The sequence below is a fragment of the Rhizobium sp. CECT 9324 genome (genome assembly GCF_918741265.1).
GTDB lineage: Bacteria > Pseudomonadota > Alphaproteobacteria > Rhizobiales > Rhizobiaceae > Allorhizobium.
On the sequence record NZ_CAKKMZ010000003.1, the window covers coordinates 56,181 to 112,119 of the forward strand.

Annotated in this window: 56 protein-coding genes and 1 pseudogene (2 of these 57 only partly in view); 33 read left to right on the plus strand and 24 right to left on the minus strand. The window is 57.7% G+C overall.

Annotated elements, in window-relative coordinates:
• Window positions 1-511: the 5' portion of a cation diffusion facilitator family transporter gene (locus tag LQ231_RS26050; RefSeq protein ID WP_230175145.1), read on the minus strand. Its footprint begins 356 nt before the window's first position; only the first 511 of its 867 coding nucleotides appear in the window; the start codon lies at window positions 509-511; its stop codon lies beyond the left edge, outside the window.
• A 69-nt stretch (window positions 512-580) separates the two neighbouring features.
• Here LQ231_RS26050 and LQ231_RS26055 point away from each other — a divergent pair, with 69 nt between their 5' ends.
• Window positions 581-982 (plus strand): helix-turn-helix domain-containing protein, encoded by a 402-nt coding sequence (locus LQ231_RS26055; RefSeq protein WP_070149919.1) that lies wholly within the window; start codon window positions 581-583, stop codon window positions 980-982.
• Between the two features lie 54 nt (window positions 983-1,036).
• Window positions 1,037-1,114 (plus strand): annotated as a pseudogene (locus LQ231_RS26060) (winged helix-turn-helix transcriptional regulator); the annotation flags it as partial.
• Window positions 1,115-1,215: 101 nt separating this feature from the next.
• Here the strand turns inward: LQ231_RS26060 and LQ231_RS26065 are convergent.
• Window positions 1,216-1,581: a hypothetical protein gene (locus LQ231_RS26065; RefSeq protein WP_230175146.1), complete on the minus strand. Its 366-nt coding sequence runs from the start codon at window positions 1,579-1,581 to the stop codon at window positions 1,216-1,218.
• 222 nt (window positions 1,582-1,803) lie between these two features.
• Between LQ231_RS26065 and LQ231_RS26070 the strand changes: the two genes are divergently transcribed.
• Window positions 1,804-2,025 carry a heavy-metal-associated domain-containing protein gene (locus tag LQ231_RS26070; protein ID WP_070149918.1) on the plus strand — a complete coding sequence of 74 codons (222 nt, stop codon included), beginning with the start codon at window positions 1,804-1,806 and terminating at the stop codon, window positions 2,023-2,025.
• A gap of 169 nt (window positions 2,026-2,194) precedes the next feature.
• Here the strand turns inward: LQ231_RS26070 and LQ231_RS26075 are convergent, their stop codons facing one another.
• Window positions 2,195-2,713 (minus strand): hypothetical protein, encoded by a 519-nt coding sequence (locus tag LQ231_RS26075; protein ID WP_070167290.1) that lies wholly within the window; start codon window positions 2,711-2,713, stop codon window positions 2,195-2,197.
• Between the two features lie 71 nt (window positions 2,714-2,784).
• On the opposite strand from LQ231_RS26075, the gene LQ231_RS26080 reads away from it, so the two are divergent.
• Complete coding sequence (locus tag LQ231_RS26080) at window positions 2,785-3,336, plus strand: Crp/Fnr family transcriptional regulator (protein ID WP_230175147.1); 552 nt, start codon at window positions 2,785-2,787, stop codon at window positions 3,334-3,336.
• Window positions 3,337-3,425: 89 nt separating this feature from the next.
• Here LQ231_RS26080 and LQ231_RS26085 read toward each other — a convergent pair whose 3' ends face one another.
• The gene (locus LQ231_RS26085) at window positions 3,426-4,088 is read right to left on the minus strand and encodes an adenylate/guanylate cyclase domain-containing protein (RefSeq protein ID WP_230175148.1); all 663 of its coding nucleotides are present in this window, start codon (window positions 4,086-4,088) and stop codon (window positions 3,426-3,428) included.
• Window positions 4,089-4,252: 164 nt separating this feature from the next.
• Here LQ231_RS26085 and LQ231_RS26090 point away from each other — a divergent pair, with 164 nt between their 5' ends.
• The 3 genes from LQ231_RS26090 (at window position 4,253) to LQ231_RS26100 (ending at window position 8,380) form a co-directional block, all read left to right on the plus strand.
• Complete coding sequence (locus tag LQ231_RS26090; RefSeq protein ID WP_230175149.1) at window positions 4,253-6,730, plus strand: heavy metal translocating P-type ATPase; 2,478 nt, start codon at window positions 4,253-4,255, stop codon at window positions 6,728-6,730.
• A gap of 54 nt (window positions 6,731-6,784) precedes the next feature.
• Window positions 6,785-7,228 (plus strand): Cu(I)-responsive transcriptional regulator, encoded by a 444-nt coding sequence (cueR, locus tag LQ231_RS26095; RefSeq protein WP_230175150.1) that lies wholly within the window; start codon window positions 6,785-6,787, stop codon window positions 7,226-7,228.
• Window positions 7,229-7,319: 91 nt separating this feature from the next.
• Window positions 7,320-8,380, plus strand: a protein-coding gene (locus LQ231_RS26100) for an IS630 family transposase (protein ID WP_230175152.1) whose coding sequence is annotated in 2 segments (ribosomal slippage) — window positions 7,320-7,812 and window positions 7,812-8,380 — 1,062 coding nt in all. Because the reading frame shifts where the segments join, the coding sequence is not laid out codon by codon here.
• 189 nt (window positions 8,381-8,569) lie between these two features.
• Here LQ231_RS26100 and LQ231_RS26105 read toward each other — a convergent pair.
• Window positions 8,570-9,136 (minus strand): cytochrome c, encoded by a 567-nt coding sequence (locus LQ231_RS26105; RefSeq protein ID WP_197432319.1) that lies wholly within the window; start codon window positions 9,134-9,136, stop codon window positions 8,570-8,572.
• Between the two features lie 634 nt (window positions 9,137-9,770).
• Here LQ231_RS26105 and LQ231_RS26110 point away from each other — a divergent pair.
• From LQ231_RS26110 to LQ231_RS26120, 3 genes are all read left to right on the plus strand, one after another.
• Window positions 9,771-11,255 carry a multicopper oxidase domain-containing protein gene (locus tag LQ231_RS26110; protein WP_230175153.1) on the plus strand — a complete coding sequence of 495 codons (1,485 nt, stop codon included), beginning with the start codon at window positions 9,771-9,773 and terminating at the stop codon, window positions 11,253-11,255.
• A gap of 123 nt (window positions 11,256-11,378) precedes the next feature.
• Complete coding sequence (locus LQ231_RS26115; protein WP_267972850.1) at window positions 11,379-13,580, plus strand: copper-translocating P-type ATPase; 2,202 nt, start codon at window positions 11,379-11,381, stop codon at window positions 13,578-13,580.
• Window positions 13,577-13,789, plus strand: a complete 213-nt coding sequence (locus LQ231_RS26120) for a DUF2933 domain-containing protein (protein ID WP_230175154.1) — start codon at window positions 13,577-13,579, stop codon at window positions 13,787-13,789. The genes LQ231_RS26115 and LQ231_RS26120 overlap by 4 nt, the downstream gene beginning before the upstream one ends.
• A gap of 99 nt (window positions 13,790-13,888) precedes the next feature.
• Here the strand turns inward: LQ231_RS26120 and LQ231_RS26125 are convergent, their stop codons facing one another.
• Both LQ231_RS26125 and LQ231_RS26130 read right to left on the minus strand, forming a co-directional pair.
• The gene (locus tag LQ231_RS26125; RefSeq protein ID WP_230175155.1) at window positions 13,889-14,221 is read right to left on the minus strand and encodes a four-helix bundle copper-binding protein; all 333 of its coding nucleotides are present in this window, start codon (window positions 14,219-14,221) and stop codon (window positions 13,889-13,891) included.
• 15 nt (window positions 14,222-14,236) lie between these two features.
• On the minus strand, window positions 14,237-14,665 hold the full coding sequence (locus LQ231_RS26130) for a DUF305 domain-containing protein (protein ID WP_230175156.1): 429 nt from the start codon (window positions 14,663-14,665) through the stop codon (window positions 14,237-14,239).
• 1,114 nt (window positions 14,666-15,779) lie between these two features.
• On the opposite strand from LQ231_RS26130, the gene LQ231_RS26140 reads away from it, so the two are divergent.
• From LQ231_RS26140 to LQ231_RS26165, 6 genes are all read left to right on the plus strand, one after another.
• Window positions 15,780-16,007 carry a hypothetical protein gene (locus LQ231_RS26140; protein ID WP_071207921.1) on the plus strand — a complete coding sequence of 76 codons (228 nt, stop codon included), beginning with the start codon at window positions 15,780-15,782 and terminating at the stop codon, window positions 16,005-16,007.
• Complete coding sequence (locus LQ231_RS26145; RefSeq protein WP_230175157.1) at window positions 16,004-17,467, plus strand: TolC family protein; 1,464 nt, start codon at window positions 16,004-16,006, stop codon at window positions 17,465-17,467. The genes LQ231_RS26140 and LQ231_RS26145 overlap by 4 nt, the downstream gene beginning before the upstream one ends.
• Before the next feature lie 14 nt (window positions 17,468-17,481).
• A complete protein-coding gene (locus tag LQ231_RS26150) occupies window positions 17,482-18,831 on the plus strand; it encodes a copper oxidase (RefSeq protein ID WP_230175158.1) in 1,350 nt (449 codons plus the stop codon).
• Between the two features lie 32 nt (window positions 18,832-18,863).
• Complete coding sequence (locus tag LQ231_RS26155; protein WP_071207861.1) at window positions 18,864-19,343, plus strand: plastocyanin/azurin family copper-binding protein; 480 nt, start codon at window positions 18,864-18,866, stop codon at window positions 19,341-19,343.
• 21 nt (window positions 19,344-19,364) lie between these two features.
• A complete protein-coding gene (locus LQ231_RS26160; RefSeq protein WP_071207859.1) occupies window positions 19,365-19,649 on the plus strand; it encodes a copper-binding protein in 285 nt (94 codons plus the stop codon).
• An 86-nt stretch (window positions 19,650-19,735) separates the two neighbouring features.
• Window positions 19,736-21,085, plus strand: a complete 1,350-nt coding sequence (locus tag LQ231_RS26165; RefSeq protein WP_230175159.1) for an adenylate/guanylate cyclase domain-containing protein — start codon at window positions 19,736-19,738, stop codon at window positions 21,083-21,085.
• 536 nt (window positions 21,086-21,621) lie between these two features.
• Here the strand turns inward: LQ231_RS26165 and LQ231_RS26170 are convergent.
• Both LQ231_RS26170 and LQ231_RS26175 read right to left on the minus strand, forming a co-directional pair.
• Window positions 21,622-25,659: a hypothetical protein gene (locus LQ231_RS26170; protein WP_230175161.1), complete on the minus strand. Its 4,038-nt coding sequence runs from the start codon at window positions 25,657-25,659 to the stop codon at window positions 21,622-21,624.
• Window positions 25,660-25,818: 159 nt separating this feature from the next.
• A complete protein-coding gene (locus LQ231_RS26175) occupies window positions 25,819-26,559 on the minus strand; it encodes a hypothetical protein (RefSeq protein WP_230175163.1) in 741 nt (246 codons plus the stop codon).
• Between the two features lie 311 nt (window positions 26,560-26,870).
• Here LQ231_RS26175 and LQ231_RS26180 point away from each other — a divergent pair, with 311 nt between their 5' ends.
• Both LQ231_RS26180 and LQ231_RS26185 read left to right on the plus strand, forming a co-directional pair.
• Window positions 26,871-27,983, plus strand: a complete 1,113-nt coding sequence (locus LQ231_RS26180) for a DNA cytosine methyltransferase (protein WP_230175165.1) — start codon at window positions 26,871-26,873, stop codon at window positions 27,981-27,983.
• 57 nt (window positions 27,984-28,040) lie between these two features.
• Window positions 28,041-28,529, plus strand: a complete 489-nt coding sequence (locus tag LQ231_RS26185) for a very short patch repair endonuclease (protein WP_290371394.1) — start codon at window positions 28,041-28,043, stop codon at window positions 28,527-28,529.
• Here the strand turns inward: LQ231_RS26185 and LQ231_RS26190 are convergent.
• The 4 genes from LQ231_RS26190 to LQ231_RS26205 are packed head-to-tail and all read right to left on the minus strand — an operon-like array spanning window position 28,473 to window position 33,229.
• The gene (locus LQ231_RS26190; protein WP_230175167.1) at window positions 28,473-29,165 is read right to left on the minus strand and encodes a hypothetical protein; all 693 of its coding nucleotides are present in this window, start codon (window positions 29,163-29,165) and stop codon (window positions 28,473-28,475) included. The genes LQ231_RS26185 and LQ231_RS26190 overlap by 57 nt on opposite strands.
• A 1-nt stretch (window position 29,166) precedes the next feature.
• Window positions 29,167-30,387, minus strand: a complete 1,221-nt coding sequence (locus tag LQ231_RS26195; RefSeq protein WP_230175168.1) for a hypothetical protein — start codon at window positions 30,385-30,387, stop codon at window positions 29,167-29,169.
• Entirely contained in the window at window positions 30,384-32,630 is a 2,247-nt protein-coding gene (locus tag LQ231_RS26200; protein ID WP_230175169.1) for an ATP-binding protein, read from the minus strand. The genes LQ231_RS26195 and LQ231_RS26200 overlap by 4 nt, the downstream gene beginning before the upstream one ends.
• A 59-nt stretch (window positions 32,631-32,689) precedes the next feature.
• Window positions 32,690-33,229, minus strand: a complete 540-nt coding sequence (locus LQ231_RS26205; RefSeq protein WP_230175170.1) for a hypothetical protein — start codon at window positions 33,227-33,229, stop codon at window positions 32,690-32,692.
• Between the two features lie 190 nt (window positions 33,230-33,419).
• Between LQ231_RS26205 and LQ231_RS26210 the strand changes: the two genes are divergently transcribed.
• Together LQ231_RS26210 and LQ231_RS26215 are read left to right on the plus strand one after the other, a co-directional pair.
• Window positions 33,420-33,869 carry a hypothetical protein gene (locus LQ231_RS26210; protein WP_230175171.1) on the plus strand — a complete coding sequence of 150 codons (450 nt, stop codon included), beginning with the start codon at window positions 33,420-33,422 and terminating at the stop codon, window positions 33,867-33,869.
• Window positions 33,850-34,632, plus strand: coding sequence for an HNH endonuclease signature motif containing protein (locus LQ231_RS26215; protein ID WP_230175172.1), 783 nt, complete (start codon window positions 33,850-33,852; stop codon window positions 34,630-34,632). The genes LQ231_RS26210 and LQ231_RS26215 overlap by 20 nt, the downstream gene beginning before the upstream one ends.
• 151 nt (window positions 34,633-34,783) lie before the next feature.
• Here LQ231_RS26215 and LQ231_RS26220 read toward each other — a convergent pair whose 3' ends face one another.
• Window positions 34,784-35,920 carry an RHE_PE00001 family protein gene (locus LQ231_RS26220; protein WP_230175173.1) on the minus strand — a complete coding sequence of 379 codons (1,137 nt, stop codon included), beginning with the start codon at window positions 35,918-35,920 and terminating at the stop codon, window positions 34,784-34,786.
• 513 nt (window positions 35,921-36,433) lie between these two features.
• Here LQ231_RS26220 and LQ231_RS26225 point away from each other — a divergent pair.
• On the plus strand, window positions 36,434-37,351 hold the full coding sequence (locus LQ231_RS26225) for a recombinase family protein (RefSeq protein ID WP_230175174.1): 918 nt from the start codon (window positions 36,434-36,436) through the stop codon (window positions 37,349-37,351).
• Here LQ231_RS26225 and LQ231_RS27355 read toward each other — a convergent pair.
• From LQ231_RS27355 to LQ231_RS26240, 4 genes are all read right to left on the minus strand, one after another.
• Window positions 37,338-38,402, minus strand: coding sequence for a TniQ family protein (locus tag LQ231_RS27355; protein ID WP_356637684.1), 1,065 nt, complete (start codon window positions 38,400-38,402; stop codon window positions 37,338-37,340). The two genes, LQ231_RS26225 and LQ231_RS27355, sit on opposite strands and share 14 nt — an antisense overlap.
• A gap of 85 nt (window positions 38,403-38,487) precedes the next feature.
• Window positions 38,488-39,315, minus strand: coding sequence for a TniB family NTP-binding protein (locus LQ231_RS26230; protein ID WP_230175176.1), 828 nt, complete (start codon window positions 39,313-39,315; stop codon window positions 38,488-38,490).
• On the minus strand, window positions 39,312-40,949 hold the full coding sequence (locus LQ231_RS26235) for a Mu transposase C-terminal domain-containing protein (RefSeq protein ID WP_230175178.1): 1,638 nt from the start codon (window positions 40,947-40,949) through the stop codon (window positions 39,312-39,314). The genes LQ231_RS26230 and LQ231_RS26235 overlap by 4 nt, the downstream gene beginning before the upstream one ends.
• Before the next feature lie 168 nt (window positions 40,950-41,117).
• A complete protein-coding gene (locus LQ231_RS26240; protein ID WP_230175180.1) occupies window positions 41,118-42,065 on the minus strand; it encodes a zinc-binding alcohol dehydrogenase family protein in 948 nt (315 codons plus the stop codon).
• A 108-nt stretch (window positions 42,066-42,173) separates the two neighbouring features.
• Here LQ231_RS26240 and LQ231_RS26245 point away from each other — a divergent pair, with 108 nt between their 5' ends.
• From LQ231_RS26245 to LQ231_RS26255, 3 genes are all read left to right on the plus strand, one after another.
• On the plus strand, window positions 42,174-43,100 hold the full coding sequence (locus LQ231_RS26245; RefSeq protein WP_230175182.1) for an AraC family transcriptional regulator: 927 nt from the start codon (window positions 42,174-42,176) through the stop codon (window positions 43,098-43,100).
• 219 nt (window positions 43,101-43,319) lie between these two features.
• Window positions 43,320-44,468, plus strand: coding sequence for a site-specific integrase (locus LQ231_RS26250; RefSeq protein WP_230175184.1), 1,149 nt, complete (start codon window positions 43,320-43,322; stop codon window positions 44,466-44,468).
• A 304-nt stretch (window positions 44,469-44,772) separates the two neighbouring features.
• Entirely contained in the window at window positions 44,773-45,054 is a 282-nt protein-coding gene (locus tag LQ231_RS26255; protein ID WP_230175186.1) for a hypothetical protein, read from the plus strand.
• 26 nt (window positions 45,055-45,080) lie between these two features.
• Here LQ231_RS26255 and LQ231_RS26260 read toward each other — a convergent pair whose 3' ends face one another.
• From LQ231_RS26260 to LQ231_RS26285, 6 genes are read right to left on the minus strand one after another with little or no spacing between them, the layout of a single operon-like run.
• Complete coding sequence (locus LQ231_RS26260; RefSeq protein ID WP_230175187.1) at window positions 45,081-45,503, minus strand: hypothetical protein; 423 nt, start codon at window positions 45,501-45,503, stop codon at window positions 45,081-45,083.
• Window positions 45,504-45,512: 9 nt separating this feature from the next.
• Complete coding sequence (locus LQ231_RS26265) at window positions 45,513-46,100, minus strand: hypothetical protein (protein WP_230175188.1); 588 nt, start codon at window positions 46,098-46,100, stop codon at window positions 45,513-45,515.
• 1 nt (window position 46,101) lies between these two features.
• Window positions 46,102-46,461: a hypothetical protein gene (locus LQ231_RS26270; RefSeq protein ID WP_230175189.1), complete on the minus strand. Its 360-nt coding sequence runs from the start codon at window positions 46,459-46,461 to the stop codon at window positions 46,102-46,104.
• Window positions 46,462-46,506: 45 nt separating this feature from the next.
• Window positions 46,507-47,211 (minus strand): thermonuclease family protein, encoded by a 705-nt coding sequence (locus LQ231_RS26275; RefSeq protein ID WP_115672740.1) that lies wholly within the window; start codon window positions 47,209-47,211, stop codon window positions 46,507-46,509.
• A complete protein-coding gene (locus LQ231_RS26280) occupies window positions 47,208-47,744 on the minus strand; it encodes a thermonuclease family protein (protein ID WP_230175190.1) in 537 nt (178 codons plus the stop codon). Before LQ231_RS26280 ends, LQ231_RS26275 begins: the two co-directional genes overlap by 4 nt.
• Window positions 47,741-48,349, minus strand: a complete 609-nt coding sequence (locus LQ231_RS26285; RefSeq protein ID WP_230175191.1) for a hypothetical protein — start codon at window positions 48,347-48,349, stop codon at window positions 47,741-47,743. Before LQ231_RS26285 ends, LQ231_RS26280 begins: the two co-directional genes overlap by 4 nt.
• Before the next feature lie 159 nt (window positions 48,350-48,508).
• Between LQ231_RS26285 and LQ231_RS26290 the strand changes: the two genes are divergently transcribed.
• The 9 genes in view from LQ231_RS26290 to LQ231_RS26330 are tightly spaced (at most 33 nt apart) and all read left to right on the plus strand, a layout consistent with a single transcriptional unit that may run on beyond the window.
• The gene (locus tag LQ231_RS26290) at window positions 48,509-49,483 is read left to right on the plus strand and encodes a lytic transglycosylase domain-containing protein (protein ID WP_230175193.1); all 975 of its coding nucleotides are present in this window, start codon (window positions 48,509-48,511) and stop codon (window positions 49,481-49,483) included.
• A gap of 10 nt (window positions 49,484-49,493) precedes the next feature.
• Window positions 49,494-49,841, plus strand: a complete 348-nt coding sequence (locus tag LQ231_RS26295) for a TrbC/VirB2 family protein (protein ID WP_230175195.1) — start codon at window positions 49,494-49,496, stop codon at window positions 49,839-49,841.
• Window positions 49,841-50,140, plus strand: coding sequence for a VirB3 family type IV secretion system protein (locus LQ231_RS26300; protein ID WP_230175197.1), 300 nt, complete (start codon window positions 49,841-49,843; stop codon window positions 50,138-50,140). Before LQ231_RS26295 ends, LQ231_RS26300 begins: the two co-directional genes overlap by 1 nt.
• Before the next feature lie 3 nt (window positions 50,141-50,143).
• Window positions 50,144-52,603, plus strand: a complete 2,460-nt coding sequence (locus LQ231_RS26305; protein WP_230175199.1) for a VirB4 family type IV secretion/conjugal transfer ATPase — start codon at window positions 50,144-50,146, stop codon at window positions 52,601-52,603.
• A complete protein-coding gene (locus LQ231_RS26310; RefSeq protein ID WP_230175201.1) occupies window positions 52,600-53,691 on the plus strand; it encodes a lytic transglycosylase domain-containing protein in 1,092 nt (363 codons plus the stop codon). Before LQ231_RS26305 ends, LQ231_RS26310 begins: the two co-directional genes overlap by 4 nt.
• Window positions 53,692-53,705: 14 nt before the next feature.
• Window positions 53,706-54,404: a type IV secretion system protein gene (locus tag LQ231_RS26315; protein WP_230175203.1), complete on the plus strand. Its 699-nt coding sequence runs from the start codon at window positions 53,706-53,708 to the stop codon at window positions 54,402-54,404.
• Window positions 54,397-54,633 (plus strand): hypothetical protein, encoded by a 237-nt coding sequence (locus LQ231_RS26320; RefSeq protein ID WP_037093750.1) that lies wholly within the window; start codon window positions 54,397-54,399, stop codon window positions 54,631-54,633. Before LQ231_RS26315 ends, LQ231_RS26320 begins: the two co-directional genes overlap by 8 nt.
• Window positions 54,634-54,637: 4 nt before the next feature.
• The gene (locus LQ231_RS26325) at window positions 54,638-55,666 is read left to right on the plus strand and encodes a type IV secretion system protein (protein WP_230175205.1); all 1,029 of its coding nucleotides are present in this window, start codon (window positions 54,638-54,640) and stop codon (window positions 55,664-55,666) included.
• 33 nt (window positions 55,667-55,699) lie between these two features.
• Window positions 55,700-55,939: the beginning of a type IV secretion system protein gene (locus LQ231_RS26330; protein WP_037093755.1), read on the plus strand. It continues 453 nt past the right edge of the window; the window shows 240 of its 693 coding nt (coding positions 1-240); it begins with the start codon at window positions 55,700-55,702; the stop codon falls past the right edge of the window.

The window sequence follows — 55,939 nt, forward strand, 5'->3', positions numbered from 1 at the left end:
GGCCGAGGAATACACCCTGTAGAAGCGCCGCCTTGGCACGGGCGGCAAGGCCCCATCCGACCGCGACCAGCCCTAGGAATGAGATCATGCCGTCCCCCAGGAAGTCGAGGGCGTCCGCCTGCAGCGCCTGGGAGCCGGCGAGGAAACTTCCGACGATCTCCACGACGCCGTAACCAACGTTCAGGAGCACGACGATCCAGAGCGCCCTTTTATATGCCGGGGTGACATGAGACAGGTCCGGAATCCTGTCGTCGTCATCGCCGTCTGCAATGTCCCTGGATGCACCAATGCGGTCGAGCTGATAACCCAGACCCGTGATGGCGCTTTCCAGCAGAGGAAGGCGGGCCGCTGGCTCGTCAACTTCCAGTGTCATAACCTGCGAGGCGATCGATACCTTCACGTCGGCCACCCCTTCGACCTTGCGCGCGGCCCCCTCGATCTTGGCGGCGCAGGAGGAACAATCCATCCCCGTCACCTGATAGCGGATTGTGTCGGTTGCGGCTGCTGCCATTTCGTCGGTCCTCGATATTTGAATTCGACCATGGTACTACCTGTAGTGACTACAGGAGCAAGATGAAAAATGCAGATCGGCGACTTATCCGAGAAATCTGGCGTGAACATAGAGACAATTCGCTATTACGAGCGCATCGGGGTTCTCCCAATCCCAGCCAGGATGTCCAACGGCCGTCGCACCTATGGCGAAGCAGACGCGCAACGACTGTGCTTTATCCGGAATGCCCGGGAACTTGGTTTCGATCTGGCATCGGTGCGCGTTCTTCTGGCTCTCCAGGAACAACCGGAAGCATCGTGTGAGGATGCAAGCCGCATCGCGCAAAGCCAGCTCGACGCCGTGGAAGATCGTATCGCCCGTCTTACGAACCTGAAAACGGAACTGCGGCGGATGATAGCCGAATGCCGTCTCGGTCAGGTGGCCGATTGCCGGATCATCGACGCCATGGCGGGAGGAAGATCCTCAGGCTGACATCAAAACTGTGTTGGCAGACTTCAACCGACAGTTCCGGCGGACGAGACCTGGCAAGTGGATGTCGCCCAACGTCTCGGCGTCGCGCAGCCGACTGTCGCAAAGATGCTGAAGCGATTAATATCAGAAGGCTCTTGTTGAGTTTTTAGCAGGTTTGATCCGATCGCCATCGGTACTGCACGGACGCAGGCCTGCGACCGTGCCGAATCGACAACGTACTCAATGACGTGGGATCAAAGTCTTGGGGGACGTACTGGCGGATCGACCAGTGAGGAGGCAAGCTCCGCGTGAAGGGGAGTAAGGAACCGGTAGGCGGTCCAGCCGACGTTCAATAACCATGAATGCGAGGTCGCCACCTGACCGACCATCGCCGTCGTACAGAGCACAGCCAGGGGGCAGGACTTGCTCCCGCAGTCTGGTTTGCTCGGTTGTTCATCGGGACAGCATGGCATGTCGTCAGGCATGCCAACCCCGGCCAGACTATCCATCGCGGCAGGCCCCGAGGCGGCCATCGCACTGTCAGCCGCCTGGATGCCAATGGGACCGACAATGATCCCGAGCACGGCGGTCACGAACAGCAGTCGATGGATGACTTTCATGAACCTCATGTTGTTAGTCTGGCAAGGAGCCCTCTTCATTGGAAGACATCTCACGAACATGTGCAGTCAACTCCTTCCAGGCGCGAGGGAAGGTCGCAAGCGGTTAATATCCCTTCACGTGTACCGAAAATACAAAAAACGTTACATCCGGACTGGAGGCCCTTGACCCTCCCACCGTTGGAAGCACCACATTGCATCAGTCACATTAATCGGAGACTTCCAATGTATCATCTCAACATACCCGACATGACCTGCGGTCACTGCGTCAGCACCGTAGAAAAGGCTGTAAAGACCGTCGATCCGAGCGCTTCGGTGGCTGTCGATCTGAGCACCAAGACCGTATCAATCGAGTCGCAAATGGCGTCCGAAGCATTTATCGCGTCGATTGCGAGCGCCGGATATGGGGCGTCTTTTAAGAAATCCTGCTGCAGCCACGTCGCCTAAAATCTTCGGGCTCAGCACGCACAAACAAACACGCGCCATCTCGACGGCGCGTGTGATTGACGAGGTTCAGATAGAGAGCCAACGAGCAGATCGCATCAAACGGGCCATGTTTCGAAAAGAGTTCTTCGGATCATGTTTTCGATCTAAGTTGATCGCAGCCTGCAACCGGTCAGGGAGAATATCCGCGCAGGTCATTGTACAGATTGACCTGTTCCTCCTTCAAAACACCCATCATCTCTAGGTGAGCCGAAAGATGAATATAACGCAGATTTGAGCGGCTTGTTTCGATCTCGCGAATTCGCTCCTGGAGAGCTTTAGGAGAAATAGAGCGCTTGCGAAATCCGACCTCCAGCGCCGTTTCCCGAGCGATCAAGTTTCTTCCCTCCTCGATGGCGTCTTCTCGCATCCCGTTGAAAATTCGCACTGTCGAAGCGTCCTGGTTCGCCGTCAGTCCTAACTCATGCTTCATTTTCAGAACATGCGAGGGTCCTGGCATGCCGTTCAACTCGGCGGCCTTCGCTAACCCCCACCCTCCTCCTTCCTCCAGTTCCGCGATGTCTTCTGCCGACAGACTTTTAATTTCGCGCATCTGCTGCCCAACATAAGGCGAGGAATGCGTGTGCTTTTCCTGCGCCAGCGCGGAAAAAGGCAGAAGCAAGAAAAGGAGCGCGACCAATAGAGATTTCATGGTTCCTCGGCAGGCTTGTTTCGATAAGAGGACCTTGCCAACTAATGACTGGCGGAGACATGATAGCTGTCATGTCGGAAAAAATTGTCAGCCACCTGACGACCAAAGCCGTTGCTCAAAAGTCCTTTGTAAAGGGCGAGCATCTATTCCACCGGGACGATCCGGTGCACATGCTCTTTCTTATCGCGGGAGGGTGTGTGAACCTCGTCCGTTTCCAGGCAGATGGAAACCAGGCGCTTTTGCAGCGCTCGACGGCAGGCACCGTACTGGCTGAAGCTTCGCTGTTTTCAGAGCGGTATCATTGCGACGCTGTCGCGGCGGCAGCAACCGAAGCTTTACTGGTGCCCGTTCCTGCGGTCCGAAAAATGCTGGAACATGACCTGATTTTTGCAAGGGAATGGATGGCACATCTCTCGCGCGAACTGGTGAGCGCCAGAAAGCGGTCAGAAATTGCTGCGCTCAGAACGGTCAGTGCCCGCCTGGATGCTTGGATAGCCTGGAACGATGATGCCTTGCCAGCAAGAGGCGACTGGCGAGGTTTGGCAGACGAAATTGGTGTCTCGCCGGAAGCGCTCTACAGGGAGATATCCCGACGCCGAGGTAGCTCTACACGGGATCATTGAATCTCTGTCGCCCGCCCACCGAACTCACGGATTGAGAATCGTGCCGAGGCTGGGATCGCCATTCACTGGCCAGGGGTTGCCTTGTCACTTCAGCGGGGCACCTCGTAGGTCCGCGGCGATCGCCGATATGATTCCTCACAACGAGGCGAACAAAACCACGGTCCATCCGGCGCGGCCCGCCTGTAGGATGAGTATGGCGCGTGCATCTTACACACGGGATCGATCCAGGCCGGGTCAGCCGACGGAGCAAGCTCGATCTCGTAGAGAGGGACTTCCCCGGTTACCGATCTAAGTGCCACCATGCCGAGGTCTCGTACCGCGATACCCCTTGTGACAGCTGCCTCGGCAATGGGCTGAGTTGCAAGCAATTGCCCAGGCGATGCGAGCGCGGTGATTCGTGCTGCAATGTTGATGGTCGATCCAAATAGATCACCAGCTCTGTGGATGACGGGCCCATGGTTAAGTCCCGCCCGAGTGAGAGGTAGCCGGGATTCTTTACGACATGCCTGCAACAGCGTTCCGAGCACCTGGATCGCTGTATCTGGCTCGGGAAACGCGAGCATCGCCTCATCGCCGATCCATTTGATTGGGGGCTCATAGCCGCTGAGGGCGTCGCGGACCATGCCCTCGAATACTTCAAGCACGACAAGGGCAGCCGCGTCACCATAAACGTCCGAAATAGCGCTGAATCCCGCGATATCTACGAACGCAACTGTGGCCGATGGTGTCGCCAAATTCTCTCGCTGCCTCATATCGCCCTCCAAGGTTCGAAGATTTGATCCCTTGCGACATCCTCATTCTCGCCCGCATTCGCGTCCTGTGCAACTTTCATCCACACGCTTGGAAAACATCGCTTGACCTTACCATGCTGGGAAGGTTTATCTATCAATGCAGTTAAGGAAAAGGACACTATCCGATGACTGCAATATCGAAGATAACACCAGCGTTTCCACTGCCCGTCGCGACAGATTTTGGCATCGAGGGAATGACATGCGCTTCCTGCGTCGTGCGCGTGGAAAAAGCCATTGCCTCCGTTCCTGGCGTGGCCTCGGCCAATGTTAACTTGGCTACGGAACGTGCAACAGTCCACTTCACGGGAACGCCGGACGCCAGTGGCGTACTCCGCGCAATCGAAAAAGCCGGATACGAGCCCAAAATTGTCACCCAAGAACTTAGCATCGAAGGCATGACCTGCGCCTCTTGCGTTTCTCGTGTGGAAAAGGCGCTGAAGGCTGTGCCCGGTGTCATCGACGCTTCTGTGAACCTTGCTACGGAAAAGGCGACCGTTCGCCTGATTTCCGCGACAGAGATCACCGCGCTTGAGGCGGCCGTCCGGGGTGCCGGTTATGACGTTGGCAAGGTGGTTGCTGATGTCGGCGATGAAGGTGAGGACCGTCGCACCGTCGAAATGCGCACCCTGAAGAATATGCTGGTATTCTCGGCTTTGCTGACACTGCCGCTCTTCGTGTTGGAAATGGGTTCGCACTTCATTCCCGGTGTCCACGAACTGATCATGGACACCATTGGGATGCGCAACAATCTGTACCTCCAGTTCGTACTGGCGTCCGTGGTTCTGTTTGGTCCGGGCCTGAGGTTCTTCCAAAAGGGCGTGCCAAACCTGTTACGCTGGACGCCTGATATGAATTCGCTTGTCGTCCTTGGTACGTCTGCTGCCTGGGGTTATTCGGTCGTTGCAACCTTTGTGCCTGGCCTTCTGCCTCCAGGCACCGCAAATGTCTACTACGAGGCGGCCGCTGTCATCGTCACGCTGATCCTGCTCGGCCGATACCTCGAAGCCCGCGCCAAGGGCCGGACCAGCCAGGCGATCAAGCGCCTTGTCGGACTGCAGCCGAAGACGGCCTTCGTCTCGCATGGCGGGGAGTTCGTCGAGATTCAGATCAGCGACGTTGTCGTCGGCGACGTCATCCGGATCAGACCGGGTGAGAAAATCCCGGTCGACGGCACTGTGGTAGAGGGTAGTTCGTACGTCGATGAATCCATGATCACCGGAGAGCCTGTACCCGTTCAGAAGTCTTCGGATAGCGAGGTTGTCGGCGGCACCATCAACAAGACGGGATCATTTACCTTCAAAGCGACGAAGGTCGGTAGCGACACGCTGCTCGCGCAGATCATCAAGATGGTCGAGGCCGCGCAGGGTTCGAAATTGCCGATCCAGGCCTTGGTTGACAAGGTGACCGGTTGGTTTGTTCCAGCGGTGATCCTCGCGGCTGTCCTCACGTTCGTTGCCTGGTATGCCTTCGGCCCGTCTCCTGCGCTCACATTTGCGCTGGTAAACGCGGTTGCGGTTCTCATCATCGCCTGCCCCTGTGCGATGGGTCTGGCAACGCCAACCTCGATCATGGTTGGCACTGGCCGCGCAGCGGAACTCGGTATTCTGTTCCGCAAGGGCGAGGCCTTGCAAAACCTGCGTGAAACAGATGTCGTCGCGCTCGACAAGACCGGAACGCTGACCAAGGGACGCCCTGAACTGACGGACATCATCGTCGCCGATGGTTTCGATGCCGACCGGGTTCTGGCTCTGATTGCCAGCCTGGAGTCTTTGTCCGAGCATCCGATTGCCGAAGCCATTGTATCGGCCGCGAAGGCGAAGGGCGTCGGTTTGGCCCCCGTGACGAATTTCGTGGCGACACCTGGATTTGGTGTGCGCGGGACAGTGGACGGATCGGACATCCTTGTTGGTGCTGACCGCGCCCTGCAGCTACACAAGATCGATGTTTCGAGGTTCGCCCGCGACGCCGAACGGCTCGGTGACAACGGCAAGTCTCCGCTCTACGCGGCAATCGATGGACGTCTGGCGGCCATCATCGCTGTTTCCGATCCAATCAAGGAGACCACGCCTCAGGCGATCAAGGCCCTGCATAACCTCGGTCTTAAAGTGGCGATGATCACCGGAGACAACCGTCGTACGGCCGAGGCGATTGCCAGGCAACTTGGCATCGACGAGGTGATCGCCGAGGTCTTACCGGAGGGCAAGGTCGAGGCGGTCAAAAGACTTCGGCAAGACAACCGAAAGGTGGCCTTCATCGGTGACGGCATCAACGATGCCCCAGCCCTGACCGAGGCTGACGTGGGCTTGGCGGTAGGGACAGGAACCGATATCGCGATTGAAAGTGCCGATGTCGTACTGATGTCCGGAGACCTGAACGGTGTGCCGAAGGCCATCGCCCTCAGCAAGGCCACGATCCTGAACATCAAGCAGAACTTGTTTTGGGCATTCGCCTACAACGTCCTGCTGATTCCGGTCGCAGCTGGCGTATTGTACCCCGTGAACGGCACCCTTATGTCGCCTATATTCGCAGCGGCGGCGATGGCAATGTCGAGTGTATTTGTACTGGGGAATGCGCTCCGGCTTCGTCGGGCAACTCCGGTTTGAAAACTGGGCGTCCGGCTCCGGCCAGCCGCCCATCCCTCATGGAAGGATATAAAGATGAATATCGGGCAAGCCTCGAAAGCGACCGGCGTTTCTACAAAAATGATCCGCTACTACGAGCAGATCAAGTTGATCAGCCCCGCGCACCGGACGGAGGCGAGCTATCGCACTTACAGCGATAACGACATTCATACTTTGCGTTTCGTCCGAGGAGCCCGTGACCTCGGTTTTTCAGTGGAGCAGATGAAAACGCTTTTGACCCTGTGGCGCGACCGTTCGAGAGCGAGCGCAGACGTCAAAGCGATTGCTCTTGAGCATATCGCCGAACTGGAGCGCAAGGCGGCGGCAATACAAGCCATGACCAAGACCCTGAAGCACCTTGCAAACAATTGCCAAGGCAACGATAGACCGGATTGCCCGATCATTGAAGAGATTGCGAACGCGACGGAAAAGGACACCCCGGAAATCAATGCCCGGTTTGGGGTTAACGCTATGAAGTGAGGGCTTATACCAGTCGTCGGTAAGTGTGACTCTCATGGGGATTCCCAACTGCCGACGAATCTGAATCTCTGGCGCAAACAGGAGGTTTGCGATGGGTTCAGCGCTTTCAGTGCGGTCGGATTTCGACGGGGCCAGGTTGCGGCGTCTGGCTCGCCAAACACGTGATGCCGATCAGGCTCGGCGTTTTCTTTCACTTGCATCGATCTATGATGGCGGCTCGCGCGCCGATGCAGCGAGGCTTGGCAGCGTGACGGTTCAGATCGTGCGCGACTGGGTGGTGCGTTTCAATGATCGCGGTCCCGACGGCCTGATCAACGGTAAGGCGCCGGGCAAGCCTTCTCTGCTGAACGACGAACAGCGAACGGCCTTGGGGCAAGCCATAGAACGCGGACCGACCCCGTATCTGGATGGCGTCGTCCGGTGGCGACTGTGTGATCTGGCTCAATGGATTTGGGAAGAATTCCGAGTGTCGGTGAGCGAGGAGACCCTGGGCCGCGAAGTGCGGGCCATGGGGTACCGCAAGCTCTCGGCTCGCCCTAGGCATCATGCACAGGATGCCGAGGCGACCGAGGCATTTAAAAAAACTTCCCCGCCGCTGTGGCAGAAATCGCCGCCGGTCCCGCCAAGGGCAAAGTGATCGAAATCTGGTTTCAAGATGAAGCCCGGATAGGCCAGAAGAACAAAATCACGCGTCGGTGGGCCAAGCGGGGCTCAAGGCCGTCCGCGCCGCACGACCAGCGAACCCGATCGGCCTATATCTTCGGCGCCATCTGCCCCAAGCAGGGCAAGGCCGCCGCTCTCGTCATGCCGTGGTGCGACACCCATGCCATGAACCAGCACATGCTAGAGATATCCCGCAACGTCGCGGACAATGCCCACGCTGTCCTGATCATGGATCAGGCCGGATGGCACATGTCCAACAATCTCATCGTGCCGGAAAACATCACCATCCTGCCACTGCCGCCCAAATCACCCGAGCTGAACCCCGTCGAAAACATCTGGCAGTTCATCCGCGACAACTGGCTCTCGAACCGAGTCTTCAAGTCCTACGAGGATATCGTCGACCACTGCTGCTACGCTTGGAGAACACTTCAGGAGCGCCCATGGAAGATCATGTCGATTGGTAGACGCACATGGGCGCAAGGGTTCTGATCAATGACGCTTGGTATTATCCTTCCTGCCTTCATCTCCACTTCTGACGAAAGCTGTTGCAAACACCGTAAAAAAAGAAGCCAGCCGCCCGGTCGCTCGGGATACCTGGAGAACGGGTGGCAGTTGAACGAAATTCCAAAGCCAACAGCCTCGACCCGATCACACTTGGAGGCATCCATTGGGATTTCGCTACTTCCCCTCGATCCGGAACTTCGCGTGGCAAGAGGTGCATGTTTGAAGCATCAGATGAAAGGCATGTTCGGCGGGCATTGATTCCGCTTCTCGTGCGGCATCCATCTTCTTTGCCAGGGGTCCGCCCATCATGGCCTCGCCCCCCTTCATCCGCGTTCCTGGGCCAAGCGTGTCGGGATTTCGGTCAGCTGCGATAGACAGCGCGGACGCGTAGATGCCAAGATCGTCAGCCAACTTGTCGAACTGTTGACGGTCGGTTTCGATGCTTGCGCTGGCTTTCGAGCCAGCCGTGTTGGCGGAACCGTCGAACAACGCCGACAGGCTATCTCCCGAGTGAGCCCGAATAGTCTCGGCGGCCGCTTTGAACGCTTTCGCGTCGTAGGGTGACGTGTCCTTGAACATCGAGTTGATGATCTTGGCGGCGTTTGCCATCGCCTTCATGCCGTCCTGTCTTTTGACTACGTTGCCGGGCGCGGCGGTTTGAGCGGTTGCTACGGAGACGGCCGTGGCGAAAACGACTATTGGAAGCACAAGAGTGGCCAGTTTCGTCGCGCTCGCATTCATCCCCATGCTACACTCCATTTTCCCGGAGGCTCTTCCTCCCAGTTTTGACCATCCGAGCATATGGAGGCTCGACCTTCGGGGCTCGAAACCTCCTCGCGTTTGATCAAGATCAACGCAACTCCTGCAACGGCATGGTATCGTGCTTGAATATGACAATTGGGTCCCAGCGAAAACATGTTCGCCGCAAACCAAACCATTCGAAGATGCGCGAGACAATTGCTGGCCGTTTTGGTCGCAATTATGTTCCTCGTCGCGCCGATGGCCGAGGCCGCTCCCACTCTTTGCAATAACGACTTATCCCCAGTTGAACATATCGAAACATCCAAACGCGACGTAGCTGGACAAGGTGATCACCACCCTGTCGAGCAGAAGGCTTGCTGCAAAAGCGTATGCAGCCTGTGCAACGTCATTCTTCCGGTTTGGAACCCTGTCGTTCTTCACCTGGATTCCGGCTCTCAGCAATACCTTGATCCGCAGGCGTCCTTCATTGGCTCCACCTGTCGCCCCCCTTTCACGCCTCCTCGATCCCTTGTTTGATCGCTCCCCGCCCCAAGGCGGATGATCGTCGGTGCCCGTGATCTCCACGCGGCGCCGTTTCGTCGGCAAGGCCGACACGAGAAAATGAGGCAAAGAGATGAATCGTCGTGAATTCTTAGGAAGACTACTGACGGGTGTAGCGGTCGCTGGTTCGGCTTCCACATTGTTTCCCACGAGCGGCCGGCCGCAGGTGACAACCAGTACACTGCAACCGCTGGCGGAAATCGGAACCCGTTCGCTTTCCATTGGGAAGCGGGTAATCGAAGTGAATGGGAAGGCCGCTAGCGTTTTTGGGCTCGTTCAACCTGACGGCACAGCGGGCATCACGTTGGAAGCAAATAGTCAATTCGACGTCACCCTTACCAATAATATCGACGATCCCACGCTCATCCATTGGCACGGTCTGACGCCCCCGTGGGAAATGGACGGCGTGCCGGACAATCCGTCTGCACTTTTAAGTCCAGCCGAAGCCCGCCGCTATACGTTTCCCGTCGGTGCCGGGGGGACACACTGGATGCATGCGCACACGCTTCAGGAGCAAAACTTGCTGGCCGCCCCGTTAATTGTCAGGACTGCCGATGACGCGAGGCGTGATGAGCAAGAAGTCGTCATTCTCCTGCATGACTTTTCGTTCACACCCGCCGAGGAATTGCTCGCCAGGCTTAAAGGCTCCCGCTCCAAGGGCGGCCTGGCCATGAACCATGATTCCATGATGCAGGGCATGGCAGCCGGGATGCACGGAGGACATATGTCCGGTATGGCGATGCCAGGAATGACAGCCATGGACCTGAACGACATCGAGTACGATGCGTATCTCGCCAATGATCGCACGCTCGACGACCCACAGGTGGTTTCGACGGAGAAAGGCGGTCTGGTCCGTCTACGCATCATCAACGGCGCGACGGCGACGGCGTTCACCATCGACACTGGGGCCCTTGCAGGGCGTCTTGTTGCGGTAGACGGACTGTTGGTCCACCCGATTTCGGGAAATCAGTTTCCGATTTCAATGGGCCAGCGTCTTGATATACGGCTGGAACTTCCAAAAACTGGGGGAGTCCATCCTATCCTCGCCTTACGTGAAGGATCACTTGAGCGGACCGGGATCATCCTCGCCTCGCCTGGGGCCGATATTGCCAAGATTGCTTCGCGTGGACCGGCGAACGGACCAGTTCTCGGAGTGGGGCTGGAACAGCAGCTGAGGGCCGTGGAGCCGCTTCCAACTCGTCCCGCAGATCATCGTTTCGCTCTCACCCTGACTGGCGACATGGCGGCCTACACCTGGCAAATCGATGGAGGCGATGGTCTCAATGTGAGGCACGGCGACCGGGTCGAGGTTACGATGCAGAACATGTCAATGATGGCGCATCCGATGCATCTGCACGGTCATCACTTCCAGGTAATCGGTATCAACGGCAACACGATTCAGGGCGCAGTGCGGGACACCGTTCTGGTTCCGCCGATGGCAAGTGTAGTCACAGCCTTTGATGCGAACAATCCCGGCCGTTGGCCCCTCCACTGCCATCACCTCTACCACATGGCGTCCGGAATGATGTCGTTCGTCGCCTATCGGGACGGAAGCTAAGCATTTGCCGTCGAAGTCGCGCGTCGCGCGCAGAGTCTAAGCCGCGCCGCGCTCCTCACGACCTCTCGGACGAGCCAGGGCAACTTATGCTTCCCGATAGAGACATACCCAAGGAGTTTTCCAATGGATGAACACAAAGATCACCATCACCATCATGCAACTAAGGGTCACGCGGCGGTGAATGCAGCTGCAAGTTCGATTACCACACAAACCGAAGGCGTGATTTACACTTGCCCAATGCATCCGCAGGTAAGGCAAATAGGGTCAGGGAACTGCCCAATCTGCGGGATGACTCTGGAACCGGAAGTGGTCACAGCGGAAACCGGGCCTAGCGCCGAATATCTCGACATGAGACGCCGTTTCTGGATCGGGCTCGTTCTGTCCGTGCCTGTGCTCATGCTGGAAATGGGTGGCCACCTCACCAATCTTCACATGGTGCTTGGTGCCCAGACTTCGAATTGGATTCAGCTGGTGCTTGCTACACCTGTCGTCCTATGGGCAGGCTTTCCATTTTTCGAGCGAGCATGGAAGTCGCTCGTCACAGTGCGCCTGAACATGTTTACACTGATCGCAATGGGGACGGGGGTCGCGTGGATTTACAGCGTTGTTGCAACCCTTGCACCTGGTCTGTTTCCCGCCACGTTCCGCTCCGCCGACGGTTCGGTCGCCATCTATTTCGAGGCCGCAGCCGTCATCACTGTCCTGGTACTGCTTGGACAGGTGCTGGAGTTACAAGCCCGGGAACAGACCGGTGGTGCCATTCGCGCACTTCTTGATCTTGCCCCGAAGACGGCACGCCGCGTCCGCGATGGGGTTGACGAGGACATTGACCTGGAAATGGTGGTCGTGGGGGATTGGCTTCGGGTTCGCCCAGGTGAAAAGGTCCCGGTCGATGGCAGCCTTATCGAAGGTCGCAGTTCGGTTGATGAATCGATGATCACAGGTGAATCGATGCCCGTCACCAAAGAGGTCGGTGCAAAGCTGATAGGCGGCACGATGAACCAGACCGGTGGCTTCGTCATGGAGGCAGGAAAAGTCGGCCGCGATACTATGCTCGCACAGATCGTCCGCATGGTTGCGGACGCCCAGCGCTCGCGAGCGCCCATCCAGCGCCTGGCCGACGAGGTTTCCGGTTGGTTCGTCCCCGTGGTGATCGGGATTGCGATCCTCGCATTCGCAGCATGGATGATATGGGGTCCAGAACCGCGCTTTGCTCACGGTCTTGTCGCTGCAGTCGCGGTGCTTATCATCGCATGCCCCTGCGCATTGGGCCTTGCTACCCCAATGTCGATCATGGTTGGCGTCGGCCGGGGTGCGGGTCTTGGTGTCCTAATCAAGAATGCCGAAGCCTTGGAGCGTTTCGAGAAAATCGACACGTTGGTCGTCGACAAGACCGGAACCCTGACCGAGGGAAAACCTAAGGTAACTTCGATGGCCGCGATAAATGGGTTCACCGAACCCGAACTGCTGAGCTTGGCGGCAACACTGGAACGGGCGAGCGAGCATCCACTGGCAACTGCGATTGTCAACGCGGCGACGGAACAGCAACTGATTCTCGGCGTCGCGGAAGATTTCGACAGTCCGGTCGGCAAAGGGGTCACGGGCAGTGTCGATGGACGAAAGCTCATTATCGGCAGCCACCGCATTATGGAGGACGCGCATATCGATGTCTCCTCTCTCACCAGCCAGGCGGAGGCGCTGAGAGGAGAAGGCGCAACTGTCATCTTCGTCGCGGTAGACGGCGATGTGGCAGGCCTGTTGGCGATCTCCGACCCAATCAAAACGACGACACCTGATGCAGTTCAAGCCTTACTGAAGGCAGGGGTCCGGGTCGTCATGCTGACCGGCGACAACAAGACAACGGCCGACGCAGTTGCCCGAAAGCTCGGGATCGCCGAGGTCGAAGCCGAAATCCTGCCGGAAGACAAGAGCAAGATCGTCAAGCGTTTGCGGGAAGAAGGCCGGATCGTCGCAATGGCTGGAGATGGGGTAAACGACGCCCCTGCCCTGGCTGCTGCAGATGTCGGAATTGCTATGGGAACCGGCACGGATGTCGCGATTGAAAGCGCGGGCGTCACACTGCTCAAAGGCGACCTGCAAGGCATTGTGCGGGCTCGCCAACTGAGCCATGCGACCATGAACAATATCCGACAGAACCTTTTCTTTGCCTTCATCTACAACGCGGCTGGCGTCCCGATTGCCGCCGGGGTGCTCTACCCCTCGTTCGGACTTTTGCTGTCGCCGATTATAGCGGCGGCCGCCATGGCGCTCTCGTCGGTAAGCGTGATTGGAAATGCCCTGAGATTGAGGAGTGTACGGATATGAAATGGGATCGCAGATGGACACTGATCGCTGCGTCGCTGGGCGTCATCGTCGCATTCTTCGTGCTACGCGAGCACTGGGCGCATGCATTGGGTCTCGCGCCCTACATTATCCTGTTGGCTTGCCCTCTCCTGCATCTATTCCATGGCCACGGTGGTCATGGCCATGGTGGTCACGGCGAGGACCGCCTGCGTAAGGATGAAACACGTTGATCCACGCACAGGCTGATGTTGACGGAACCACGTCGGCTGAACGGCAATTTGAATGATTGTTGGGGGAGAAAACAATGAAAGTGCTCTCCCCCAATTTTTTCAAGCCGCCATTTTTGTGCAGCTCTCCGCACAGCGGCGGCAAGCCGCTACACATGACTCCATGTCTCCGACCCGTTCACAATCCTCGGCGCACTGAGCGCAGATTTCCGCGCACTCTCGGCAAACGTGCTTGTGATGCTCGGAACCAATGAGCATGAAATGGGCCGACGTTCGGCAGATTTCCGCGCAGGCCATCATGAGCTTGAAATGCTTCGGCTCGGTATGTTCGCCGCCCATTTCCAGGCAGTGCCCCATGGCCATCGACAAGCACTCGCGATAGCAGGCGAGACAATTGTCGATGCAGGATTTCATGTCGTCTGAAAGGTGATGCATGTTCGTTCTCCCTTCCTACTTCGCTTCCTTGTCGAGCCACTCAGTCATCTCGGCAATTTCTTTGGTCTGCGCGTCGATGATCTTCTGGGCGGTCTTTCTGGCCCATTCGTTGTCACCATATTCCAGCCCCACCTCGGACATGCTGATCGCACCCATGTGATGGGCGATCATCCCGCAGACAAAGGCAACGTCTGCGTCCTTCTTCATCATGCCCTGCATCATGTTCATGTGCATAGACTTCATGCCTTCCATCGATGCCTTCTGATAGTCAGTCATCATTTCGCCCATGCCCATGTCACCGGACATCATATCCATCTTTGACATGTCCATCTCGGACTTACATTTTTCTGGGTATGCCATCTGTGCGAAAGAGGCGGCTGGCACAGTGGCGAGCAATGACAAGGCACCCACGGCAGCGAGCGAGACTCGTACGAGAGTATTCATTTCAGTTCTCCTTATTGGCTTCGTTTTCGTAAATCGTCACTCAGTCCAGGAGCTTTGGAGGGGGATAGTCCGGTTGCAGAGAGAGGAATCTGACTGGTTGTTCGACAGCAAAGGACACCGCAACCTTTCGTCTATCGGGAGCGACAAACACGTCGCCCAACGTTACGATGGGACAGCAGGCCATGCTGGAACAGCAAGCGCGTCCTATGGCACCGTCAGAATAGGGATTAGACGACGAGGAAGAAACTGAGGGGCAGTGATCGTCAGATGCATGCGCCGCCACCGCCATCCCGTGGATATTGGACAGGATGAAAAGTATTGCAAGAACGCGACACGTTACGTCTATTACGTTGCGACCGCACATTGATGCGTTTCCCTTGAGCCTCGCGAGCGAAATCGACCCTGGTGCCCGGTGTATCACCCTATTAAACACCCGAGTTCTGAATAGGTTCCGCTTCGATCCATGGGGCAACGGCCAGGTATATTGTCCGAGCAATCGGCTGCGCCCTTGACCTTACAAGCGTTGGAACCTTTAAAGTCAAATAATGGAAAAACTCGTCGCCACATAAACGACGTGAATCTCCTGACATATTTCTTTTATTGAAATTTGGCTGCGCTGAAGGTAGCTGTTGAATGATGGGCGCGATGTATCGAATCACATGCAAGAAATTGCTGATTCTGATCAGACTGGTGATTGTTGTGTCACTGGCAGGGTACTCGCTGTCCACTGCTACAGCCGCCATGCACGGCGGGGCGCTCAATGGTACGACAGTAGTGTCGGACACCATGGAGCACGCCGACGCTCAAATCGGCGAACACGATCACCACGCTAGTGTTTCTGCGGACGACGCAGAGTCGAAAGTCGGAAAGCAAAACTGTTGCAACGACTTTTGCATAAGTTTCGCAATTGTCGCAACTACGGACACTTTAGACGGCCCCGTGGTTGCGTCGATCCACAGACTCATTGACGATCAGCGCTCGTTCGGTGAAATCCCGACCCTCCATCGTCCACCGAATATCTGAATAGGATCAACCCGTCCCTGCGGGTCTGAACGTGCGTCGACGAGCATGATTGGCTCGTTCCGCCGATGACATCTCCTATTCGGATTACACCATGAACCTCAAAATTCTGGTGGCTGCCTTGCCGCTCTTTGCAAGCGGATGTGCTGCCACGTTGCCTCCTGAAGTCATTGCTTCGGGCGACCTCGCCGACCTCCCGGTCGACGTTCGTCCCGTTCACTATTATAGCCCCGTTGCGGGCTACACGCACCGCGTTCCGGTCGATCCCAAACCGTGGCGGAACCAGAATGACGCGCAAGCTCCGGACGGAGGTGCGTCATGAGCCTTTTCACTCTCAAATGTGTCGTGACTGTCGCACTTCCTCTCGTTCTCGGAGGATGCGTATCCTCTGCGGAATACTCCGCGGCGACGGCCGGGTTTTCCAATGTTGCGAACAAGACAGCCGAGGCGACCGGAAAAGACACCGTCTGGGTGCAGAACCGCCAAGACGCTCAGGTTGTCTCGGGCCGGGTGAAGACCTTGCTGGCGAAAAAGACCGTGGACGTCGAAACGGCAGTTCAGGTCGCGCTTCTGAACAACAAGGGCCTGCAGGCGGCCTACGCCGATCTTGGAGACTCTTCGGCGGATGCCTGGCAGTCAACCATGCTTGTGAACCCGACCGTTGGCATCGGTCTGACGGGGATCGGTACGCCCGGCCTCGAAGCTTACAAGGCAATCGAAGGTGTGATCGCCACCAACATCCTCGCGCTCGCTACCCAGAAGCGGAACGTCGAGATCGCCGACGGTGGGTTCCGAAAGGCGCAGCTCAATGCGGCCCTGCGGACCTTACAGCTCGCCGCCGAAACGCGTCGCGCATGGATCACCGCCGTCGCCTCATGGGAAACGGTAGCCCAGCTCAACCAGGCGCAGGCGGCCGCAGATGCGGCTTCGGAACTCGCACAGAAAATCGGCGAAGCTGGCTCTCTCACCAAGGGCGGACAGGCTCGCGAGCACGTCTTCTACGCCGAACTCACCGGACAGACCGCCAAGGCACGGCTTGAAGCCCGTCTCGCGAAAGAAGAACTCACGCGGCTCATGGGACTTTGGGGATCGGACATAGACTATCAGATTGCGAACCGTCTGCCTCAGCTTCCCAAGGGTCTGGTCAAGCGCGATCTGATCGAAGCAGAAGCGCTTGAGCGTCGGGTCGACCTCCAGATAGCGAAGCTCGACCTCGCGACGACAGCCAAGTCCTACAAGCTGACGGAAGCCACGCGCTACGTCACCGATCTCGAAATTCTCTCCGGCTTCGAGACCGAGCGAGAACTCGAGGATGGCGAGAAGCATAAGCAGACGACCGGAAATGTAGAGCTGGAATTCGTGATCCCGATCTTCGACAGCGGCAAGGCCCGGATGCGGAAATCGGAACTGGCTTACATGCGGGCGGCAAACGTTCTCGCGGAAAAGGCGGTTAACGTCCGTTCGGAAGCTCGCTCCGCCTATCAAGCCTACCGCGCGAACTACGACATCGCACGGCACTATCGCAACAGCGTTGTGCCGCTGCGCACCAAGATCGAGGAAGAGTCTCTCCTCACATATAATGGCATGATCACCAACACATTCGAATTGCTCGCCGACAGCCGGGAGAAGGTCAATTCGATCCTCCTCGCCGTCAATGCAAAACGTGACTTCTGGTTGGCCGAAGCCAATCTCGCGCCTGCCATCTACGGCGGCGGCGCGGGTTCGGCCGGTGGTGAAACGGAAGTCGCAGCGGCTGCCGAAAGCGGCGGCGGCGGTCACTGAGAAAGGACAAAGACATGTTTAACAGAAGACAGATGCTCGGCGCAGGGGCTGCCCTCGTTTCGACTGCCGCATGGGCGAAGACCTCCAACATGGGCCTGCCTGAAGCGGCCATCATGGAAACCGCCGAAACCCAGACGCCAGTTCGTCCTTCTTCGGGGCCGGACTACACCCCGGTCGTCACCCTCAACGGCTGGACCCTGCCCCATCGCATGAACAACGGTGTCAAGGAATTCCACCTGGTCGCCGAACCCGTCGAGCGCGAGATGGCCGAAGGCATGACCGCCCATCTCTGGGGCTACAACGGCCAGTCCCCGGGTCCGACGATCGAGGCGGTCGAGGGTGACCGTGTTCGTATCTTCGTGACCAACAAGCTGCCGGAACATACGACCATCCACTGGCACGGCATGATCCTGCCGTCCGGCATGGACGGCGTCGGCGGGCTGTCGCAACCGCACATCCCGGTCGGCAAGACCTTTGTCTACGAGTTCGATCTCGTGAAGTCCGGTACCTTCATGTACCACCCGCATTCGGACGAGATGGTCCAGATGGCGATGGGCATGATGGGCTTTTTCGTCATCCACCCGAAGGACGAGAAGTTCATGCCCGTCGACCGGGACTTCGTGTTTCTGCTCAGCGGCTACGACATCGATCCGGGCACCTATGTTCCGCGCGTCATGGAGATGACAGACTTCAACCTCTGGGCCTGGAACAGCCGCATCTTTCCGGGGATCAGTCCGCTGGTCGTGTCAAAGGACGACAGGGTGCGCGTCCGTGTCGGCAATCTGACGATGACCAACCATCCGATCCACATGCACGGCTATGACTTTGAGGTGACCTGTACCGATGGCGGCTGGGTGCGACCAGAAGCCCGCTGGCCGGAGGTCAGCATCGACATCCCGGTTGGTGCGATGCGTGCCTACGAGTTCGACGCCAAGTATCCGGGCGACTGGGCGATCCATTGCCACAAGTCGCACCACACGATGAACGCAATGGGCCATGACGTGCCCACCTTCATTGGCGTCGACAAGAAATCCGTCACCGAAAAGATCAGGAAAATCCAGCCCGAATACATGCCCATGGGAACCGCCGGTATGGCGGACATGGGCGAGATGGAAATGGAAATTCCGGAGAACACCGTTCCGATGATGACCGGATGGGGTCCGCACGGTCCCATCGAGATGGGCGGCATGTTCTCCGTCGTCAAGGTCCGCGAGGGCATCGCGGCGGACGATTACACCGATCCTGGCTGGTATGAAAACCCACCCGGAACGCAGGCCTGGGAGTGGACGGGCGAGCTGCCCGACGCAACCAAGGCCAAGGACGCAAAGACCCAAATCACGCCCAAGCCTATGAAGCACGGCTGATCTTCTCTCCCAACCAACTAAAGGACAAGACTATGAAAACTGCAATGATCGCAATGTTTCTCGCGGCGCTCGCCACACCCGTCCTCGCCTCCGGCACACACGAAGGCGGCCATGACGCTGCCATGGCGGTCGGTGAGCCCGGCAAGAAGGCGGAGGCTACACAGACCATCCGGGTCTCCATGAAGGAAACGGACGACGGCAAGATGATCTTCACGCCAAACACCTTCAAGGTCCGCAAGGGCCAGACGGTCGTGTTCGCTATCAAGAACGCGGGCGAGTTGGATCACGAGTTTGTCCTCGACCAAGAAGACAAGGTTATGGAGCACAAAGCTGTCATGGAGAAATTCCCGGAAATGGAACACGACGATCCGAACGCGATCCGCCTGGCTGCGGGAAAGTCCGGCGAGATAATCTGGAAGTTCACCAATGACGGCACCTTCAAGATCGCCTGCCTCGTTCCCGGCCACTACGACGCCGGAATGCACGGCGACGTGACCGTGGCCAAGAAATAACTAGAAGCAAGGAGAGATGACATGAAATCCATCATCAAATTCGCCTCGACAGCCCTTCTCGCAGTTGCCCTCGCCTCCGGCGCGATCGCCGCCGAATTCACCAAGGGTACCGTCAAGAAGGTCGATGCCAAAGCGAAGAAAGTCACGATTATCCACGAGGAACTCAAATCCCTCGAGATGCCCGCCATGACCATGGTGTTCCGCGTCAAAGACGACGCCATGCTCGAAAAACTGAAGGAAGGCGCCAACATTGAGTTCGTCGCCGAGCGCGTCGAGGGCAAAATCACGGTCACGGACGTCAAGTAACGGGACCGGGCCGGGCCTTCCAAGGCTCGGCCCTTTCGACCTCAACTTCTTAGATCGGCATATGCCGATCGTACAGACCTGGATCAATGGAACAGAAATCATCGCCTTTCAGCAATAGCGCTTCCACCCGGGAACTACGGTCGGCCTCGCTGCGGTTCGTCGTCCTTTCGATCCTGTTCGCCAACCTCCTGTTCGGAGACGGGCTCGCCAGTTTTACGACCCATGCCATCGTCAGCTTGGTCTATTTGATCGTCAGCGTGGCATCCGTCGCGGTGGCTGCCTTTTTCCCGGCACACAAACACCTCGGCGCACTGTTCGTGGCGCTCGATGCGGCCTTGGTCGTGGTGATCCTTTATGAACACATTCTGGCTAGTCCGATCACGGAAGATCACGCCCTTACGACGTCGAGCTTGGTCGTCTCGTTCATCCTTCTGAACCACGTAGCCTTGAAGCTGGAACGCAGGCTAATCGTTTTGTTTTCGACGATCGTGGTCTTGGCATGGGTGCTTATGCTTACCCTCATGGCGTTCCGTCATCACGCCAGCTCGCCCGGAACACTAGTGGCCAACTTCTTCAATCAGGACCTCGGCCTGACCATGAGTTTCGCCTTCACTGCGATGGCCGTGTATCTGTTGGCGCGTGATCACGACCGCACCATCAGGCAAGCGTTAAGGATCGAGGAGAAGCGCATGAACCTGTCACGCTTCTTCTCGCCAACAGTCGTCGCCGATCTTCAAACTGCCAGTGCCAACCTTGACCTCGAGCGGCGGGACGCGGCGATCATGTTTGTCGATATCCGCGACTTCACGTCATATGCGGAAACGGCTTCCGCACGCGAGCTTGCCCGTGTCCTCGGTGAGTATCGGCACATCGTCGCCGGCACGGTGTTCGCCTATGGCGGAACCGTTGACAAGTTCATCGGTGATGGCGTGATGGCGGTGTTCGGGCAGCCGAAGCCCAAGGCGGACGATGCTCAGCGGGCATTGGCCTGCGCGTTGTCTTTGACTACTGAACTCGACGAGTGGCGTAACAACAACATTGGCAGGGGTGGCCCCTGTCTGAACGCGGGGATCGGCCTTCACTATGGCACCGTTTTGGGCGGGGTTATTGAAAGCGGTTTTCATGACGAGTTCACCGTGATCGGTGACGCAGTCAATGTCGCCCAACGCCTCGAGTCTTTGGCAAGCCTTTTAAAATCACCACTCGTAGTCTCGGACCGCATAATCGAAGAGGTCCCGGGCATGTTTGGGGCCAATGATTGGGTGTACACCAATGGCGTCAGTATCTCTGGCAGGAAGGCGTCGGTCAACATTGCCTATATCCGTCGCGCTGCCAATCCTGCATCGCCTGCGGGCTATGAAACCGGGGACATACATACCGATTTCCAAAGGTCTTCTTTCCAGTCGCTTCCGGCGACACCCCTCGTTGGAACGTAAATCGCACCACCGACGAAGACCTTACCCGCGCCGTCGCATTTTACACGGACGTCATGGCTTCCCTGGTCGGTGTATTTGATCGAACCCGCGCTATCGAATTCCGTCAGGCCGATGGTCACATCGAAGTCGTAGTCCTGGACGGGTGATGTGTGCAGCGATGTTACAGTCAGATTGACGGTAACATCGTCCTGGAAATGCGAGACATGAAATGGCAGGCGTTCTGCCGAATGGGCCTGGATAGAGGAAACGGCCATCGCCAACGGAAGTATCAAAATCGTGCGGCTCCACATTGACCCCTCCCAAGGTATGTGAGGCACTCATTATAGCATCAATTCCCAGACCATATACAAATTTCGAAATCTGCATACGGGGGCGGAAGGAAGTGCATTTCCTATTCGGCGACGTAGCACTTTCGTACAGTGCCGCCATGGCTCGCCTTGAAAGGGTTCGAACCAACGACCCCGCTTTCGGAAGGACTAAGGCCCCCAATTTGCCCGATTATGTCCAAAAATCATCGCTCGGGCTTCAGCTCTTGACTATCTGTCTTGCAGTGCATCGATGAACCTTCGTAGATCCCGCGCTGTATTGTTGGGAATCGCCGTTAGAGCGGAACGGAGAACAGATTGAATGCGCCGCCAACCTGCTGGCGTCGAGGATATCGCCGTGCGGATCTGAGGCACGGACAGCCGTGGCATCGCCAACAAGGCCGGCACCTCACAGAGATGCTCCCAACTTCTCGTTACGATCTCCGAAAGCGGTTCTGCTACAAAGGCGGCAATCGGCGTCGGATTGAGATCATAAGCGACCATCGCTTGCGCGGTCAGCAATTCGGCCGCCGTCCTGTTGCGCGTCAGGGAACCCAGGGCTGAGAGAATCCGCGCGTCCGCTGTCGGTTCGCCCTTTGCAAAACTATCCCATGGGTCATTGGGCCTGAACAAGCGATCCTCCGCTTGGCTTAGAAAATCGCACAGACGATCATAGTTCTCATCGGCAGGAAGATCCTCCTGCCAACGACGCAACGGCAGTAACTGGAGACTATCCTTTGCCATGAGCGCGATAATAACGGCCAGGATCCAGCACATGATCAGCACGGCTGCTGCTTCGCTTAGTGGTGGAACAGGGGGATCGGCGTCGAGTTGCTGGTAGATGTCTTCCCCGGCATCGCGCAGCTGAAGCAAGCGATCGAAATATGCATATCCCCGAACGAGGTCACATACCAATGGCTCGAGGTCGGACGTGACGATGGCAAGCCGAGTCAAAGTCTCCCAATTCGTCGCAACAACCGCGACATCACGGGAGCGCCTGATCAATTCTGCCAAGCGAACTATCGAAACCCTATCATAACCCGGTGCCAACAATTGCAGATCTAGAAGTTGCCACGCCAGCAAGGCAATGCTGGCAGGATGGTTCTGTTCCCAACCAAGCGTCTCGATCGCGCTGCTACGGCCGACGATCGCCTCCACGTCAATGTTGCCTTGCCTTTTCTGGCTGGCGTTTGCATGCACCCGCTTCATGGCCTCCGATCCGTACTGCCGCACCGACAGAAACGGTTCGGGTGGCAGTTCGCGGCCGTCTTCCAGGATCAGGTCGAGCGCGCGCGAAAATGCATCGACTGCGGCACGAAACTCGCCAGAGAGATAAAGCGCGAGAGCGCAGTCAAAGCCGAAGCCAACATGTCTTTCGATCGGGTCATCATCCGCGAGCGCAGCTAAGCCTTCTACGAAGCGACTCGCGCACATCGGCCATAATTTCGCCTGTGCGGCTGAGAGCGCGGCATCGCGCCAGACGCCGGCGCGATAAGAAGCAGACACATCCAAAGCCGGCAGGATCTGTTCGTAGATTTCCAGCGCGCTCGCGGTATCTTCAAGTCGGTAAAAAACCTTGCCCTTGGCCGCTAGCACACGGACCGGATTTGCAATCCTCGACGCAGTCCGGTTGGCGATTGAAAGCGCGGACCTGGCATCTTTCAGGTCTTCGTCGGTCACACGCACCAAAAGTGCGGCGGCAGAATCAACAAGTGAGAACATTTCCGCCTTAAGCGCGATGGCGATCGTTCGCTCAAGCAGGGCAGCGAACGCATCCCAGTCCCGCTCGGGTCGGTCGATTTCGCTCAGCCAAAGACGGTCGAGCATGACGGACGCCGCATCAAGGTCACCGGAACGACCTGGCAAGATGAAACGTCTGTCCTCAATCGCCAGGGGTTCAACGATATCGAGCAACCTGCCAAATGCCGGCGCGTCCGCAAGCGAGTGCGCCAAGGTGAGCGAGAATATCGGGGATAGGTCAGGAAAGTCTACCTGGACATCTCCTCCTTGCTGTTCCAGTCGCAGTAGGCCATTGCCGACTTTCTCCGCCGCCTGCCTAAACCGAATGCCGAGAGAGACGAGGAACGGGAGGTCATGCGTGACCGTGTCCAGCCGCAAGACCTGCCACAGGAACAAGAAGTCGAAAAAGTCGGTGGCGAGATCATCCGACGCACGTCTTTCGGACTCCTGCAGGGCGCGTTTGATGATGGCCGGAATCTCGTCCTTTTGCGCCTCCACGGCGATTCGCAATTGCAGAATCCGGAACACGGCCCGATCGACCGCCGCCGGAAACAACGAAAGATCGTTTTCGTCAATGGCCATCATTGTGAAGATGCGAGCGGTTTCGCCGATCTGTTGCCAGACCTCCGCAGGCGCCTCTAAAAGACTGGGAAGGATGTGGAGGAGAGGCCCGATCTGTCTCGCAATGATCGCGTGCATCAGGAGGGTCGAGACGTCGCCAGCGTCGAGCGAGGGATCGGCGAGCCACGCCCAGGCGATGCTCGCATGCATATCCATATTCCAGGATGGCGTGCGCGTGTCGGTCCCGAGGCCGCGAAGGAGCGGCGAGACGCGAAGGTCGGATGTGTCGGTCACCTCCAACCACGGACCTATCAACCGATCGACGATGTGACCTGGTTCTTTGATCGAAGGAAAAATTCCACCAATGGCCTGAAGCCGCAAGCGCGATATCCGGCCCATCACCAGGCTCGCGCGGCAAAGCAGTTCCCGCTCATCCTCGGGCAGCGCTGAAACCATCCGCCTTGCCTCGGCACGCACATCGACGATCTCAGTGGTCGGAGCCATCCACTCTCCGATGGACGGCTTGGGCCAGTTCTGCTGCTGCAAAGCAGACAAGCGGGCATCGACGAGTTGGGGGTGGCCGCTCGTGGAGGCAAAGACGATTTTCGCCCAGGTATCTGCCGCTTCATCCGGGCAGCCGGAATCGGCGAAGTAGGCGGCGATCTCTTCCGTCTCGAAGGATGGAGCGGCAAGGATGTGGTCGCCCGAGATATCGATCGCGGTCGCCAGCCGGGGCGGCAGCCGATGTCCGGAAGTAATCAGAAGGGCGCCACCGCTCCTTTTCAGCGACGTAGCCAATTCACTCAAGGCCGGAGCGAAGGCCCGCGGATCATCGCCCGGATCGAAATCGTCAAGGACAATGGTCGTGCCCGCGACAGCTTCCTTCACGAACGAGAGCGCCGACTGCAGCCTCGTCAAGGCTGCAGTCCTGTCGAGATCGCGCAGGTCGATCCAACCGATGGCCCCCATGGCGGGTACGATAGCCGCGGCCAGGGCAGTCTTCCCCATGCCGGTCGAACCATGAATTTGAACGGGACCGCCGAGCAGTGCCTCCCGAATCCCTTCTTCCAATCCGGGGCGGGCAAACCTCCTCCCGTAGAGTGGCGGCTTTCCGATCCTCACGTCCGCATGAGGGATGGCCGCCTGTCCCGCGCCTTGACCCATCGCCTGCCGGAACAGGTTGAACATGAGGTCGTTCGGGACTGCGCTAGTTCCCGCGGCGTCTAGAATGCGTAGAAAATCACCCCTCCGAAGTGGCTCGCGATCATGATCGGTAGCATTCCTCCAGGCTTCGAGATGGAGCGCTGCAAGGGCATCGGCGGCGTCCGCCGCCCCAATACTCCGCGTTTCCCCAAGTTCGATAAGCCTGGTTTCGATCCGGCGGCAAAGAACGTCGGCGACGGGCTGGCTCGTCACCCATTCGAACGGCTGGATGATGCGCGAGATGAAGTCCCCGACGGGGGCACTGACTAGGAATTCACGAAAGGAATGTGGAAATTCGTCTCGGGCCGAAAGGTAACTTTGAATGACGCTTGCGCTGGCTATCGATGTTGTCGTCATTGGAGAGCGGCGGATGTCGCGCCAGATCTCGAGTGCCGGCCGCGCAAGACCCAAATCGTCACCTCGCTCGCGACCGATCACGGACGTGGTCAAATAGCGAAACTGAATGGCGGTCGACGGGTTCCGCTGACAATGTTCCCAGAAATGGCCGATGGCCGCCAGGGCATTGGGGTTGCGCAGGGTCAGCCCGCCTGATCCAGCCGTGTCCTTGACCTGCTCGACGGTGGCTCCCGAGAGGCCGACCCGGTCGAGATCTTCGGCGCCTTCCAGGACTAGGATTTCGCCCGGGCCCAGGTCGAGCCATGTCTCAATACTCCGAAGCATCTGGTAGGAGTAGCCACGCAATGAATCGACCGCCTCGCGGGCGGCGTCGTTGACCAATGGAGTAGGGTTGGAAGGTTCGTCCATAAGTCGATCTACGGCCAAGTCGCAGGACGACGCAAGCGCAACCATCAGCAGATCGAAAAGTTGGGGCTGACCACCGTGCAGAGCGGTTGGGATGATTGCTGGATCCATGCGACTAAGCAGCGTCAAAAGCCACCCACCTATCGCCCGGCTTGCCGCCGACTACAGCCTGTGAAGACGTGGCGTCCGGTAAACAAGCGCGTTCAGGTCAACCTGTATCTCCGTCGTGAACGCCGCCTGATACACTGCTGCATCGAAACCTTTAAACTCTATTCCCTCAGCATGCAGGGCTTTGAATATCCGGCAAACTGCCGATACGAAAACCGGGATTATGTCGACATAGATTTGATTGGGAGGAAAGCGTTCTCGAAGACCCGTCTCGTGAATTTTTGCAAATGAAAGATGGCCTGCGACCTGGTTGTAACGCTGCCTGGCTTTGATCTCGTTAAGGAATGTGTCCAGATACGGCGATGAGAGATCCGGATCTAGGCGGGAGCGAAAATCCTCGAGCCTGTAGAATTGCTCCATCATTCCTCGCGGTTCGCCTTTTACTCGGTGTTTGGCAAGCAGGAACGCGGCTCCCACCCATCTTTCCGGCCCTGGACTCAGCCAAAGCTCCAGGTTGAGACTGCGGAACAACGGATGATTGCGGTGGTGAATAGCATTCCTTAAAGCGATCAGCACGGAAGTATCGCCAAATTCGAACCAAGGGAAATACCGCTGGGAAATGTCGTAAAGCGTATGAAGGGCTTCCAGCTTGGCTTCGAAGGCGCGATCTACGTTGCTGATGGCCTCCTCGCGGTCAATTTTGAATAGTCCCGCAAAGCGGGCCTGGGCTTCGACATAAAGACGCATGTTATTTGCGAGTACGCCGAGCGCCGCCTCCACTGCAAATTTGTCCATAACGCGCCCTTCAGAACTGATTTTGCCTAGCATGCCTAACTGTGGTTGCCGGCGCCACACATATCGCCCACGATCTCTGGGGCTTCGATCTCGGAATATCAAACCGACGTTGCGCGCCCTGCCGCACATCAACTGTCATCGCAACTTCGCCAACACCGCATCATATTTCCGGTAAACTCATGTTTATAATGACGAATCACGTATTCAATAAAGTTGCGAAAATCATCGAAATTATATAACGTCAGGCACATGCCACTTGACGCCACCAGCGGTGGACGGCCGATTGGTCCGCGATCCGAGGAAGACAGACATTGCAGAATATCACCCACAAAGATCCTGACAGATCAAGTCGCGTCGTCGATAGTGGCTTTAGCGTTTCAGGTTCGGTTGTTGACTTATTCTGTGGCGCAGGAGGCCTGACCCATGGATTCCACCTCGAAGGCTTCAATGTCGCAGCGGGAATAGACGTCGATGCCAGTTGCCGGTTTGCGTATGAACACAATAATAGTGCGCCGTTCTTCGAGAAAGACGTCGCATCCCTAACTGCTTCCGAGCTCGCGGGGATGTTTTCACCATCTGGCCCGAAGATATTGGTCGGTTGCGCTCCATGTCAGCCTTTTTCGAGTTACAATCAGAAAAACGAGGACCCAAAATACAAACTCGTCGAAAAGTTCGCGGAGCTGATATGCGACATCGAACCCGACATCGTTTCGATGGAGAACGTTCCCCGGCTGCTCGCCTTCCAAGGTGGAAAAGTGTTCGACCGCTTCTTAAAGATGTTGGAAAAGCACAACTATTCAGTCGACAAGCGGGTTATCTACGCTCCTGATTACGGTGTCGCGCAAAGTCGGTCGAGGCTCGTGCTGGTCGCATCCAGGCTAGGGCCGATCCGCTTCATCGCTCCAACGCACACGCCCGATTCCTATTCCACCGTGAGGGAGGCTATCGGCGATCTTCCGGTCTTGAAGGCCGGCGAGATCGATGAGCGCGATCCGATGCATAGGGCAAGCCGTCTCTCCGAGATCAATCTGAAGCGAATAAGAGCATCCCGCCCCGGAGGATCGTGGAAGGATTGGGACGACAAATTGGTCGCCAAATGTCACCAGAACAAGAGCGGTGACGGCTATGTCTCCGTCTACGGAAGGATGACCGCGGACGATCCTTCACCTACGATCACCACGCAGTTCTTCGGGTTCGGGAATGGAAGGTTCGGACATCCCGAGCAGGATCGGGGTTTGTCGCTCAGAGAGGGCGCAATCCTTCAATCATTTCCTCCGAAGTATGCGTTTGCCCCGCCTGGCGAGCCAATCCAGTTCAAAAAGATGGGTCGAATGATCGGAAACGCCGTGCCTGTCCTCTTAGCTCAGGCGATAGCTCGATCGGTCAAGATCCATCTGAACGAGATTGCATCCGCGACGCCATAATCCAGTTGAAAATTTGGCTTATCTGGCTTTCGCATTAAGTTCAGATGGTATGCTTCGATGGATGATTTGTCGCCGAATAGTTCCAGTTCGATAACACCCGAGCGTTCCGCTTTGATGGCCCGTGTCAAGGGAAAGCATACGAAGCCAGAGGTCGTCGTCAGGAAAGCAGTCCATGGCCTTGGGTTGCGATTCAGGTTGCATCAGGCGAACCTTCCTGGAAAGCCGGATCTGGTGCTCCGGAAATCGCAAACCGTTGTGTTCGTCAATGGATGCTTCTGGCACCGCCATGCGAACTGCCGTATGTGCTCCACTCCCAAATCAAGAACCGAGTTCTGGAATGCCAAATTCGAGGCAAACGTGGCAAGGGATAACCGCAATTACGAGCTTCTGGCTCTCGCCGGCTGGAATGTAGTTGTGGTTTGGGAGTGCGAGACCCGCGACCAGGACCGTCTTGATAGAATACTTCGTTCAAATCTGCTGGATCATCGTTCAGCCGGCGGCTTTGAAGTGACGAGTGTCCAAGAGGCTCTTGACCGCGGCACGTAGCAGGGGGTTCTGCCTCGCTCGTGTGTCGAGACTGATGGTTTCTTCCAGATCCAGCAATCCTTTCATGCCGTATATCGACGTGACCACGCATAGAAGCAGCTCGAGCGAGCACTTCGCGGCGAGTGGCCAAGTCGGCATTCGATAGGAGAAGGGCAGAGAAACCTCGATCTCGTCGTCCTTGCTACCCATCGAACGGCAAGGCTGCGAATGGTAATAGTTGTGGTTGTCATCCTCTTCCGGTGTTTCGAAGCGGTACCCTATGAACCCGATCTGCCTATCTTTCGGCTGCTCCGTGGCGACCTTGGGAAAGGAAGCCCGGGGTGACCACAGGCCGAAATAGAAGCCGCAACGGGGAAGGGCCTTCTCGTAGTCCCAACGGCACCACAGCGCGGCTATACCGGCATCTTCCTTGGCTGGCGGGGTTAGAAAGATGACTTTATCTTCGGCGAACTCGCTCTTGGGACCACCGTGCATCAGGTGGGTCTCCAGCTCGTTCTTGGTTATCGAGGAAAATTTCGCCTTGGCGGCGCGCGAAGCTTTCTGTGAAGCGTTCGGATCGCGCCGTTCCCACTCCTGACCTTTCGTCAGGAGGATATCGAGGACATAGCACATGGCCTTCTGCTCGTCGGTCGCCATATCAATCCGTCCCAAACGCGAAGCGACGCTGAGGCGCGTACCGAATTTTTTCGAAGCGCTTCGCGAAGCGTCGGTCGTACGGGTTGTGAAACCCTGCGCGAAACTCCACAGCGTCTTCGAATTTCGCGAACGAGGATGCATCCTCCAGGAAGACGAAGTCGGGAAGCAATGCGAAATCGAAAGCGTGTCTAGCCTCCCGAATCTGATCGGACTGCTCGATCCGCCTCCACCAGAAAGCCGGCCTGTCGAGCCAGGCGGATGCTTCGAATACGGCATCCTTGGGAACGATGTCCTTAAGTTTGGTCAGATCGCCACCGACCGCGGCGTTCCAAGCGTCGATGTCGTCAATATCACCCTCGAAAAGGAAAGGGCACCGATGGAGAAGGTGTGGCAGATCCACCAGTACATCCTGCGGACCAAGTACCTCTCGCTCCAACCACTTCGCGACCCTGGATGCGGCAATTCTTGCGCAGGCATCGACGTCCTTTTCCAGAAGCGCCTCGGAGTCGCTGGTATCCACGGCAGAGGAATTGTCGCCAATGAAATCGAAGAATGTCACTTTCGACAACTCTTCATAGACCGATGCGTCTGGTGCGAGGAAACCGAACGCCGTATCGGAAAGCCTGCTCGCATCGATACCCTTCATTCCCAGGACGTCCAAGATTGGCAATTTTAGATTTCCTTCGACTTTTAAAAAGTCGACACGCGATCTGAAGTTGCTTGCCGATTTGTGAAGGACCGGCCAGTACCATGGCCGAAATTGGTCCCACGGCGCTTCCTTCCAAAGGCCAGGTGTAGCGATCAACTCACCGTCGACATTCAAGTCGGCAAAGCTCTCTAGATGGCCCCGCAGACCGAGATCGAATTGAGCCTCGAGGAACTGATTGAGCACGACCACAATGCCACATTCTGAAAACACTCGCGCTAATCTCGCGACCCCTTCCCCCGTATACCGGGTCTTTTTATCGTCGACATGTATGAGGTCGTAGTCGATGATCAGCACATCGATCTCGTCGAACAGGCATGGGTCGTCAGGCCGAGGTTCTTTGGCGCGCAAAGCCGCTCGACGGGCGAGCAGCACCTTTATCGCTTTTTCGATTTCGGCGGTCGGCGGAACGGGCTGCATGTCGTAGACCGTGGCATCGATCGTTTCGACGATTTCCCGTACCCAGGTTTCGGCGGCGTCTGGCTCGTCGTCGCAGATTAGAACCTTATAGCTCATTGTGTTGAACTCCAGGAAAGCTGAAAAGTCGTGTTCCAAGGGTGATCGGGTTCGATGAACCGCACCTTGCAGTGTCGCAGGTCGGCGATCATCCGGACGATGGTAAGGCCGAGACCCATGCCACCCAGTCCAAGCCCCCTTCGCTCCTCGGAAATGTTGATCTCGCGGGCGAACGGTTCGAACAGAGCGGACGACCTCTGCCAGTCTATCCCCGCGCCATTGTCGCTGACCTGTGCCCACGCGGACCGCCCGGTTCGACCCGCGGTACAAATTACTCGCCGCGGCTCCACGTCGAGCGTCGCATTGGCCGCGTTTATCAGTACATTCTGAAATAATGAGTTCCATTCGGCGAATGTCGCCGCCGGGAGAATGATGTCGCGCGGCACTTCGAACTCCACCGAGACACCCCCAATCAATGGTCGAGCGTTCTCGACCACCTGAACCAAGACATTGCGCAGCGACAGGCCTTCGATCTGATCGCGGTCGTCTGCGTCCAACATCGGAGCAAAGACCTTTCGGGTGTTTTCCAACCTCTCGATCCAAGCAGATACCTCGTCGGCGATTCCGGCGATTCTGTCATCGTTCAAATCTCTAGAGAGGGATCGAAGCCTGCGAATGATATTCCGGCCGAGCCGCATTTCCTTACGGCTCTCGTGCTCCAGCGCCAATGCCGCCATTCCGGCCGATGCCAAGGGTCCAAGCAAAGCTCGCGCGGATTCGTCGGCCCGATGCTCTTCCTCTATGTTCTTCGATAGATCGGCGACCTCGCGTTCCAAGGCGATGACGTTGTCGTCGTCGCGATAGTCACTACTGATCTGCGCGGCCAGCTCTCTTATGCGACCGACTTTGTCGGTGCTGGCCTCCTCCGGTCGTTTCAAGTTTAGTGCGTTTTCCTCGCGGAGCCGCTCTCGGGTGGCATAATAGTCGAGAGACCATCGGACGGCATTCTGCAATGCCTCGTAGGCACGGTTGGCGACGAGCCGATCGCGCGTCACCTGAATTTTCAGAAACTCTCCACTCTCCTTCTCCGCGTCGCGCGCGTTACGGGCCTCCTTCCCGGTGTCGATCGATACGACACCGAAGAGCCTGCCCTGGGTTGGAAGGTCGTTGAGTGCGCGTTTCACGTGCAGGCGTTCAGGAAGTAGCACCGACTTGTTCCGCCGGTGAGAATGATCGTATTCGATGCCTAGCCAGTCCTGCTGGACTCCGTAGTAGGGCAACCGAAATCCGGCGTCATACACCTGGACGCCGCCGAATCGTTCGAAATATTCCCGAGCATCGGCAACCTTGACGCCTTCGAACTGGCGGCCTTGCAGTTTGAAGACACGGATACTCCAATGCGCAGAGTCTACGAGACCCGCCACCTGAAACGACTCGGAGAAGGTGTCGCCGTGCCGAAATTTCACCGTGACGTGGGCTTGCGTCGTGTCGCCGTCTCTCGTCATTTCTCCTGTGATGACGGCATCGTAATTCTCGAGAGCCGCCGCCATCTGCTGGTCGAAGGCATCCGCGAGATCACCACGCCACGACGACATACTCACGCTGAAGGCGTTGGCGTCGGTCGCATTGTTTGCCAAGAGCCCGTACTGAGGTAGGGGTGACTGAATCATCCACAATTGTCGACCGAGGTCTTTAATCCGATCCCGATCCCAATCCTGTTTCAAGGCTTTCATTACGACACGAGTCCCCCAAGCACTCCCTTGGGCGAAAACGTTATCGCGGGGTTCCACAATGAAAAGAGCGGTTGCTTGCGTCAGCTCGCCAGCGTCTATCGCGGCATCCCAATCGACCAGTGCTCGGAGCTGAGTCGAGGGATCATTTTTAGACGTTGTTATGAGTTCAAGCTTGTGAGCTAGGAATTGTGCGGAAAGCCTGCCCACACCTTTTGAACCCGTTACATGACGACGAAGTTCACGACTGGTCCCGCGCAACTGCTTGTTACGTGTGCCAATCGTCATCCAATACTGAAGGAACTCGGACTCGTCCATTCCGTGGCCGTTGTCTGTGACGACAATCGACTCTTCTTCGAGCATCACTTCGCAATTTGTAGCGTCCGCGTCGTAGGCATTCTTGATCAGCTCCGCCAAGGCTATGTGGGGTTGGCCCACAAGCCGCTCTCCAAGTTCCCGCAGCAATGCTGAATCCGCTTGGAAGTTTACGGTTCTGTAAGCTGAAGAAGGCGGCGAAACGCCGGAATCGTCGAGGTCCTGACCGCCCCCCTCTTCTTCACTCCCAGAAGTCACGATACCTACCCTTTCGTGTCGTCTCACGCATAGGTTACATAGCCTACAATCGATTAATGCTATATGTCTGCATTGTCTAAGGCTATCGCAGAAAACGATAAAAATTTCCTCGCATCGTCGCTGTACAAAACAAGATAGCCGTCGTCTTGCCTCAGTCCCAGCCCTGCACGTTCCGCGATTTTCAAAACTCTTCTGGCGCTCGCCCGGTCCGCCAAAAAGGTGACGAGGGGATAAGCTTCCAGATGATAGCCACCAAAAGCGCCGCCGTTGCAACTAGAGGAGGGAATGCACCCCATTGCAGACAAGGATGCGACGCAAGCCGCCACACCCAAGTCCAACCTCAACAGTCCCTCGGGATCCTCGTACAATTCGTCCTCAATCGCCGTCATTTCCTCCGACGGGCTTGCCGAGCTATCAATCCGCTCAATGAAGCTTTTTTCGAGATCGAGAAGTCGGGCAACATCTTTCCACGAGAGCCAGGTCAGATCTTCGTAGACCTGGTTGCCTGCTAGAGTGTGCCGACCAGCCAGTTCTCCAGCTGTCGGCCACCAAAGCGCCTCGAAGTCGATTTCTCGCAGTATCCTCATCTTGTCCACCATCGCTTGGCAATCTGCTGCCCGCCGCCTCTGGGCAGTTTCGGATCGGTGCGGTTAGGTCCCCACTTTCCTAAGGTTTCGTGCAATTGTAAATTGACATCTGATGAAGCATCGACCACCGCGCAAATCCGGTTTAGCTTGTTTTTCAGTCATCAGCGCCCGCGATGCAAGCGAATACCCGAGGAGATCAAGAATGGCAGCGAACCCAAGCGAAATGACTGATCCAACAAAGGTAAGACAGCTACTTGCGAACGCTGAGCGACTTAAAGCCACCGAACTGGCGGGCGCGTGTCGCCGGAGGCTTTACGAACTTGGTGGCGCCGATCTCGACGATCCTGTCGAACGCCGGTTGGCGCAGGCCGTGGCCGCCCTAGAGCAAGCTTATCGCGAAAAGCATGGCCGCGCACAGGTCGCCGGCTATACTCGACGGAAGATTGCCAATGCGGGCGCGGTCGCGACGCTATCTGATTGGGCGTTGAAGCCGGATGTGACTCCGGGCTTTTCAGCTTTGGTCGAAAGCGGCTTGGCAGAGTTCACGGGTGAGTATGTCGTTGCGGAGTTTCCAGATCGTTTCGAGCCTCACGTCGTTGCGGCGGCTCGCAAGCGGCTGGAGCAGCACGGCGTTGACCTACCGCAAGCTTAGCTTCATGGCCGACAAGTCGAGGCACTATTACGAAGCCCGCGGCTTCAGCATCTACTACTTCGCCAATGCCGTGTTCAATGTGGTCAAGGACGCCGGCGCCTTTCTCCGTGGCATCGAGGAGATTCTCGGGGACATGCAGGTGCTCAATCTGATGAGGCCCTTCCACAAGTTCACCAACCTCCATTATTTCCTCGAGGCGGTCATTCGCCAGATTATTGAGGAGGAGATCGAACGTCGAGATGAGCACGAGCCCCGCTTTCTGATCGCCTTCCTGCAGACTTACAAGGTCTCATTCACCGCCGAGAACCTCGCGAGCGAAGACGATTTCTATACCTTCGTTTCCGAATCCGAGGCCTACCAATCCGCTACGGACGACTTGGTCGACGAGGTATTTCACGTCTTCTTCCATGACATAGGGTTCCTCCAAAGCTTCAACGAGCTGTGCGCGAGGTACATTGATGGTGCCGGTTTCGGTCAGGAGCTCTTGACGCAAGCCGGAACACTGAAGCGCGTGCCCATTCCAGCGTGGGTGCGTCGTGCGGTCTTCCATCGCGACAAGGGGGAGTGCCGGGAGTGTAAGCGAAGCTTGGCAATGGTTATCAACCGCCTTGAGACCGAGCGCTACGACCACATAGTGCCATTGGCCCGGTTCGGTGCAAACGACGTCACGAACCTTCAGCTGCTGTGCGAACCCTGCAACCTCACGAAGGCCGCCAGCCTGCAGCCAGTTTCTCCCTTTTACCCCCGAGCGTTCGGGCCCTGAGCGGGGTTTCCATAGCAAGGTTCTGCTTGGAAAGCGCCATCTCGGATGGGGTTGAAGCCCATCGAATAACGCGCTGATAACGTAATCTCGAATTGTCAGCTGCTTAGGGAGGATTAGGTGTACCCGTACGGATACCAATGGCTTTAGCCGCCTACACTATTCCCCATGCCCGAAACCTCCCCCTCCCCGTCATCTCTCTGAGACCGAGTTCCACAACGATCCGCCGCGCCGCCTGCGGGGTGACGTCAAGCGTCTTGGCCACCATGCCGGCGGAGACGAGCGGTCGCGCCATGACGAGCTCGACCAGTTCCGGCAGTTTCGACGAGGTGCGCCGCCCCGTCAGTTTTCGTTCCATCATGGTGCGTGCCAGCGCCAGCCGGTCATGCTCTTTCAGACCAAGCTCGGCGGCCGCGATCAGGCCGTGAGCAATGGCAAGCAGCCGTGTCTCGCGATCGCGATGGCGGCGGCGATCGACGGGGATGGTCTTGAGGCCGAGATTGATGGCGCCGAGGTGGGCGCTGGTGGTGATGCCGGCCTGGCGCAGAATGGAGGCGGCGAACAGCCGGCCAAGCCAGGGCGCGTGCTGCAGCACCGACAGCTCGTTCCAGGCATCGAGGGCGACGATCGCCTGCAGCATCGCCGGCAGGTTTTCGGCCTGCCGCAGCACCCCGCGCCATTCCTCCAGCCGCGCATCCTCGTCCCAGTCGAGATCGTAAACCAGCGGATCCTTTTCCGAGGCGCCGGCGCGGCCGGGCAGTTTTGCCTGCTCGATCGCGGCGTCGGAGCGAGCCAGCACCGCATCAATGGCGGCGAATTCGGCGTCGAGCGCGCTGGCGCCATCACCGCCGTCCGTCCCCTCCCCTCCTTCGGCGACCTCGTCGGTAGCCGGCGCGGTCTCGCTCCCGCCCACAATCCCGCCCGACGCCCCCGTAGCCGCCTGGCCTCGCAGGCTGCGAAGACCGTCGGGGTTGAGCGCCCAGCCGGGTGGCTGCGCGGCGATGCGCCGGCGGGTTTTCAGGACGTCACGGGCGATTATCAGCTCATGGGTCGGCGTGCGGATATCCTTCGTGGCGTCATGGAGGACCAGGTCTTCGAGGTGGACGAGTTCGCCGTCGATCCACAGCGAGGCACAGGCGTCGGTGAAGTGGGTGCGTTCGATCCAGCCCCGCCTGACCGGCGAACGAGCGATACGCTCGTCCAGACGCGTCAGCGCGATGCCGGCGTCGAAAGCCGGTCGGATCAGGGCACTCATGCTGATTTTTGCGAGATCGTAAGACATTGAAATCATGGTAAATGATTTGTTAAGCGAACTCTATCTGAATATTACGGTTCCTCACACGGTATGATTGACAGGTGAGTGCATAACCTCCGATAAGTAATGCTTATCAAAGGTGATTGATTTCGAGTCGAAAATCAGAAATGTCGGTCGCCCTGGATGACCGGAAATCCCTGGGTTTCCGGCCGTTTTGGCAGATTTCGGCTAGGATCGGTGGAACGGTAGCTGCTCCGCGGGCCGCTCACAGCGGTCCTGGCATTCGGCTATGATGCGGCTTCCCTCATCATTGCTCTGCTCAGCCGACCCTTCTTGCCCCTCTCCTCCTCCGATCTCCTTATTTTCAGGCACTTCCGCCACAGATGGCCGCCAGGGCGCGTTTCACGCTGGTTACGGCCGGATGCCCGTTCGAGGTCGCATTTCGAGTCTGGTGGGGCTGCATTTACCCCATAAAACACGCTTGCAACTGGTCATTTTCTCGCGCATTCCTTATTTGTACAAAGCACCCGAAAAGCGCGCGAGAAAACCATGGCAAAACGGCAAGTCGCCAATCCGTCGCCGGCCCCAAAACGTCTTATCGGCTACGCGCGTGTCTCGACCGATGATCAGGTGCATGACGCACAGATGGACGAGCTGCGTGCCGCCGGCTGTGACCGGATTTTTCAGGAGCAGGGATCCGGCGCATCGCGGGCGCGACCAGTTCTGACAAGGCTGCTCGGAGACCTCACCGCCGGCGACGTGCTGGTCGTCGTCCGGCTGGATCGCCTTGCCCGGTCTGTGAGCCACCTTCTGCAAGTGATCGAAGATCTCGAAGAGCGTGGTGTCCATTTTCGGTCAATCCGCGATCCGATCGATACGTCCACGCCACAGGGCATGTTTTCCCTGCAGGTCCTTGGTGCCGTCGCGCAGCTCGAACGTGCGCTGATCGCCGAGCGAACCAAGGCAGGCATCAAGGCGGCAAAAGCCCGCGGCAAGCTACCGGGGAACCCTGGACTTCGTGAGCGGCGGCCGGAAGCCATCAAGGCGGTGTCGAAGGCCCGGCAAAAACTCTATCTCGACGAACTGATCTCCACTGCCCAGACTTGGCTCCCGACCGTTCGGCAACTTCGCCCAAAGCATAGCTGGGACAACGTCGTGCGGGTCCTCAATCGCCGAGGCCATGACTGGACGGTGGAAAGGCTACGTCGGGCCGTGCATCGCATGGTCCGCGAAAAGTTGGCCGAGCCTGAGCTACTGGTCCGCTCTCCACGCCGCGCGCCAGAAGATCACCTCATGAAGCTTGTCGCAGCGATTGCCATTGCCGATCCCGGCCTGTCGCTGCGCGACATTGCCAGCCAGCTTGATCAGATGGGAGAGCGACCGGCGCGCAGGGGACGCAAATGGCAGCCATCATCCGTTCGCAACTTGCTGGATGAGGCGCATCGGTTCGGCCTCATCCGTCATTGAGGGCACGTAGCATCAATTTCCCGATTGCGCGATTTCTCGCCCTGCCTGATTTCGGCGGCAGAGAACTCCAGCCTTGGCTTTCGACAATACCGCGGGCGAGCTGTCGGTATTCGGTTTCGGAGCGGAGTTTCACGGCTGAAGTCATCTGCATTTGTGGAGGGGCTTGGAGATCTGGGGCGGTATGCCCGCGCTCGAATTGTCCAAAGGCGTTGCAAGCGGAAGACGGAAGTCGTGGCCTTTCATCGACTAGCCCGAAGAGCAGTTCTGTGATCGCCGCAATCGTCACTGCCCGCCATGCTGGTGAGAGGCTCATCAGCGGCGCAATGCCTATGGATGCCGACGGACGTCGGCCATAGGGTAGCGGCAGACCCAGCGCGGTGATGTAGGGGGCTCCGTCAGAAGTCCGCGCCCAGAAGAAGCGACTTGCCTTGGTGACAAGATCAAGCTCCGGTCCGCCTTTGGCGATAGCGTCGCGGATCACCTCACCTACCTTGGCTATCTCAGCTTGATCGCGTCGCGGAAAACCCCGCGCCGAGACGACTGCCCCACAATAACGGCAAAACAGCCTGACAACACCGGCGGGTGTCTGCCGAAACTGAAACAAACCGCTGCGAAAACACCGAGCACAGTTATTCTCGAGGCCGATTCCGTGTCGAGGACAGACCACTGCTTCGACGCCTGCCCACCATCGCCGGCAATAGTGGTCCCTCCCCTCTTCGGCATCCTCATCAAGGCACAAAGGACAAACGCCTCTGTCCATTGGGTCGCTCACGAAAGAAGTCTTGGGCCGGCGGGCGCCTCGTAGTGAAAGTCGGTCCAGATCGCCTTCACGGATGCGACAGGCGCGTGCCCAAAGCCGAATTACAGCTTGATTGGGATGGAAGTCGCGGCTGAAGAAGTCTTGGTTTTGGCCACGAGGCGTCCCGGATATCCAGCTTTCAACGCGCTGTGGCGAGGTAGAATAATGACTTGCGACCCGCCAGTGCCAACAACTGAGAAGTTCATCGTCAAAGGGACGAGGTGCGACGGCAAGGAGCCGCACCTGTCTCATCAGCTTGCCTGCCGCTGTAGGCGGCGTTCCGATCGTCGCGCCATGGCGACCAGTGGCAGCACGAGGTTGTCACCGTCGAAGCTGTTCAGTGTGATAGCCTCCGCCCAGTCCGGACGGCTTCAACGGCCACGGTCTCGATGAGCCGAAAAATCCGGACCGTGACGCCGTCGGTCATGTCCAGCACCTTCTGCCGCACCGCCGCAGACCCGAGCTGCGATGGCTCGCGCAAAGGGAGGATGCTCCCAAGGCTTGCAAGCAGTTGGGCAAGCTGCTGTGTATTGGACCAGCGCTTGAGATGAAAGGCCTCGAACCGCTCCGCAAGCTGCGGATCCGTCAACAACGCCTGGCGGGCCAGATCCGTGCCGGCGCAAATCAGCGGGACTTTCAGGTCATTTGCGAGAAAGCGAATGACATTGAGGAAGATCCGTTGCTGCCGATAGGTCCCAGTCAGCATGGCGTGGATCTCATCGATGATCAGCATCCGCACACCCATCTTGCGCATCAAGGTGCGGCAAGTGTTCTTCAGACGGAACGTTGCATCTCCTCCCGGACCAGGCGCGCTCATCGCATTGAGAAGCTCGCCATAGACGTCACGCTCAACAGGTTCGGCGGGCATCTGCATTGCCACAACCGGCATGGTCGTCACCCCGGTTCCGCGATCGAAAATGGGCTGGTGATCGCGAAGAAACTTTCGGATGACCTTGGTCTTTCCCATCCCAGTATCGCCGTAGAGGAGCAGACAAGGCATTCGGTCTCGCGGCGGATAGGAGAGCAAATCCTCAAGCCGCGCCAACGCTGCCCTCGCATCGGCCGTTTCCAACCAACGATCCGCCCGGATCCAGGCGACCCGTTCTTCGATCCCCATGTCAGCATACTGTTGATACATCGGCTGCAGATGGCGGTATTCCGTCATGACCACTCCTCTACCGATAACGGCGACAAGTCGGGGAATTCGCTCTCGTCGTCATCATCCGTCGTTCCGATCGTATGTCTCTCGGCGGCGGCCAACGCTCGTGCCTGCCTCTCCACTCCTCGACGCATGCTGCGTGTTTGACGACCGGCCACCTCAACGATCTGCCTCTGGGCTTCGATGGCCTCGAAAATCAGGTGCTCATCGACCGATTGCCGTCCACGAGTCCTCAAAGCGGCCACGGCCTGTCGATGCTCCCCAAGCGTGATCCGTGGCCGCCCCAGGTTTGCAAACCGAACGGGCCAGCTTTCGCCGTTTGGCCCATCGACGAACACGCATGAAATATCTCGAGGATCGTAACGGACCCGCATCTTGTCCGGCGCCCCTGTCCATGGGCTCAGGACGTCGTCCCAATATTTGAGGCCGAACAGGTGAAGTCCGTCTCGGCGGATGACCCGTTCCTCGAACGGTAAAAAATCCAGGATGAAACGGTGTTCGTCATAGGGGAGCCGCAAACGTTCCTGCCGTTCGAGAACCGCATCCTCCCAAGCCAGCCGAGGCGGAATCTTCAGCGCACGGTGGATATCGGCGTGATACCGGCCAACGATCTCAAGGGTGAGCCACCGCTCCAGCTCGTCAAAGGTCATGACTGCATGCTTTTGCGGATCGTAGTCGCCGCGGGAGCCTATATCACTCGACGTTGAGCCGGGCAGGAAATGAACGGCGCCCATCATAGTGCCAATGAGCCGCTCGATGTGCCCGCCGTAATGTGGGCGGGCAACTGGTCGGTGGATTAGATTGATGCCGTGCTCGGCCGCACCCCAGACGAGGGCCCTTCCCCGGAACTCCCTAGCATTATCCAGATGAATGGCGGTGGGAAGGCCATAGACTGGCCAATCCCCGACCACATTTTGTTCCGCAAGCCAGGGCCCTTTCGGCAGTACCATGTGGCGTATCGCCAGGGCGACGGACGCCGATGATGGATGTTCGAGGCTCAGATAAAAGCCGGCCACCATGCGGCTGGCGACGTCGATTGCCAAGGTCAGCCAGGGACGCTGTAGCGGCTGGCGGTTTACAGCATCAACGACGAAAAGATCGACCAACGTGTGATCGATCTGCACAATCTCCATCGCATGCTCTGCCGAATACTCACCGACGACGGCGGAGAAGCGCTGACGTGCGGCCGGTGCGCCCTCTCGGGCTTTGCTCAGCTTTTGCCGATCGACCTGATCGATGCGAGCCTTTACTGCCTTCCACGAGGGGGCCGGCAGGTTTCGCTCGCGACAAACCAATCGAACATGGTCGTGGACGGCGGTGATTGTCGGGCGTTCGCGGCGGCAATAGGTTTCCTGGATGGCGTGCGTGACCGCCGCTTCTTGTTCTGGCGATAAAAGCCGCCTCCCCTTCTTTGGGCCGGGCGTCTCATCCAGCAGTGAACTGGTGACCGGCTTTCGCCGGAACTGGGCAAGCAGCTGATAGAACCTTGTTGGCTTGAGGCCCAATTCCCTGCACGCGGCGAATCTCTCCGGGCCGGTCAGGCTCCTTACGAAAGCGATGGGCCGAATGACGGCTTCGCGAGCCAAAGCCTTTTGCCAAGCTGTCTCGCTGATGAGCATCTTGTCAGGCGTCTGCACCATCGAGACCTCCTGGCCGAGCTATCGGCTTGGCCACGATCAATTGCTGCAGATCGCAGGATGCTCCCCAAGAATGACAGTTGAAAGACGTCTGGTCTCGAAAGCCATTCTAACGAGGACGGCTCCCTTCGGCCCGAAGCAGTCACCCAAAGGGCCAAGCCATACTGACGGTCATTGCCCCGGCAAAAGGATGAAGCGGATGTTGGGGTCGCCGTTCCAAGCATCCTCTATTTTGCTCAGAGGAACACTTGTAAAATCAGTATCGAATCCCGCCGTGGGTGCCGCTTCGAGAAGCTCGCCTGCGCCAGCTACAAGGTCAGCCACGGCGACGCTTCCAATACCGCTGCCGATCAACTCCAAACCGGTGCTGCGCAACATATCACCCCTGATCGGAATTTCCGCGCCCGCCATAGTGCCCAACTGAACATAGCGCACACGCGGTTCGCCCATCCGCGAGCCCCGGTCTTTGGTTGCCGCCCCCAGAACACGAACCGCTGGCTCGCCCCAGACGAAATCGAGAACAACGTCAATACCCTGGTCGAACTGTTCGCGCAGCTTGCGATCCGCGTCGTCATCGAGTGCAATCTTGACGTCCGCATCAAGCCTACCGAGCTTCTGCTCGTTACGCCCGACGGCGACAATCCTGGCTGCGCCGAAGTGCCTGGCAGTCTGGATTGCCATGCTGCCGGATGAGCCTGTCGCACCGACGATGAGAACCGTTTCTCCTCTTTGCAACTTCGCGCGACGCGATAGCGCCACCCAAGAGGCAAGCGCGCCGGTCGCCAGCGCCGCGGCGCGATCGCTTGCAAGACTATCGGGGATCGGCACGGTCATGGCGCGTGTCGCCAACGACTTCTCCGCCAGCGAACCGAATGGTGCCTTCGGGAAAAGGAAGTAAACACGCTTGCCTTCGGCATTCCGCCCGATACCGTCCACACCTGGAACAAATCCGGCCGTAGTGCCACTGGTGTAGTGGCGACCGGAAGCAAGAAGCTTCACGATCGGGCTGATGGCCGCAGCCTCGACGGTGATAATGGTTTCGTCAACTCCGGCTTCAGGTGACGAGAATTCCTGGAAAGAGGGCGGGATGCCGAACGAGTTTACAACTGCAGCCTTCATTTCTTTTCACTCCTGTGATCTGTCAGGAGTGGTAGACCATCGTCGTTGCACGATCTATACCTAGACGTCGCGAATTTTTTCGCCATCGTCCAAATCAAGGGAATCGGAATGGATGTTCTGTCCGAGCTTCTGACTCTGCTGAAGCCTAGAAGTTACATAACCGCTGGCTTCGATGCCGGTGGGAATTGGGCGCTTACGCTGGATGACCTTGCTGGGCGGATAAAATGCTATGCTGTAATGAGCGGCGAATGTTGGCTGACCATGGATGGCATCGGAGATGCAATAAAAGTCAGTGCCGGCGATTGCTTTGTTCTTCCCAGCGGCCGCTCGGTCCACATTGCCAGTGACCTTCAGACGAAGCCGAGACCAGCGAGCGAAGTGCTCGATCCAAACCGGAGTGGAGAAATCGTTACCTATAATGGCGGCGGCGACGTTCTTCTCGTCGGTAGCCGCTTTGAGATCGATGGATGTCACGCAGAGTTCATGCTGAAGGACCTACCTCCGATAATTCGCGTCGATACGTCCTCCGACAAGGCAAAACTACGGTTTTACCTCGACCTTATGATGGCGGAGCTCAAGGAGATGAAGCCGGGGGCGATGTCGGTGGCGCAGAATCTTTCACACATGATCCTAGCCCAAGCTCTGCGCCTCCACCTGCAAACAGCGAATGAGATGGAAGTTGGCTGGTTCGCCGCCCTATCGGACCCGCGTATCGGGAAGGCCTTGGAGGCGATGCATTCAGAGCCGTCACGTACGTGGACTTTGGAAGTCCTAGCCGACAAGGTCGGTATGTCACGCTCGAGTTTCGCCGCTCATTTCCGAAGACGCGTTGGAGAGACGCCTATGTCATATCTCACGCGCTGGCGGATGGTGTGCGCCGCCGAAAGGCTCTCGCTGGGACGTGAAGCCATTGCGCAGATTTCGAGGTCGCTCGGCTACGCTTCGGAACATGCCTTCAACACCGCTTTCAAGCGCGTCATGGGCGCGCCACCTCGGCAATACGGCAGACGCAGAGAACAGGTCTCACTGACCTAAAACAGTGGAGAAAACTTCGCCGCTCTGTAGTGGACTCATCCGTCTAACGACTACCAAAGGCGCATTCCGGCCAATCCGGAAGATTCCAATGATCCAGGCAGATGATAAACTGTATCATTCCAAGAAATTGATTCTGCTTAATCAAGCTGATCGACAAGAAAGAATCCGGCAAATCCTACGGTCGCTCGGCCGTCAAAACTGCTGATCCGGAGGATTACCGTGGCCAAATCAGAAAACCCCAAGACCGCCGTCGATCGGCGCGCCGACGAGCTCGACACCATCGCCAGCGTGCTGACGATCGACCGTCGCGACGAATTGGCCGAACTGCTGACCGACCAGGACATCGAAACGCTCCGTCATCTGGTCAACGAGGGCATGGGCGAAAACACCCTGCGCGCCCTCACCTCCGATCTTGCCTATCTGCAAGCCTGGTCGCTGGCGGCAACCGGCGCCTCCCTCCCCTGGCCGGCGCCCGAGGCCTTGGCCCTCAAATTCGTTGCCCACCATCTCTGGCAGCCCGAACAGCGCGAGGTTGATCCTCAGCACGGCATGCCGGCCGCCGTCGAGCAGAGCCTGCGCGAACAAGGTTTCCTTCGATCGTCGGGGCCGCATGCGCCTGACACGGTGCGGCGGCGGATTGCCAGCTGGTCGACGCTGACGAAATGGCGCGGGCTGTCAGGCGTCTTCTCCTCCCCTTCGCTGAAATCCGCGATACGCCTCGCCGTTCGGGCAACTCCGCGTCCGAGGAAACGCAAGAGCGCCAAGGCAGTGACCGGCGACGTCCTTGCCAAGCTCCTCGAGACCTGTGGAACCGACAGCCTGCGCGACATCCGTGACCGCGCAATTTTGATGGTGGCGTTCGCGTCGGGCGGTCGTCGCCGCAGTGAGATTGCCGGTTTGCGCAGAGAGCAGCTCTCGGTCGAGCCGCCGATCACCGTCGAGGGCGCTCCTCCCCTCCCCTCTCTCGCCATTCATCTGGGTCGCACCAAGACGTCAGGCTCGGACGACGACGAGGTTGTTTATCTGACGGGCCGACCCGTAGATGCGCTCAATGCCTGGCTTGCGGCTGCGAGGATTGAAGGCGGGAGTATCTTTCGGAAGATCGATCGCTGGGGCAATGTTTCCAAGCGGGCGCTGGAGCCGAGTGCGGTCAATGCGATCGTCAAGCAGCGGGCAGCGCTGGCTGGCCTGGAGCCGGGGGAGTTTTCTGCGCACGGTTTGCGATCGGGTTATCTGACGGAGGCCGCCAATCGCGGTATCCCCCTACCCGAAGCCATGGAGCAGTCAAGACATCGCTCCGTTCAACAAGCATCGAGCTATTACAATAGCGCTACAAGGAGAAGCGGCCGGGCAACAAGGCTCCTCTGATGTCCGGTATCGGCCGAAAGGCGACTTTATTCGACCCACGGAGAGGGGAGAAAGGCGCTCTGCCCTCTCTCCCCCACAAGCACTAAACCGGTCTCCCCATGCTTCGGCCTGCGGCCTGCAGCACCGGCCGCATTTCCATGAAATCCGTCTCGGCCCTCCGGGTGGGTGATCCCCCTCCGGTTTAGCGCTTGTCCCCCTCTCTCCAGCTGTTCCGCACGAGCTCGGGAGCAGGAGCGGGGCTCCTGCCCTCCCTTCGATTTCGGGAGGTCAAGGAGTGATCGCTTGCGCTTGTGGAGAGGGAAAGATGACAGAAAAGCTTGAGCTGCAGCCAGACGAGCCATTGTCCGTGAAGGTCGAACGTCACCGGGCGGCTTACCTGGCAGTCCTCAGCGGCATGGGCGGCGCTGACATGGATCAGGAGGCGGAGGCACGTATGGAAATCATCAGGCACGCGCCGTCAGATCCGGATGAAAGAGATCAGAAGCTGCTTTACGTAGCAGGGTATCTGATTGCCTCCAAGGGGAGCCTAAGCCTTGAGGAAATGGAGCTCCTTCTTTCAGGCCCCATCTCACTGTCCGGGCATTGATGATAAACAGGCATCTGGCCCTGAAATCAGTAGTTGGTGGCAACCCATTCGCCGGATGCAGACTTGGCAAATCCAATGACGCGATCGAGAGGAGCTGCGTTTGCATTCCTCTTGATGGCCGCAACGCATGATACGCCTGGACCGCTGGCGTTCTCGTCACACTCTCCCAAGGCAAGGGTTACATCGGCTTCACCGCGGCCGGTCCTCAGAGGATTGCGGGCATAAGCCTTGCGGTATGCAGCTAGGGCTTCCTCTTCTGTCGGTATCTCAAGCACAGGAGTCAGAGGTTCGGGAATTAGGGAGGGATTGGCTGCGATAAGGGCTGTGATCTCCGCATCAGTAGGGGCCCGAACAACCGGCTCTGGCTCCGGCATGATGAGATAAGTACCTCCAGCACCGGCTAGAATGCCGATACCGGCTGCTGCTACGATGAGAATGTTGCTGTTCATGTCATCCACTCAGTCATTCAAGTTGAACCAAGCACGCTGCTTGACGCCCTTATCGTTCGGAATGTCGAAATAATAAGGATCCGCGCGGCGAGGGCGGGGCTGAGTGATCTGCACCATACAGCCATTGTCTCGGTTGAGAACATCATTGTCGTTGTTCTGGTTGATCTGCCGGATCGTGACACCTTTGCGCTCGTTTTCTCGGGCGTCACCAAATTGGGTACGGAAGGCGGCACGGTTGCTGCACTGGTTGACGGTCTTCGTGCACTGATCCTTGTCGTCTCGCCCCAAGAACGACCGGTCGCCATCGGTGCGGGAGGAAACGGCGGTCATGCCGGCAGGGCATTCCTCGTAAGGTTCATAGCCCGGCTTTCCGGCTTTTGCTTCATGGCAGATCGGCCAGGAGAAGCCGGGCTTCGCCATAGCTGATATGAGCCTTTTCATCGGGGGAATGCAGTAGGGGACGCCATGCCAGGAGGGACTTTGTGAGGCTGCGCACAAGAGAATCTGGCAACCCCATGAGGCATCCTCGGCCTTGACAGATGCTGGAGAGATGGCAAGAGCCGCGAGACCGGCTGCGGCAAAAAACACTGGTTTCATATCAGGTGTCCCTCTTGATCAATGCTGCTGATATTGCCGGCTCGGAAAAAGGTCTTTCGAGCGGAGTCCTGTGCTGAATGCGTTCGCCTGCAGCGTAGATGACGGCCGAGATCAGCGCGATGCACGCAAACCAGGAAATGCCGATGCGATAGAGCAGTGGCTGATTGGGAATATCCCGAGAAACCGCGGCGAAGGCGAAGAGCCCGACCAGGTAGCTGTCGAAGGACAAGTGACGCTTGTCTTGGCAAGCCAGCGACAGGATGAGAAGGAAGGCCGCTAGTAGCGCGTGGATCCACCAGAGCCTCTGCGCCGGGATTATGAGGGCGATCGAGAGGGAGATGGCAAGAAGCAAGCCAGCCAAGGGATCCGTTGCGAGAGAGGTCGCAATATGTGCGAGGTCTGGCAACTATCGGTCTGTCCTCTTCGGCTTGTTTCGCGCATCAGCGAAAGGAGGAGAGATCTCGCTTTTCCTCTCGGCCAATAGATTGAAGTCGGCGATCGGATGCCGATCTAGCGTCTTGTCGACAGCTTTGCGGCGCCATTCGTTCATGTCCAACACGTAGGTTCCCCACATCCCATACCGGGCGGCCATCGCGTTGGTCTGATAAGCGTAATATTGGGCGTTGATGTAAGGGGAATCGAGACGAGCCCAACCGACGCGCAGCATTTCGGCGGCGAGATCCACACCGTTAGTCGTGCATTGTGCGACGGGTATCCCGTCGTTCGCGTAGGCCAGACCGACGCAAGTCGTAGGTCTGTTTCCGACATTCCTTTTCAGCCAGGCCTTGGCGAAGGGACCGCATGGAACGGGGGTAGGAGCCTGTTGCTTCTCCCGGTTCGTCCACTTTGGGTTCAAGGCCCATTGAGGAAGCTCACAGGAGTCGATGCCAGCCAACCGTACTTTATAGCCATTGCCAAGCGTGCCGAACCATAGCGTGCGGCCGTCAAGAACGGTTACCGGGCCTTTGAACGTCGGCAACCGAACAGCAGCAGCAACTGGAGGCGCAGCCTGACCGCGTAGGGCGTGCCAATTCTGATAGATCGGATCGGCGGCAAACGCCGGCAAGGCCAAAGAGCTTGCGGCGATAAAAAGGATAAGGCGGTTTCTCATGGCTGGGCGCTCCTCGATCGCTGGTTCGCCTCACGACTAAGCAGGATGGAAGGATGCTGAACGTCGTAGAATTGCCAAAGGCCGGCCTTCTTTTGCTGAGCAAGCTGCTCGGCTATGGCGTAGGGGGCATGATAAGGGAGACCATCGGTCTTCAAGGCAGCGAATGCATAGCCGCTTGTCACCATGATCTGCGCGAGGTCGAGCCTTTGACTGCCAACAGTGGCGTAACAAACGACATATGAGATGCCGTTAAGCTTCGCCACGGGGGCACAGATCGGTTTGGTGTCCTTGATGTAGGCAGCCAACATCGCAAGCGATGCCTCGCCGCAATCTTGTCTATTGCCCTGACCATCCGTGTAGGCAGTGCCGCGCAAGCAGGACTGGATGCCGTAGAGACGAAACCGTTCTCCGTTCGAGATCCAGGTGTCCCCCGTTTCCAGGGTAATGCCGGGAGCAAGATCGAAGTACCCTTCAGGTGCGGCATTGGCTGCAAAGGGCAGTAGAGTCGCGACGAGTGCAGCAGCAAGCTTCATTGCGCCTTCACCCGAGGATCTGCCCACATGCCGTAGGAACCCTTCTGGCCGATTTCCTGAGCCTCCGTGAGATCAGGACGTTCGAATGAACCATCGGCTTTCTTAGTAAGGCGAACCGCTCCCAACGACAGAAGCTGCTCCTCAAGATTATCAACCGTGTCCATTGCTCCAGGATAGTTATAGTAGCCGTAGCAAGTGACATCCTGAACGGGGGCAGTCTGCTCGCTGATAAAGGCCCTGCAGAACAGAACCTTGGGGCTCTGCAGCATCGTTTGCAGCTGCTGCGTACCAAACTCCTCGCAAGTCCCGGAATAGTCCTCCGCGCGATTGACCAAATCGCCGTTGCAGGGCTGAACGCCATATAGATGCAACGTTGTCGATTCATCGACGCGAAACTCAGTCGCCGAGATAGCCTTGAAGCCATTGGCAGTGGCGTAACCTTTGCGATCAGCGACTTTGCCGGTCCCATCGTAATACTCGACGACAAGAACCGTCTTGCCCGGCGCCGCCAGTGACCTGATGTAGTCGTTGTTCACCGCAGGAGCGGCAAGCGCTTGTGTTGCCAATGCGCAACTCAGAAGCGCGGGAATGATGGCCTGTTTCATATTCTAGCCCTAACCATCCGTAATGCGATTGTTGACCCTGCAAAATAGGGTTTAACACCGATCAGAAAACTTGTAAGAGTGCATCAAATCGGTATCATGCGTGCATTAACTCTAGTCGGTTTTCATGGCGATCACAACACCGTTTGACGGGCGGGTGCGATGGATAAAAACACTGTCTATGCAGGGTATCTAGGCCCGCGAACCCTGACTAGCGCAGCATTATCCGTGCTACTCGCGGCCAATACTGCTGCGTCACAAGACCTAGCCACAACAGGGCGTATTTCCAGCGATTACAGCGGTTCTGTGACAATCGACGAGGAATCTCTTGTCACGAACTTCGAAGATCGCTGGAGCGGTGTCGAGACATCAGAGAAGGAGTTTGTCCTTGGTGCAAACGGTGTTGTCACGAAGGGCGGAGCTGAAGTATTGGGCGCAACGGCGTTGAAAAACGCAGGCGCCAAAGGGCATCAAATTGATGCGTCTATCAGCGCGTATTTTGATGTCTCGGAGCGCGCCACCGGCCGCATTGAGCCTGTCCAGACTCCCACTCTAGATACTACATCTAGTGATACCCCCAAAAATCTAGGGGCACGGACTCCCGTTGAAGAGTGCGGGCCGTCGCCCCTGTCACCTGATGAGATTAAAGCGCTGGTTGCATCCACTGCGCGCCGATACAGCGTCGATGAGGGCTTCGCGGTTGCGATTGCCTGGGCCGAAAGCCGCTTCGATGAGATCCGCAATTCACCGAAAGGCGCACGCGGACCGATGCAGCTTATCCCCGAAACGGCGGCTCGCTTCGGTGTTCAGGACATTTGCGATCCCGCTCAAAACATCGAGGGCGGGATGAAGTACCTGCGCTTCCTGCTCGATGAGTTTCAGAACCCGCTTCTGGTCGCAGCCGCTTACAACAGCGGGGAGGGTCGCATCTACGAATATGGCGGCGTTCCGCCATTCCAAGAAACCGTCGGCTATGTCGCAAAGGTCGTGAATTTCCAGCTTGGCCTACCGATGCCAACCGGCAAGCGGAAGGCGAGCGGGATCGTCCGAGACATGGCGGCAAAGAACACCAGCGATGCCGGAGTCATCGCTGTGGAGAAGACCGGCAAGTTCGTCGGCGGCGTGATGCATTTTTAAGGAGAGAACTATGAAGAACGTCATTTCCCGGCATTCCGGGGCATTGAAGGCAGTAGCCGTCATTGGCTTGGTGACAGCCCTGCAGGTTGCAGGCGCTGATCAAGCGCTTGCACAGGCTAGCGGTGGCGGCGGCGGTGCATTCGCCCCCCTTCAGACAGCCGTACAGATGATCGTTGACTTCATCACCGGCCCCTTCGGACGTCTGATGGCAATCATTGCCGTGATTGGCCTGGGCTTCCTTGCCTTTGCCGGCAGGCTTTCGTGGTTCACGGCCGGAGCCGTCGTCATTGGCATCGGTCTCGTGTTCGGCGCCCCTGCCATCGTTGACCAGATGATTTCGTCGGTAGGCGGCGGCTGATGAGCGATTTTCAGGACGAGAAGCCAGCTTTGACGCCGTTGGTGATCGGCTTGACCCGTTCTCCGACGCTATGGGGCGTGCCCTACATGGCGGTTGTCCTGATCATCGGCGTGACAATCATTGGGTGGCTGGTGACGATCCATCTGGCGGCACTGCTGATCGCGCCAGCCGCCTACCTTGTCCTTTTCTCGCTTTGTGCCTGGGACAGCAAGATTCTCGACGTCCTGCAGGTCACGTCCCGCAAGACGCCAAGGACCCCCAACAAGCGCTTTTGGGGCACCAACTCATACGGACCATAGTAGATGCTGAAAGTCGTCAAGGAAGAGCTTGGGTTTGGGAAGGTCGCCGGCAACGAGCGGCCTATGTCCGTTCACATCCCCTATATGCGGCATGTGTCTGACACGGTCATCGGGCTCGAGAATGGAACCCTAATCAGCGTCATCAAGCTTGATGGACTGTTCTTCCAGACGGAGGACCAGGCCGAATTGAACATGCGTTCTGTTGTGCAGAACACCATGATCCGAGCTCTAGGTTCGAGCCGCTATTCTCTTTGGTCGACTGTAATCCGTCGTGAGGTCGAGACCGAAATCGGCGGTTCGTTCGATTCCTCCTTCTGCGAGATCCTGAACGATCGCTATATGGACCAACTTCGCAAGAAGCGGATGTTCACGAACGAAATCTACCTGACGATCGTGCGTTCGGGCATGAAAGGGGCGCTTGGCCTCGGCGACTCGCTGAAGCGGATCTTTGAACGCTCGAACAAGGAGGCCAGGGCCCAAGCGACCCGTGAAGACGTGACCGACCTCGAAGAGCTGGTTGGGAACATCGTGAAAGAGTTGCACAAGTACGGCGCAAAGCCGCTTGGCATCACGTATCGCAAGAAATCGGACGATACCGCGAAAAAGGACATCGATGGAGAAGACGCTAAGGGCGATCCGTATTCGGAGCCCTGCGAATTCTTCAACACGATCCTGACCTGCGGTGTGCCGCGAAAGATGCGGCTTCCGCGCATGGGAATTCGCAATTACGTCGGCACTTCACGGCTTCACTTTTCAAAGCGGACGATGCAGGCACAAGCGGCGGTGGAAGAAGACAGCCGCTATGCCGCTCTACTCTCGATCAAAGAATATCCCCCATTCACTGGTCCCGGCATGTTGGACGGGTTGCTGCAGGTGAACCACGAGTTCATCCTGACGCAGTCCTTCACCCTTGCAGACAAGCCGATTGCACAAGAGCGGATCAGTCGCCTTCAACGCCAAATCAAGGCCTCCGACGAAGCAGGTAGCTCGGTCGAATCCGACATCGACTATGCTTTGAACAGCCTCCTCAATCAGGAGGCTGTATTCGGCTTCCATCATTTTTCGCTTCTGTGCATTTCGCGGGACCTCGACGGATTGAGCCGTTGCGTGTCGGAACTTGGCGCTTGCCTCACCGACATGAACATCAACTGGCTCAGGGAGGATCTCAATCTTGAAGCGGCGTTCTGGGCGCAGCTGCCGGGAAACCGCTCCTACATCTCCCGCATCGCCATGCTGTCGAGCGCCAACTTCTCCGGCCTTTCCTCGATGCATAATTTCGCGACTGGACAGGCGGATCGCACCCATTGGGGCCTGCCGATCACCATTCTGGAAACGACCTCACAAACCCCCTACTGGTTCAACTTCCACCGTCGCGATATCGGGCACTTCACGGTGACTGGTCCGACAGGATCCGGCAAAACCGTAGGTTTGACCTTCCTGCTGGCTCAGGCGATGCGGGTTTCACCCACGCCTCGCGCCGTGTTCTTCGACAAGGACCGGGGGGCTGAGATCTTCGTCAGGGCGATTGGCGGAGCCTACGAGGTTCTGTCTCCGGGAACGCCCACGGGCTTTAACCCGCTGCAACTGGAAAACACCGGCGAGAACCGGGAATTTCTGGTCCGTCTGCTCAAGGCCATGCTGCGCGGCGATCGTCGCACCGACTTCACGCAAGAGGACGAGGACACGCTGGAAAAGGCAATCGTCCGGATCATGCAGGAGCCGGCAGCTCAGCGGAACCTCCCGAATCTTGCCGGCCTCTTGATGGGGCGGTCCAAGGCCGATGCCAACGATCTATACTCGCGGCTTCGCCCTTGGATCGAAGGCGAAAAAGCCTGGCTGTTCAACGCGCCCCATGACGTCCTGTCCTTCTCGGGTCACAGCGTCTTTGGCTTTGATATGACCAACATCCTCGGAAACGAGGAGCTAAGAACCCCTGCGCTGATGTATCTTTACCATCGGCTGGATGAGCTGCTGGACGGTAACCCCGTCATGTTCTTCATGGATGAAGGCTGGCAGCTGTTGATGGATGACACTTTCAGCGCCTTCATCGTCGACAAGATGAAGACGATCCGAAAGCTCAACGGCATCGTGGGCTTTGGTACGCAGTCGGCTGCTGACATTACCAAATCCAAAGCGTCGCACACGCTCATTGAGCAATCGGCGACCAACATCCACTTCCCGAACCCACGGGCTGACGAAGAGAGCTACATCAAGCGCTTCGGCCTGACGGTGAAGGAGTTCAAGTTCATCAAGAACACGCCTCCTGAAAAGAGAACCTTCCTGATTAAGCATGGCAACGACTCTGTCATTGCGCGTCTCGATCTGTCGACAATGCCGGATCTCGTGAAGGTGCTTTCAGGACGCAAGGAGACGATCGAGGAGTGCGCGGCACTTCGCGAGCAGTACGGAGACGAACCCGAAAACTGGTTGGCGAAATTCTGCGGATGGGAGAAGGCCGAATGAGGAACAGTCGGACTCTAACGCTGCTAGTTGCAGCCTTGGCTTGGGGAACAGCGCCCCCCGCCTCCTCGCAGGTTCCTGTTACGGATGGCGCCCTCACTTCAACAGATGCAGTGCGCAATGAAACGACGAAGCAGATCGAGGAAACAGACAGTCGCCGGCACTCCGTGAGCAAGAGCGTCACCTGCTCGATGTACCGGCCGGGGCGCGGAGGTGACGCCCCCTCGGCAGCACAAGCCAATCCGGAGATTGTCGGGCTCGTGAAGCGAGTGGCGCGTGAGGAAGGGGTAGACGAAACCCTCTTCATGTCTCTCGTCTACCAGGAGAGCCGGTTCAATCCCTGCGCAAAGTCGCCTGTCGGCGCTATGGGCTTGTCGCAGCTGATGCCGGGCACAGCCAAGGATCTCGGCGTGAATCCTCACGATATCGAGGATAACCTTCGCGGCGGCGCACGCTACCTGAAGCAGCAGCTCCGCACCTTCAACGGCAATACCAACCTTGCGCTCGCCGCGTACAACGCGGGGCCAGGCAACGTCCGCAAGTATGGCGGCATCCCTCCGTTCAAGGAGACGCAGGGCTATGTCGCCGCGATCAAAGGCAAATGGATGGCTCAGTTTGGAGGCTCTGATGTTTCGAACATCCCCGAAAATTTCGGCGGAGGCACGTCGGGCTTTTCAGGTGCGCGCGACGCAACGATCAACTCAATGGCAACCAGCCAGTCGATTTCCGAAAACAGCGGGAACGTCGCGTCATGGCTTCAGCAACTCGGCCAGATGGAAAGCGGCACGATCCAAGACAGCTGGGACCAAAATTCCGGAGCACGCAATGCGAACCTCGAAATGATGAACCAGGTCATCCGCCTCGGAACAACGATGGCGGAGCTAATGAATTCTCAAAATGCACTCGATCTAGGCGGGCTCTCGGGGTCTTCGCGGTCCAGCGACTACAAGCGAGACGAGAAGGAAGACGATCGCGAGGTAGCTGACCTCTGCGACAAGGAACTGCAGCTTGAGTGGAATCCGGAGGAACAGGCCTGCGTTCGAAAACTCGAACCAGAGGCTGACATGAAGCTGATGTTGAGCGCCGAATGACAAGGAGAACGGCCATGAAAAGAGCATTTCTGACTGCGTTTTCGCTAGCGATGGCGTCTAATGCGCATGCACAGGTTCCCGTGATCGACAGCGCCAACCTGAAGATTGCAACGGAAACTTCTCAGACGACCGATCAGATCCTGGATACGAACAGGCAAGTTCTGACGACGGTAGAAGAGACGCTTAAAGCCGTCACGGGGGATCGCGGGAGCGTTTCAAATCCCATGCAGAACCTCGCCGTTGGTGAAGGGTTCAGCGTTTCTCAGATGCCTTCACTCGACAGCCTCATGCAGGGCGGAGTCCCGAACTTCGGCAGCATGGGCGGTGACATCGGCCAGATTGCCACCACCTTCATCAACGGTCTTCAGCTAGTAAAGAACTTGTCTGGCAAGGCGGACAGCACGTTCTCCGGCGACAAGTCCTACGAAGAGATGATGAAGACCGTCCTTGGAGTTGCTGCCCTAGTCACCGGCTCGCAACAGGCCGTTCAGTCGCGAACACAGGCATTTCAGCAGGCAGGTCAGCAGATCGGCCAGGCCCAAGACATCAAAGGGTCCATCGATCAGAACACGCAGCTGCAGGTTCAAACCGGCCTGACGATCAACGAAATGATTGGCGTGATGAATGGGGCGGTCGGCTCCCTGCAGGCTCAAAACCAGCGCCGCCTTGTCGACATCTCCAATACCAAGAAGGCGCTGACCTACGGTGACTAAGACATTTCGAGTGAAAGGCTTTGTGCTCCTCTCCGTTCTGGTTGCTGCCGGCGTAACTGGCTGCGCCGGTGCTCCGAAAGAGAAGACTGCACCATGCAAGAGGCCGGCAAACCTCACATCCTACGCCGAGGATCCGCGACAGGAATGTGGCCCAATGACCAGCGTGAATGGCAACCCATCGGAAGCGCTGGCGGCGATCGACGCTTTCGCTGCAAGCGGAGAGCAGTGACCCCATGAACTTTCTAGGCGGCCTGCTTGAGGCTCTTGAAGATGCAGGGCGGAATTTCTCGGAGCGGGCTTATGAGGTCGTTGGCGACGAGATCATGCCCTTGCTGACGATCATGCTTATTGCCTACGTCGCCTATTACGGACTTCAACTCGTCATGGGGACCGCGCGAGTGAGCGTCGGCGAGATCGTCGGCCGGGTCGTGCGGATGATGCTTATCGTCGCCTTCATTGATCAGTGGGGCAACTTCCAACTCTTCTTTTACGACTGGCTGAACAACACGCCGGAAGACGTGGGGCGGGCGCTCCTGACGGCTAGCAGTACCGGGATAACTGAGCCGACAGACGGACTCTCCATGATTTGGGAGACGGCGAATGAGGCAGCAGCAGCATTCGCGGAGCAGTCAGGCTACTTCGCCATTCTCCCGGGCCTTGTAGGGTTCCTGATCATGCTGGCGGTTGGGCTGTTCATTGCCGTTGCGCTTGCCATCCTCGTGCTTGCGAAGGTGATGATGTGGGTGCTGCTTGGCACTGCACCGATCTTTATCGCCTGCCTATTGTTTGATTCCACACGCCAGTACGGAATGGCTTGGTTCCAGCAGGTTTTGACGTACGCGATCATTCCGCTCTTCGTTTACGTCGTCGCCGCCTTTCTCATCACGACCATGGACGCTGAACTGCAGAAGGTCGCAGCGGCAGCATCCGCGAACGAGATCCAGCTAGACGATATCTCGGCTTTCGTCCTGATCTGTGCAGCTGGCGCTTTTGTCCTCTTCAACATTCAAACGCTCGCCCAGGGAATTACCGGGGGCGTGGCAACGGGCGTTGGTCAGATCGCTCGATCGGTTGGCTACGCGACCGGGGTTGCACTGCCGGCACGAGCTTTGACCGCGACACGTTCTGTAGCCGGAAGGGCTGGAGAATTAGGAATGGCCGCACGCGTCAGAACCCATGCCGGCATGAGGGAAAACATCCAAAACGCCGGTGCAGCAGAAGCGATGCAAAACAGAATTACCAACAACAGTCTGCCCAACTAGGCGACTGGTGGCGGGAATTAAGGGCTAGGACACATGGCAGAGAATAACGATGCTCTCCGGAGCTATTTTCAGGATGGGGACCGTTGGGAACAAGAGATCGTCAAGAAGGCCAAACGGTCCAAGGCGTTCGCTTGGCTGATTACGCTGATCTTCGGCGGCATCACGATCCTGTCGCTCTCCGCATTGGTGATGCTCGTGCCCCTCAAGAGCTTCGAGCCGTACATTGTCGAGGTCGACAAGAACACCGGCTATATTGAGGTCAAGACAGGGTTG

What these genes read in the sequence shown, in the direction of transcription:
- LQ231_RS26055 (WP_070149919.1), top strand. Translation starts at nt 581, where the DNA reads ATGCAGATCGGCGACTTATCCGAGAAATCTGGCGTGAACATAGAGACA.
- LQ231_RS26065 (WP_230175146.1), bottom strand. Translation starts at nt 1,581, where the DNA reads ATGAAAGTCATCCATCGACTGCTGTTCGTGACCGCCGTGCTCGGGATC.
- LQ231_RS26070 (WP_070149918.1), top strand. Translation starts at nt 1,804, where the DNA reads ATGTATCATCTCAACATACCCGACATGACCTGCGGTCACTGCGTCAGC.
- LQ231_RS26075 (WP_070167290.1), bottom strand. Translation starts at nt 2,713, where the DNA reads ATGAAATCTCTATTGGTCGCGCTCCTTTTCTTGCTTCTGCCTTTTTCC.
- LQ231_RS26080 (WP_230175147.1), top strand. Translation starts at nt 2,785, where the DNA reads ATGTCGGAAAAAATTGTCAGCCACCTGACGACCAAAGCCGTTGCTCAA.
- LQ231_RS26085 (WP_230175148.1), bottom strand. Translation starts at nt 4,088, where the DNA reads ATGAGGCAGCGAGAGAATTTGGCGACACCATCGGCCACAGTTGCGTTC.
- LQ231_RS26090 (WP_230175149.1), top strand. Translation starts at nt 4,253, where the DNA reads ATGACTGCAATATCGAAGATAACACCAGCGTTTCCACTGCCCGTCGCG.
- cueR (WP_230175150.1), top strand. Translation starts at nt 6,785, where the DNA reads ATGAATATCGGGCAAGCCTCGAAAGCGACCGGCGTTTCTACAAAAATG.
- LQ231_RS26105 (WP_197432319.1), bottom strand. Translation starts at nt 9,136, where the DNA reads ATGAATGCGAGCGCGACGAAACTGGCCACTCTTGTGCTTCCAATAGTC.
- LQ231_RS26110 (WP_230175153.1), top strand. Translation starts at nt 9,771, where the DNA reads ATGAATCGTCGTGAATTCTTAGGAAGACTACTGACGGGTGTAGCGGTC.
- LQ231_RS26115 (WP_267972850.1), top strand. Translation starts at nt 11,379, where the DNA reads ATGGATGAACACAAAGATCACCATCACCATCATGCAACTAAGGGTCAC.
- LQ231_RS26120 (WP_230175154.1), top strand. Translation starts at nt 13,577, where the DNA reads ATGAAATGGGATCGCAGATGGACACTGATCGCTGCGTCGCTGGGCGTC.
- LQ231_RS26125 (WP_230175155.1), bottom strand. Translation starts at nt 14,221, where the DNA reads ATGCATCACCTTTCAGACGACATGAAATCCTGCATCGACAATTGTCTC.
- LQ231_RS26130 (WP_230175156.1), bottom strand. Translation starts at nt 14,665, where the DNA reads ATGAATACTCTCGTACGAGTCTCGCTCGCTGCCGTGGGTGCCTTGTCA.
- LQ231_RS26140 (WP_071207921.1), top strand. Translation starts at nt 15,780, where the DNA reads ATGAACCTCAAAATTCTGGTGGCTGCCTTGCCGCTCTTTGCAAGCGGA.
- LQ231_RS26145 (WP_230175157.1), top strand. Translation starts at nt 16,004, where the DNA reads ATGAGCCTTTTCACTCTCAAATGTGTCGTGACTGTCGCACTTCCTCTC.
- LQ231_RS26150 (WP_230175158.1), top strand. Translation starts at nt 17,482, where the DNA reads ATGTTTAACAGAAGACAGATGCTCGGCGCAGGGGCTGCCCTCGTTTCG.
- LQ231_RS26155 (WP_071207861.1), top strand. Translation starts at nt 18,864, where the DNA reads ATGAAAACTGCAATGATCGCAATGTTTCTCGCGGCGCTCGCCACACCC.
- LQ231_RS26160 (WP_071207859.1), top strand. Translation starts at nt 19,365, where the DNA reads ATGAAATCCATCATCAAATTCGCCTCGACAGCCCTTCTCGCAGTTGCC.
- LQ231_RS26165 (WP_230175159.1), top strand. Translation starts at nt 19,736, where the DNA reads ATGGAACAGAAATCATCGCCTTTCAGCAATAGCGCTTCCACCCGGGAA.
- LQ231_RS26170 (WP_230175161.1), bottom strand. Translation starts at nt 25,659, where the DNA reads ATGGACGAACCTTCCAACCCTACTCCATTGGTCAACGACGCCGCCCGC.
- LQ231_RS26175 (WP_230175163.1), bottom strand. Translation starts at nt 26,559, where the DNA reads ATGGACAAATTTGCAGTGGAGGCGGCGCTCGGCGTACTCGCAAATAAC.
- LQ231_RS26185 (WP_290371394.1), top strand. Translation starts at nt 28,041, where the DNA reads ATGGATGATTTGTCGCCGAATAGTTCCAGTTCGATAACACCCGAGCGT.
- LQ231_RS26190 (WP_230175167.1), bottom strand. Translation starts at nt 29,165, where the DNA reads ATGGCGACCGACGAGCAGAAGGCCATGTGCTATGTCCTCGATATCCTC.
- LQ231_RS26195 (WP_230175168.1), bottom strand. Translation starts at nt 30,387, where the DNA reads ATGAGCTATAAGGTTCTAATCTGCGACGACGAGCCAGACGCCGCCGAA.
- LQ231_RS26205 (WP_230175170.1), bottom strand. Translation starts at nt 33,229, where the DNA reads ATGGTGGACAAGATGAGGATACTGCGAGAAATCGACTTCGAGGCGCTT.
- LQ231_RS26210 (WP_230175171.1), top strand. Translation starts at nt 33,420, where the DNA reads ATGGCAGCGAACCCAAGCGAAATGACTGATCCAACAAAGGTAAGACAG.
- LQ231_RS26220 (WP_230175173.1), bottom strand. Translation starts at nt 35,920, where the DNA reads ATGATTTCAATGTCTTACGATCTCGCAAAAATCAGCATGAGTGCCCTG.
- LQ231_RS26225 (WP_230175174.1), top strand. Translation starts at nt 36,434, where the DNA reads ATGGCAAAACGGCAAGTCGCCAATCCGTCGCCGGCCCCAAAACGTCTT.
- LQ231_RS27355 (WP_356637684.1), bottom strand. Translation starts at nt 38,402, where the DNA reads ATGAGACAGGTGCGGCTCCTTGCCGTCGCACCTCGTCCCTTTGACGAT.
- LQ231_RS26230 (WP_230175176.1), bottom strand. Translation starts at nt 39,315, where the DNA reads ATGACGGAATACCGCCATCTGCAGCCGATGTATCAACAGTATGCTGAC.
- LQ231_RS26235 (WP_230175178.1), bottom strand. Translation starts at nt 40,949, where the DNA reads ATGGTGCAGACGCCTGACAAGATGCTCATCAGCGAGACAGCTTGGCAA.
- LQ231_RS26240 (WP_230175180.1), bottom strand. Translation starts at nt 42,065, where the DNA reads ATGAAGGCTGCAGTTGTAAACTCGTTCGGCATCCCGCCCTCTTTCCAG.
- LQ231_RS26245 (WP_230175182.1), top strand. Translation starts at nt 42,174, where the DNA reads ATGGATGTTCTGTCCGAGCTTCTGACTCTGCTGAAGCCTAGAAGTTAC.
- LQ231_RS26255 (WP_230175186.1), top strand. Translation starts at nt 44,773, where the DNA reads ATGACAGAAAAGCTTGAGCTGCAGCCAGACGAGCCATTGTCCGTGAAG.
- LQ231_RS26260 (WP_230175187.1), bottom strand. Translation starts at nt 45,503, where the DNA reads ATGAACAGCAACATTCTCATCGTAGCAGCAGCCGGTATCGGCATTCTA.
- LQ231_RS26265 (WP_230175188.1), bottom strand. Translation starts at nt 46,100, where the DNA reads ATGAAACCAGTGTTTTTTGCCGCAGCCGGTCTCGCGGCTCTTGCCATC.
- LQ231_RS26275 (WP_115672740.1), bottom strand. Translation starts at nt 47,211, where the DNA reads ATGAGAAACCGCCTTATCCTTTTTATCGCCGCAAGCTCTTTGGCCTTG.
- LQ231_RS26280 (WP_230175190.1), bottom strand. Translation starts at nt 47,744, where the DNA reads ATGAAGCTTGCTGCTGCACTCGTCGCGACTCTACTGCCCTTTGCAGCC.
- LQ231_RS26285 (WP_230175191.1), bottom strand. Translation starts at nt 48,349, where the DNA reads ATGAAACAGGCCATCATTCCCGCGCTTCTGAGTTGCGCATTGGCAACA.
- LQ231_RS26290 (WP_230175193.1), top strand. Translation starts at nt 48,509, where the DNA reads ATGGATAAAAACACTGTCTATGCAGGGTATCTAGGCCCGCGAACCCTG.
- LQ231_RS26295 (WP_230175195.1), top strand. Translation starts at nt 49,494, where the DNA reads ATGAAGAACGTCATTTCCCGGCATTCCGGGGCATTGAAGGCAGTAGCC.
- LQ231_RS26300 (WP_230175197.1), top strand. Translation starts at nt 49,841, where the DNA reads ATGAGCGATTTTCAGGACGAGAAGCCAGCTTTGACGCCGTTGGTGATC.
- LQ231_RS26305 (WP_230175199.1), top strand. Translation starts at nt 50,144, where the DNA reads ATGCTGAAAGTCGTCAAGGAAGAGCTTGGGTTTGGGAAGGTCGCCGGC.
- LQ231_RS26310 (WP_230175201.1), top strand. Translation starts at nt 52,600, where the DNA reads ATGAGGAACAGTCGGACTCTAACGCTGCTAGTTGCAGCCTTGGCTTGG.
- LQ231_RS26315 (WP_230175203.1), top strand. Translation starts at nt 53,706, where the DNA reads ATGAAAAGAGCATTTCTGACTGCGTTTTCGCTAGCGATGGCGTCTAAT.
- LQ231_RS26325 (WP_230175205.1), top strand. Translation starts at nt 54,638, where the DNA reads ATGAACTTTCTAGGCGGCCTGCTTGAGGCTCTTGAAGATGCAGGGCGG.